General features: G+C 58.8%; 49 protein-coding genes, 1 tRNA gene and 2 rRNA genes (1 of these 52 running past the window's edge). 33 read left to right on the forward strand and 19 right to left on the reverse strand.

Annotated elements, in window-relative coordinates:
* Nucleotides 1–12 precede the first annotated feature (12 nt).
* From rrf (GWQ29_RS16595) to GWQ29_RS16635, 9 genes are all read left to right on the forward strand, one after another.
* Nucleotides 13–127, forward strand: a 5S ribosomal RNA gene (rrf, locus tag GWQ29_RS16595).
* A 106-nt stretch (nucleotides 128–233) separates the two neighbouring features.
* Nucleotides 234–309: transfer RNA gene (locus tag GWQ29_RS16600), tRNA-Thr, on the forward strand.
* 15 nt (nucleotides 310–324) lie between these two features.
* Nucleotides 325–439 (forward strand): 5S ribosomal RNA (gene rrf, locus GWQ29_RS16605).
* A 155-nt stretch (nucleotides 440–594) separates the two neighbouring features.
* The gene (ebgR, locus tag GWQ29_RS16610; RefSeq protein ID WP_275919878.1) at nucleotides 595–1,560 is read left to right on the forward strand and encodes a transcriptional regulator EbgR; all 966 of its coding nucleotides are present in this window, start codon (nucleotides 595–597) and stop codon (nucleotides 1,558–1,560) included.
* Nucleotides 1,561–1,880: 320 nt separating this feature from the next.
* Entirely contained in the window at nucleotides 1,881–4,955 is a 3,075-nt protein-coding gene (gene ebgA / locus GWQ29_RS16615; protein WP_275919879.1) for a beta-galactosidase subunit alpha, read from the forward strand.
* Complete coding sequence (locus GWQ29_RS16620) at nucleotides 4,952–5,407, forward strand: beta-galactosidase subunit beta (protein WP_275919880.1); 456 nt, start codon at nucleotides 4,952–4,954, stop codon at nucleotides 5,405–5,407. Before ebgA ends, GWQ29_RS16620 begins: the two co-directional genes overlap by 4 nt.
* Before the next feature lie 103 nt (nucleotides 5,408–5,510).
* A complete protein-coding gene (locus tag GWQ29_RS16625; RefSeq protein WP_275919881.1) occupies nucleotides 5,511–6,956 on the forward strand; it encodes an amino acid permease in 1,446 nt (481 codons plus the stop codon).
* Between the two features lie 113 nt (nucleotides 6,957–7,069).
* Entirely contained in the window at nucleotides 7,070–7,408 is a 339-nt protein-coding gene (locus tag GWQ29_RS16630; protein ID WP_101319590.1) for a tRNA-binding protein, read from the forward strand.
* Nucleotides 7,409–7,581: 173 nt separating this feature from the next.
* Complete coding sequence (locus GWQ29_RS16635; protein WP_275909698.1) at nucleotides 7,582–9,012, forward strand: amino acid permease; 1,431 nt, start codon at nucleotides 7,582–7,584, stop codon at nucleotides 9,010–9,012.
* Nucleotides 9,013–9,096: 84 nt separating this feature from the next.
* Here GWQ29_RS16635 and GWQ29_RS16640 read toward each other — a convergent pair whose 3' ends face one another.
* Nucleotides 9,097–9,783 (reverse strand): transporter substrate-binding domain-containing protein, encoded by a 687-nt coding sequence (locus GWQ29_RS16640; RefSeq protein WP_275919882.1) that lies wholly within the window; start codon nucleotides 9,781–9,783, stop codon nucleotides 9,097–9,099.
* Between the two features lie 414 nt (nucleotides 9,784–10,197).
* On the opposite strand from GWQ29_RS16640, the gene GWQ29_RS16645 reads away from it, so the two are divergent.
* Nucleotides 10,198–11,148 (forward strand): bile acid:sodium symporter family protein, encoded by a 951-nt coding sequence (locus tag GWQ29_RS16645; protein ID WP_005320049.1) that lies wholly within the window; start codon nucleotides 10,198–10,200, stop codon nucleotides 11,146–11,148.
* Between the two features lie 79 nt (nucleotides 11,149–11,227).
* On the opposite strand, the gene ovoA is transcribed toward GWQ29_RS16645, so the two are convergent.
* Complete coding sequence (ovoA, locus tag GWQ29_RS16650; protein WP_275919883.1) at nucleotides 11,228–13,378, reverse strand: 5-histidylcysteine sulfoxide synthase; 2,151 nt, start codon at nucleotides 13,376–13,378, stop codon at nucleotides 11,228–11,230.
* Between the two features lie 347 nt (nucleotides 13,379–13,725).
* On the opposite strand from ovoA, the gene GWQ29_RS16655 reads away from it, so the two are divergent.
* Nucleotides 13,726–14,448: a head GIN domain-containing protein gene (locus tag GWQ29_RS16655; RefSeq protein WP_265422376.1), complete on the forward strand. Its 723-nt coding sequence runs from the start codon at nucleotides 13,726–13,728 to the stop codon at nucleotides 14,446–14,448.
* Nucleotides 14,449–14,512: 64 nt separating this feature from the next.
* Here the strand turns inward: GWQ29_RS16655 and fghA are convergent, their stop codons facing one another.
* Together fghA and GWQ29_RS16665 are read right to left on the reverse strand one after the other, a co-directional pair.
* Complete coding sequence (gene fghA, locus GWQ29_RS16660) at nucleotides 14,513–15,349, reverse strand: S-formylglutathione hydrolase (protein ID WP_275919884.1); 837 nt, start codon at nucleotides 15,347–15,349, stop codon at nucleotides 14,513–14,515.
* Nucleotides 15,350–15,399: 50 nt separating this feature from the next.
* Complete coding sequence (locus GWQ29_RS16665) at nucleotides 15,400–16,527, reverse strand: S-(hydroxymethyl)glutathione dehydrogenase/class III alcohol dehydrogenase (RefSeq protein WP_275919885.1); 1,128 nt, start codon at nucleotides 16,525–16,527, stop codon at nucleotides 15,400–15,402.
* Between the two features lie 120 nt (nucleotides 16,528–16,647).
* Here GWQ29_RS16665 and GWQ29_RS16670 point away from each other — a divergent pair, with 120 nt between their 5' ends.
* Together GWQ29_RS16670 and GWQ29_RS16675 are read left to right on the forward strand one after the other, a co-directional pair.
* Complete coding sequence (locus GWQ29_RS16670) at nucleotides 16,648–17,553, forward strand: LysR substrate-binding domain-containing protein (RefSeq protein ID WP_059169152.1); 906 nt, start codon at nucleotides 16,648–16,650, stop codon at nucleotides 17,551–17,553.
* A 170-nt stretch (nucleotides 17,554–17,723) separates the two neighbouring features.
* On the forward strand, nucleotides 17,724–18,164 hold the full coding sequence (locus tag GWQ29_RS16675) for a TM2 domain-containing protein (RefSeq protein ID WP_021141250.1): 441 nt from the start codon (nucleotides 17,724–17,726) through the stop codon (nucleotides 18,162–18,164).
* A 164-nt stretch (nucleotides 18,165–18,328) separates the two neighbouring features.
* On the opposite strand, the gene GWQ29_RS16680 is transcribed toward GWQ29_RS16675, so the two are convergent.
* From GWQ29_RS16680 to GWQ29_RS16695, 4 genes are all read right to left on the reverse strand, one after another.
* Nucleotides 18,329–19,294 carry an ABC transporter permease gene (locus GWQ29_RS16680; protein WP_265422378.1) on the reverse strand — a complete coding sequence of 322 codons (966 nt, stop codon included), beginning with the start codon at nucleotides 19,292–19,294 and terminating at the stop codon, nucleotides 18,329–18,331.
* A 2-nt stretch (nucleotides 19,295–19,296) separates the two neighbouring features.
* The gene (locus tag GWQ29_RS16685; RefSeq protein ID WP_059113998.1) at nucleotides 19,297–20,415 is read right to left on the reverse strand and encodes an ABC transporter permease; all 1,119 of its coding nucleotides are present in this window, start codon (nucleotides 20,413–20,415) and stop codon (nucleotides 19,297–19,299) included.
* A 79-nt stretch (nucleotides 20,416–20,494) separates the two neighbouring features.
* Nucleotides 20,495–22,075 carry an ABC transporter ATP-binding protein gene (locus tag GWQ29_RS16690; RefSeq protein WP_275919886.1) on the reverse strand — a complete coding sequence of 527 codons (1,581 nt, stop codon included), beginning with the start codon at nucleotides 22,073–22,075 and terminating at the stop codon, nucleotides 20,495–20,497.
* An 83-nt stretch (nucleotides 22,076–22,158) separates the two neighbouring features.
* The gene (locus GWQ29_RS16695; protein ID WP_017412538.1) at nucleotides 22,159–23,157 is read right to left on the reverse strand and encodes a BMP family ABC transporter substrate-binding protein; all 999 of its coding nucleotides are present in this window, start codon (nucleotides 23,155–23,157) and stop codon (nucleotides 22,159–22,161) included.
* A 428-nt stretch (nucleotides 23,158–23,585) separates the two neighbouring features.
* Here GWQ29_RS16695 and uvrD point away from each other — a divergent pair, with 428 nt between their 5' ends.
* The 3 genes from uvrD (at nucleotide 23,586) to GWQ29_RS16710 (ending at nucleotide 27,803) form a co-directional block, all read left to right on the forward strand.
* The gene (uvrD, locus tag GWQ29_RS16700) at nucleotides 23,586–25,757 is read left to right on the forward strand and encodes a DNA helicase II (RefSeq protein WP_169047184.1); all 2,172 of its coding nucleotides are present in this window, start codon (nucleotides 23,586–23,588) and stop codon (nucleotides 25,755–25,757) included.
* Nucleotides 25,758–26,205: 448 nt separating this feature from the next.
* Nucleotides 26,206–26,817 (forward strand): hypothetical protein, encoded by a 612-nt coding sequence (locus GWQ29_RS16705; protein WP_169047185.1) that lies wholly within the window; start codon nucleotides 26,206–26,208, stop codon nucleotides 26,815–26,817.
* On the forward strand, nucleotides 26,817–27,803 hold the full coding sequence (locus GWQ29_RS16710) for a DUF262 domain-containing protein (protein ID WP_169047186.1): 987 nt from the start codon (nucleotides 26,817–26,819) through the stop codon (nucleotides 27,801–27,803). The genes GWQ29_RS16705 and GWQ29_RS16710 overlap by 1 nt, the downstream gene beginning before the upstream one ends.
* 78 nt (nucleotides 27,804–27,881) lie before the next feature.
* Here GWQ29_RS16710 and GWQ29_RS16715 read toward each other — a convergent pair whose 3' ends face one another.
* Nucleotides 27,882–28,319, reverse strand: a complete 438-nt coding sequence (locus tag GWQ29_RS16715; protein WP_169047187.1) for a DUF2846 domain-containing protein — start codon at nucleotides 28,317–28,319, stop codon at nucleotides 27,882–27,884.
* A 196-nt stretch (nucleotides 28,320–28,515) separates the two neighbouring features.
* Between GWQ29_RS16715 and GWQ29_RS16720 the strand changes: the two genes are divergently transcribed.
* Nucleotides 28,516–28,857 (forward strand): ligand-binding protein SH3, encoded by a 342-nt coding sequence (locus GWQ29_RS16720; RefSeq protein ID WP_169047188.1) that lies wholly within the window; start codon nucleotides 28,516–28,518, stop codon nucleotides 28,855–28,857.
* Nucleotides 28,858–28,953: 96 nt separating this feature from the next.
* On the opposite strand, the gene GWQ29_RS16725 is transcribed toward GWQ29_RS16720, so the two are convergent.
* Both GWQ29_RS16725 and ydfZ read right to left on the reverse strand, forming a co-directional pair.
* Nucleotides 28,954–30,357, reverse strand: coding sequence for a hypothetical protein (locus GWQ29_RS16725; RefSeq protein ID WP_169047189.1), 1,404 nt, complete (start codon nucleotides 30,355–30,357; stop codon nucleotides 28,954–28,956).
* Between the two features lie 226 nt (nucleotides 30,358–30,583).
* On the reverse strand, nucleotides 30,584–30,781 hold the full coding sequence (gene ydfZ, locus GWQ29_RS16730) for a putative selenium delivery protein YdfZ (RefSeq protein WP_265431981.1): 198 nt from the start codon (nucleotides 30,779–30,781) through the stop codon (nucleotides 30,584–30,586).
* A 332-nt stretch (nucleotides 30,782–31,113) separates the two neighbouring features.
* On the opposite strand from ydfZ, the gene GWQ29_RS16735 reads away from it, so the two are divergent.
* On the forward strand, nucleotides 31,114–31,614 hold the full coding sequence (locus GWQ29_RS16735) for a DUF1993 domain-containing protein (RefSeq protein ID WP_111589570.1): 501 nt from the start codon (nucleotides 31,114–31,116) through the stop codon (nucleotides 31,612–31,614).
* 187 nt (nucleotides 31,615–31,801) lie between these two features.
* Complete coding sequence (locus GWQ29_RS16740) at nucleotides 31,802–32,467, forward strand: hypothetical protein (RefSeq protein WP_322740378.1); 666 nt, start codon at nucleotides 31,802–31,804, stop codon at nucleotides 32,465–32,467.
* Nucleotides 32,468–32,547: 80 nt separating this feature from the next.
* On the opposite strand, the gene GWQ29_RS16745 is transcribed toward GWQ29_RS16740, so the two are convergent.
* Nucleotides 32,548–32,997: an SRPBCC family protein gene (locus GWQ29_RS16745; protein WP_275919887.1), complete on the reverse strand. Its 450-nt coding sequence runs from the start codon at nucleotides 32,995–32,997 to the stop codon at nucleotides 32,548–32,550.
* Between the two features lie 769 nt (nucleotides 32,998–33,766).
* Between GWQ29_RS16745 and GWQ29_RS16750 the strand changes: the two genes are divergently transcribed.
* The 5 genes from GWQ29_RS16750 to GWQ29_RS16770 all read left to right on the forward strand — a co-directional run bounded on the left by GWQ29_RS16750 (nucleotide 33,767) and on the right by GWQ29_RS16770 (nucleotide 37,686).
* Nucleotides 33,767–33,919, forward strand: a complete 153-nt coding sequence (locus tag GWQ29_RS16750; protein ID WP_196764779.1) for a DUF3309 family protein — start codon at nucleotides 33,767–33,769, stop codon at nucleotides 33,917–33,919.
* A gap of 27 nt (nucleotides 33,920–33,946) precedes the next feature.
* Nucleotides 33,947–34,366, forward strand: a complete 420-nt coding sequence (locus GWQ29_RS16755; protein WP_275919888.1) for a BON domain-containing protein — start codon at nucleotides 33,947–33,949, stop codon at nucleotides 34,364–34,366.
* A gap of 33 nt (nucleotides 34,367–34,399) precedes the next feature.
* Nucleotides 34,400–34,687 carry a hypothetical protein gene (locus GWQ29_RS16760; RefSeq protein ID WP_275919889.1) on the forward strand — a complete coding sequence of 96 codons (288 nt, stop codon included), beginning with the start codon at nucleotides 34,400–34,402 and terminating at the stop codon, nucleotides 34,685–34,687.
* Nucleotides 34,688–35,651: 964 nt separating this feature from the next.
* Nucleotides 35,652–36,335 carry a chromophore lyase CpcT/CpeT gene (locus tag GWQ29_RS16765; RefSeq protein WP_275919919.1) on the forward strand — a complete coding sequence of 228 codons (684 nt, stop codon included), beginning with the start codon at nucleotides 35,652–35,654 and terminating at the stop codon, nucleotides 36,333–36,335.
* A gap of 145 nt (nucleotides 36,336–36,480) precedes the next feature.
* A complete protein-coding gene (locus GWQ29_RS16770; RefSeq protein WP_345893363.1) occupies nucleotides 36,481–37,686 on the forward strand; it encodes a DUF2920 family protein in 1,206 nt (401 codons plus the stop codon).
* Between the two features lie 82 nt (nucleotides 37,687–37,768).
* Here GWQ29_RS16770 and GWQ29_RS16775 read toward each other — a convergent pair whose 3' ends face one another.
* On the reverse strand, nucleotides 37,769–38,878 hold the full coding sequence (locus GWQ29_RS16775; RefSeq protein ID WP_275919891.1) for a YeeE/YedE thiosulfate transporter family protein: 1,110 nt from the start codon (nucleotides 38,876–38,878) through the stop codon (nucleotides 37,769–37,771).
* A 1,246-nt stretch (nucleotides 38,879–40,124) separates the two neighbouring features.
* Here GWQ29_RS16775 and mgtA point away from each other — a divergent pair.
* Nucleotides 40,125–42,887: a magnesium-translocating P-type ATPase gene (gene mgtA, locus GWQ29_RS16780; protein ID WP_275919892.1), complete on the forward strand. Its 2,763-nt coding sequence runs from the start codon at nucleotides 40,125–40,127 to the stop codon at nucleotides 42,885–42,887.
* Between the two features lie 135 nt (nucleotides 42,888–43,022).
* Here mgtA and GWQ29_RS16785 read toward each other — a convergent pair whose 3' ends face one another.
* The 3 genes from GWQ29_RS16785 to rarD all read right to left on the reverse strand — a co-directional run bounded on the left by GWQ29_RS16785 (nucleotide 43,023) and on the right by rarD (nucleotide 45,576).
* Entirely contained in the window at nucleotides 43,023–43,670 is a 648-nt protein-coding gene (locus tag GWQ29_RS16785; protein ID WP_005319980.1) for a LysE family transporter, read from the reverse strand.
* Nucleotides 43,671–43,786: 116 nt separating this feature from the next.
* Nucleotides 43,787–44,605, reverse strand: coding sequence for an AraC family transcriptional regulator (locus tag GWQ29_RS16790; protein ID WP_058395615.1), 819 nt, complete (start codon nucleotides 44,603–44,605; stop codon nucleotides 43,787–43,789).
* 68 nt (nucleotides 44,606–44,673) lie between these two features.
* A complete protein-coding gene (gene rarD, locus GWQ29_RS16795) occupies nucleotides 44,674–45,576 on the reverse strand; it encodes an EamA family transporter RarD (RefSeq protein ID WP_275919893.1) in 903 nt (300 codons plus the stop codon).
* 209 nt (nucleotides 45,577–45,785) lie between these two features.
* Between rarD and GWQ29_RS16800 the strand changes: the two genes are divergently transcribed.
* Both GWQ29_RS16800 and GWQ29_RS16805 read left to right on the forward strand, forming a co-directional pair.
* Nucleotides 45,786–47,138 (forward strand): HipA domain-containing protein, encoded by a 1,353-nt coding sequence (locus GWQ29_RS16800; RefSeq protein WP_021138673.1) that lies wholly within the window; start codon nucleotides 45,786–45,788, stop codon nucleotides 47,136–47,138.
* 2 nt (nucleotides 47,139–47,140) lie between these two features.
* Entirely contained in the window at nucleotides 47,141–47,461 is a 321-nt protein-coding gene (locus GWQ29_RS16805; protein WP_034523574.1) for a helix-turn-helix transcriptional regulator, read from the forward strand.
* Here GWQ29_RS16805 and GWQ29_RS16810 read toward each other — a convergent pair whose 3' ends face one another.
* The 3 genes from GWQ29_RS16810 to GWQ29_RS16820 form a co-directional block, all read right to left on the reverse strand.
* Nucleotides 47,462–47,629: a hypothetical protein gene (locus GWQ29_RS16810; protein WP_265461551.1), complete on the reverse strand. Its 168-nt coding sequence runs from the start codon at nucleotides 47,627–47,629 to the stop codon at nucleotides 47,462–47,464. It lies immediately after the preceding gene.
* 125 nt (nucleotides 47,630–47,754) lie between these two features.
* The gene (locus GWQ29_RS16815) at nucleotides 47,755–49,251 is read right to left on the reverse strand and encodes an aldehyde dehydrogenase (RefSeq protein WP_275919894.1); all 1,497 of its coding nucleotides are present in this window, start codon (nucleotides 49,249–49,251) and stop codon (nucleotides 47,755–47,757) included.
* Between the two features lie 410 nt (nucleotides 49,252–49,661).
* Complete coding sequence (locus GWQ29_RS16820; RefSeq protein ID WP_275919895.1) at nucleotides 49,662–50,204, reverse strand: cupin domain-containing protein; 543 nt, start codon at nucleotides 50,202–50,204, stop codon at nucleotides 49,662–49,664.
* Between the two features lie 173 nt (nucleotides 50,205–50,377).
* Here GWQ29_RS16820 and GWQ29_RS16825 point away from each other — a divergent pair, with 173 nt between their 5' ends.
* The 6 genes from GWQ29_RS16825 to GWQ29_RS16850 all read left to right on the forward strand — a co-directional run.
* The gene (locus GWQ29_RS16825; protein WP_275919896.1) at nucleotides 50,378–51,709 is read left to right on the forward strand and encodes an aspartate aminotransferase family protein; all 1,332 of its coding nucleotides are present in this window, start codon (nucleotides 50,378–50,380) and stop codon (nucleotides 51,707–51,709) included.
* Between the two features lie 106 nt (nucleotides 51,710–51,815).
* Complete coding sequence (locus GWQ29_RS16830) at nucleotides 51,816–53,312, forward strand: CoA-acylating methylmalonate-semialdehyde dehydrogenase (protein ID WP_275919897.1); 1,497 nt, start codon at nucleotides 51,816–51,818, stop codon at nucleotides 53,310–53,312.
* Between the two features lie 87 nt (nucleotides 53,313–53,399).
* Nucleotides 53,400–54,155 carry a glutamine amidotransferase gene (locus tag GWQ29_RS16835; RefSeq protein WP_265461556.1) on the forward strand — a complete coding sequence of 252 codons (756 nt, stop codon included), beginning with the start codon at nucleotides 53,400–53,402 and terminating at the stop codon, nucleotides 54,153–54,155.
* The gene (gene ald, locus GWQ29_RS16840; protein WP_058395608.1) at nucleotides 54,152–55,267 is read left to right on the forward strand and encodes an alanine dehydrogenase; all 1,116 of its coding nucleotides are present in this window, start codon (nucleotides 54,152–54,154) and stop codon (nucleotides 55,265–55,267) included. The genes GWQ29_RS16835 and ald overlap by 4 nt, the downstream gene beginning before the upstream one ends.
* A 119-nt stretch (nucleotides 55,268–55,386) precedes the next feature.
* Nucleotides 55,387–56,226 carry a PfkB family carbohydrate kinase gene (locus GWQ29_RS16845; RefSeq protein WP_275907580.1) on the forward strand — a complete coding sequence of 280 codons (840 nt, stop codon included), beginning with the start codon at nucleotides 55,387–55,389 and terminating at the stop codon, nucleotides 56,224–56,226.
* A 298-nt stretch (nucleotides 56,227–56,524) separates the two neighbouring features.
* Nucleotides 56,525–56,687, forward strand: the beginning of a protein-coding gene (locus GWQ29_RS16850) for an Rrf2 family transcriptional regulator (protein WP_005319948.1). Its footprint extends 290 nt past the window's final position; only the first 163 of its 453 coding nucleotides appear in the window; it begins with the start codon at nucleotides 56,525–56,527; its stop codon lies beyond the right edge, outside the window.

Here is a 56,687-nt window from a genome sequence, read left to right on the forward strand (position 1 = left end):
TGAAGTAATTTGCCTGGCGGCCATAGCGCCGTGGAACCACCTGATCCCATGCCGAACTCAGAAGTGAAACGCGGTAGCGCCGATGGTAGTGTGGCATTCGCCATGCGAGAGTAGGACACTGCCAGGCTTCAATTAAGCAACTACAGAGATGTGGTTGGTCGCGATACAACGTCAGGTTGTGTTGGACAGAAGATTTAGATAACGCACGCAGTGCGGTCTTTACCGGTTAGTGTGCTGATATGGCTCAGTTGGTAGAGCGCATCCTTGGTAAGGATGAGGTCCCCAGTTCGACTCTGGGTATCAGCACCAGTTTTAAAGCTTTTGCCTGACGGCAATAGCGCTGTGGAACCACCTGATCCCATGCCGAACTCAGAAGTGAAACGCAGTAGCGCCGATGGTAGTGTGGCATTCGCCATGCGAGAGTAGGACACTGTCAGGCACCTATTTAGAAAAGGCCTCCCATTCGGGAGGCCTTTTTGCTTTGGAATTTTTCCTCCCACCCTGGGTTTCTTTTAGTAAAAATGCTGGGATGTCAGCACGTTGCCCGTTACTCTTGGTCTGGTATTGTCGGGAGTCATCGCCAGAGGAGTATGCATGGCCACGTTGAAGGAAATTGCGCAGGAGGCGGGGGTTTCCCAAGCGACTGTGTCACGGGTGCTCAATGAAGACCCGACGCTGAGCGTCAAGGAAGAGACCCGGCAGAAGATCTTCGAGATCGCCGAGCGGCTGGAGTACAAGACCAGCACTGCTCGTAAAGGGGTGCACAAGAGCAAGCTGCACTTCCTTGCTGTCTATGCCTACCCGCAGAGCACCGAGGTCAACGACCCCTACTATCTCGCCATTCGCTATGGCATCGAGACCCAGTGTGCCCGCCTCAATATCGAGCTTACCCATTTCTACAACGGTGCCGAGGGGCGTGAGCTCTCCGCCGTCGACGGTATTCTGGTTATCGGCCATCTGCCACCTGAGCGGCTTGCCGCACTCTATTCCCTCTTTGCCCAGCTGGTGTTCGTGGACTGTCCCTCCCAGGGGGAGTTCGACTCGGTCGACGTGGATCTCGCCCTGATCAGCCAGCAAGTGGTTGATTACTTTATTGCTCAGGGGCACCAGCGTATCGGCTATATCGGCGGACAGGAAGAGAATCCGGACCTGCGTGAGCTGGCTTTCCGGGATTATGGCCAGCGACTGGGCGTGGTGCAGGAGAACGATATCTATCGCGGCGACTTCTCCAGTGCATCCGGCTATCGGTTGGCAAAAGAGATGCTGGCAGGGGATTGGCCCAAGGCGCTGTTTATCGCATCCGACTCCATTGCCATCGGGGTGCTGCGTGCCATCCACGAGAAGGGATTGGCGATTCCCCAGCAGATTGAGCTGATCAGCGTCAACGATATCCCGACCGCCAAGTTCACCTTCCCGCCGCTCTCCACAGTGCGGATCCACTCCGAGTTGATGGGCTCCCAAGGAGTCAATCTGCTGGTCGAACGGCTGCGTGACGAGCGTGAGATTTCCCTTCGGGTACTGGTGCCGAGCCGCTTGACGCTGCGTGGTACCACTCGCTGATTTTAGTAAAATAAAGCCTATTTTAGTCACGCCATCTCACGGTGGCGCGACTCCTTCCCTTCATCATCTTCTCCAATACATCTCCTGATAAATTCATAATGCATTGTTTTACTGTTGCTTTAGCCAATCTCTGCCTGTGTTTATCAACATTCATGCCATCACTACCTGCTTTACACCCTTTTATCTTCCGCTTCTGATCTCGCTCACAAAACCATCTGTTCATTGTGATCAGGTTAAAACTTTACCAATCCAAAGCTGATATTTAGTAAATATTTATCTAAAGTTTACCCAGTTAACGTTGCCTTGTTCCGGGAGGACATGTGAATAACTGGGAAAACGTCCAATTCGTTGGTGAAAACAGACTGGCTCCGCGTGCCTACTTCTTCTCTTATGCCGACCACGCGCTGGCGGCCACCATGCAGCGCGAGCTGAGCCGCCGTTTTCTGGACCTTAGCGGTCAGTGGCAGTTCCACTACTTCGACCACCCCCTGCTGGTGCCGGAGGCCTTCTATCACAGCACCATGAGCGAGTGGGGCCAGATCACCGTGCCCAACATGTGGCAGATGGAAGGGCATGGCAATCTGCAGTACACCGACGAAGGTTTTCCCTTCCCCATCGACGTGCCCTTTGTGCCGACCAACAACCCCACCGGCGCCTATCAGCGCAGCTTCATGCTGAGCCCTGCTTGGGACGGCGAGCAGGTGATCATCAAGTTTGACGGGGTGGAGACCTACTTCGAGGTCTATGTGAACGGCCACTACGTGGGCTTCAGCAAGGGCAGTCGCCTCACCGCCGAGTTCGATATCAGTGCCTACGCCAAGGTTGGCGAGAACCTGCTGTCGGTGCGGGTGATGCAGTGGGCTGACTCCACCTATATCGAAGATCAGGACATGTGGTGGATGGCGGGGATCTTCCGCGACGTCTATCTGGTGGGCAAACCGGCTGCCCATGTGCAGGACTTCTTCATCCGCACCGCGCTGGCCGAGGACAATCAAAACGCTACCCTGAGCTGCGATATCCAGCTGGAAAATCTGGGGGCAGCTGCCCGTGATCACCGTCTGGTCTGGTCGCTGCTGGATCAGGGCCGCGAGATCGCCAGCGGCTCGCTTGACCATCTCGCCATCGATGGCAAGTGTGATTGCCGCTTCACGCTGGATCTGGCCAACCCCCATCTCTGGAGCGCCGAAGACCCTTACCTCTATCAGCTGCAACTCTCCCTCTACAACGGTCAGGGGGATCTGCTGGAAGTGATCCCGCAGCGGGTCGGGGTGCGCGAAATCAAGGTCAAAGATGGCCTCTTCTACGTCAACGGCCACTACCTCAAGCTGCACGGGGTGAACCGGCACGACAACGACCACCTCAAGAGCCGCGCGGTCGGCATGGACCGTGTTGAACGCGATATCGTGCTGATGAAGCAGCACAATCTCAACTCGGTGCGCACTGCCCACTACCCGAATGATCCGCGTTTCTACGAGCTGTGTGACCAGTACGGGCTGTTCGTGATGGCGGAGACCGACGTGGAGACCCACGGTTTTGCCAACGTCGGCGATCTCAGCCGCATTACTGACGATCCCTTCTGGGAGCCGGTGTTTGTGGATCGCATCGAGCGCCATGTTCACGCCCAGAAGAACCACCCCTCCATCATTATCTGGTCGCTCGGCAACGAGTCCGGCTACGGCTGCAACATCAGAGCCATGTACCAGCGCTGCAAGGCGATCGACCCGACCCGGCTGGTGCACTACGAAGAGGATCGCGATGCCGAAGTGGTGGACGTGGTGAGCACCATGTATTCGCGCGTCTCCCAGATGAACTGCTTCGGCGAGTTCCCGATGGCGAAGCCGCGCATCCTTTGCGAATACGCCCATGCCATGGGCAACGGCCCGGGTGGCCTCAGCGAATACCAGCAGGTGTTCGACCGCCATCCCCACATTCAGGGTCACTACATCTGGGAGTGGTGCGATCACGGCATTCTGGATCAGGACGAGCAGGGCCGCCCGGTCTACAAGTACGGCGGCGACTACGGCGACTACCCCAACAACTACAACTTCTGCATGGATGGCCTCATCTACCCGGATCAGACCCCGGGGCCTGGCCTGCGCGAATACAAGCAGGTGATCTGCCCGGTCAAGGTGCGCGCTCTGGATCTGGCGAGCGGCAAGCTGGCGGTGGAAAACCGCTACTGGTTCTCCAATCTTGACGACATCCGTCTGCTGGTTGAAGTGAAGGCCGAGGGCGAACTGCTGGCCAGCCAGCAAATCCGGCTGGAAGGGGTGGCTCCCGGTGCTATTACCGAGCTGCAACTCGAGCTGCCCTCTCTAGATGGGCGGGAAACCTTCGTCCAGCTGCGGGTCATCAAGGCCACCGCCACCCGTTACAGCGCGGCGGAGCACGAGCTGGGCCAGTACCAGTTCCAGCTGAAAGAGTCGACTCGCCAGCTGCAGCCCTTTGCCAATCCCAACGCCACCCCGTTGCAGATTGCCGACGAACGGCTTGACCTGAGCTTGAGCGGCAGCGGCTTCGCCCTGCGTTTCTCGCGCCTCGATGGCAAGCTGGTGAGCTGGCAGCAGGATGGTGTCGAGCTGATTGAGCGGGCGCCGCGCCTCACCTTCTTCAAGCCGATGATCGACAACCACAAGCAGGAGTACGAGAGCCTGTGGCACCCGAACCACCTGCAGATCATGCAGGAGCACTTCCGTAGCTTAAGCTGGCGTCAGCTGGGCGAGGCGGTCGAGGTGACGGTCGAGAGCCGGATTGCGCCGCCGGTGTTCGACTTCGGCATGCGTTGCCGCTACGTCTACACCCTGAGCCCGAATGGCCAGCTGCATGTGGCACTGTCCGGCGAGCCCTACGGCGGTTATGACGACATCATCCCCAAGATCGGCTTCGAGCTGGGCATTCGTCAGGATCTCGACCGGGTGCACTACTACGGCATGGGGCCGGGCGAAAACTATCAGGACAGCCGCCAGAGCAACTGGATCGACAGCTTTCATAGCACAGTCAGCGAGATGTGGGAGCACTACCCCTTCCCGCAGGACAACGGCAACCGTCAGCAGGTACGCTGGGCGACCCTGACCAACCGTCACGGCGCCGGTCTCTACGTGCGGCCAGATGCCCCCATCAACCTGAGCGTCTGGCCCTACAGCTGGGAGCATATCCACGCGGCGCAGCACATCAACGAGCTGGAGCCCTGCGGTTATCTCACCCTCAATCTGGATCACAAGGTACTGGGGCTCGGCTCCAACTCCTGGGGCTCCGAGGTGCTGGACTCCTGGCGGGTGCGCTTCGAGCCGTTCAGCTTCGGCCTGACCCTGCTGCCCATCGCTCGTGGCAACCTCAATCCGGCTGCGCTGGCCGGGCTCGATCTCACCATCAACGGCGGGAGGAACCTCGCATGATCACCCTGGACAACCTGACCCTGTTCAAAAACATCTACCGGGAGGGCAAGAAGTGGGGCCGCTGCGTGGAGGCCATCAACAACCTGCCAAACCTCAAGCCCGGCATCTGCCACTCCATCGGTGACTCCCTCACCTACCGCTTGAAGGAGGGGGCCAGCCCGGCCACCTCGTTGTTCGAGGGGCAGCGCCGCTACTTCGACGTCCACTACTACCTGGAAGGGGCAGAGACGGTGGAGTGGGCTGCCAAGAGCGAGCTGGCGGTCGAGCAGGCCTATGACGACACCACCGACCGCGAGTGGCTGGCAGGCGAGGTGCGTGAGCGCCAGCAGGTCGGCAATGGGCAGGTGGTGATCTTCGAGAACGACGAGGCCTACCGATTCGTCGGCGACAGCCCGGTGCGCAAGGTGATCATCAAGGTCACCGTCGAAGGCGGCTACTTCAAAAACAAATAACAAGCCGCCGGTTCTGCACTGATAAAAGCCGGAAGGGCGGGGCTCACCCTACAAATCATGCCCCGCCCTTTCGCTGAGATAACTACAGGTCTGGAGATGCACCATGTCTGATTCCAAACGCAATACGATAGGCAAGTTTGGTCTGCTGTCGCTCACCTTCGCGGCGGTATTCAGCTTCAACAACGTCATCAACAACAACATCGAGATCGGTCTGGCCTCGGCCCCGATGTTCTTTCTGGCCACCATTTTCTACTTCATTCCGTTTTGCCTGATCATTGCGGAGTTCGTGTCACTGAACAAAAACTCCGAAGCGGGCGTTTATGCCTGGGTGAAGAGTTCCCTCGGCGGGCGCTGGGCCTTTATCTCCGCCTACACCTACTGGTTCGTGAACCTCTTCTTCTTTACCTCCTTGCTGCCGCGGGTCATCGCCTACGCCTCCTATGCCTTCCTCGGCTACGAGTACATTCTCACTCCGGTGGCGACCACGGCATTGAGCATGGTGCTGTTTGCCTTTGCCACCTACGTCTCCACCAACGGCGCCAAGATGCTGGGCCCCATCACCTCGGTGACTTCGTCCCTGATGCTGCTGCTGACCCTCTCCTACATCCTGCTGGCGGGTGCGGCACTGGTGGGCGGCGTGCAGCCAGCCGATCCCATCACGGTAGAGGCCATGATCCCCGACTTCAGCTGGGCGTTTCTGGGCATTACCACATGGATCTTTATGGCGGCCGGTGGCGCCGAGTCGGTGGCGGTCTACGTCAATGACGTGAAAGGCGGCTCCAAGTCTTTCGTAAAGGTGATCATCATCGCCGGGATCTTTATCGGGGTGCTCTACTCCATCGCATCGCTGTTGATCAACGTATTCGTCCACAGCGACACCCTGAAATATACCGGCGGCTCGGTGCAGGTGTTTGAAGGGCTGGCGGCCTACTTCGGTTTGCCGGAGATCCTGATGAATCGCTTCGTCGGGCTGGTCTCCTTCACCGCCATGTTCGGCTCCCTGCTGATGTGGACGGCCACCCCGGTGAAGATCTTCTTCTCCGAAATTCCGGCCGGCATCTTCGGCAAGAAGACCGTCGAGCTGAACGAGAACGGCGTGCCCGCCCGCGCAGCCTGGATCCAGTACCTCATCGTGCTGCCGCTGATGGTGATCCCGACCCTGGGCTCCAACACCGCGCAGGATCTGATGAACACCGTCATCAACATGACCGCTGCCGCCTCCATGCTGCCGCCGCTGTTCATCATGCTGGCCTACCTCAATCTGCGCCTGAAGCTCGACCACCTGCCACGGGATTTCAAGATGGGCTCGCGCACCACCGGCATCGCCGTGGTCTCGGTGCTGATCGCCATCTTCTCGGTGGGCTTCCTCGCCTCCACCTTCCCGACTGGCGCCGACATCATGACCATCATCTTCTACAACGTTGGCGGGATCGTGATCTTCCTCGGCTTCGCCTGGTGGAAGTACAACCGCTACGAAGCCTCCCTGAGTGCTGACGCGCGAGTGAAAGAGGCCCAGCCGACCAGCCAGATTTCCGTCCGGGCATCCTGACGATAACCCTGACCAGACCGGCCCCCGTGGCCAGGAGAGATCAACCGGGTGGCTGCGGCCACCCGTTACCCGTTGCACCATTGAGCACAAGAACCGAACACAAGGAGAAAGGAATGAGCGAGACGATCGAGTTTGCCGAATTCAAACGGGTCGAGATGAAGGTGGGTAAGGTGCTGGAGGTGGTACGCCACCCCGGGGCCGACAAACTCTACATCGTCCAGATCGACGTGGGCGGTGAGCGGCCACTGCAGACCGTCACCAGTCTGGTGCCCTACTACAGCGAAGCGGAGCTGATGGGCAGCGAGGTGGTGGTACTGACCAACCTCAAGCCGACCAAGATGCGCGGCGAGCGATCCGAGTGCATGTTGCTCTGCGCCGAGACCCCGGACGAGAGCCAGAGCGTGCTGCTGCAGCCGCGGGTGCCGATGGCGCCGGGTACTCCGATCGTCTGAATCACGGATTGAACGCCGGGGCAGCAGGGCTGCGCCGGTGTGTGAAGGGGCGCCATGAGCTGCCCCTCTGACCATAACAAGAGAGTAAACGGCGCGGCCAGCTGGCAGGCGCCGAACACATTCAGAGTCATAGCGCTCCCGTGCGAAGGGGCGTGAATCCACCGGAGGACACCATGTCTGAATCCGTACGCGGCACCATAGGCAAGTTTGCCCTGTTGTCGATGACCTTTGCCGCCGTGTTCAACGTGCGTAACATCGTCAACAACAACATCGAGCTGGGGCTTAGCTCCGCCCCCATCTTCCTGCTGGCGACCATCGTCTACTTCATCCCGTTCGTCTTCATCATCGCCGAGTTCGTCTCGGCCAACAAAAACTCCGAGTCGGGGATGTACGACTGGCTGAAAAAACCGCTCGGCACCCGGATGGCCTATCTGGGCTCGTTTCTCTACTGGTTCGTGAACCTGTTCTGGTTCGTCTCCCTGCTGCCCAACGTCATCGCCTACGCCTCCTACGCCATGCTGGGCTATGAGTACAGCTTCTCGCCCATGGTCACCTCGATCATCTCCATCGTGCTGTTTGCGGCGGCGACCCACATCTCCACCAAGGGGGCGAGCTGGCTCGGCAAGATTGCCGAGATCGTGGCCTACGGGGTGTTTGCCCTGTTCGCCATCTATGTGCTGGGCGCCCTGATGGCCCTGAGTGGCGATCATGTGCCGGCCCAGCCCATCACGCTGGAGGCGATGACTCCCACCGTCAACTGGGCGACGCTCGGCATCATGTGCTGGATCTTCCAGGCGGCGGGCGGTGCCGAGACGGCAGCGGCCTATCTCAACGACGTGAAGGGCGGTCAGAAGTCCTTCATCAGGGTGATCATCACGGCCGGTATCGTCATCGGTGCCATGTATGCGCTGGGTTCCCTGCTGGTGAACGTGTTCGTGCCGCGCGAGAGCCTCACCTATGCCGGCGGCATGGTGGAGATCTTCACCGGTATGGCCCAGTACTTCCAGCTGTCGGAAGCGCTGGTGGGCCGCTTCGTCGGCGTGGTGCTGTTCATCGCCATGTTCGGCTCCATGATGATGTGGACCTCGGCGCCGGTGAAGATCCACTTCTCCGAGATCCCGCAGGGGGTTTACGGCGAGAAGACCACCCAGCTCAACGAGCACGGGGTGCCGGTGCGCGCCGCCTGGTGGCAGTTTGTCTTCGTGTTCGCGATGCTGGTGGTCAACGGTTTTGGCTCCGAGTCGGTGCAGCAGATGATGAACACCGCCATCAACCTCACCGCCGGTACCGCCATGCTGCCGCCGATCTTCATCATGGTGGCCTACTTTGTGTTCCGCTGGAAACATGACGACACCCCCCGCGAGTTCCGCATGGGGTCGCGCACCTTCGGCATGGCTGTGGTCTCCGTGCTGATCGCCATCTTCGTGGTGAGCATGAGCGCCTCCGCCTTCCCGGCCGGGGTGGATCTGGTGCGCGCCTTCTTCATCAACGTCTTTATGACGGCGCTCTTCTCGGCGCTGGCTTACTGGTGGATCTCCCGCTTCGAGAAGCGTCAGGCCCGCAAGCAGGCTGTTGGCACAGCAAGCGCCATGCTGGTGGAGTAGAGTTGACGGCTGAAGCCGCATGCATGACGGGTAGCCAGGGCCACCCGTCTTTACGATGTTTCCACTCTGGGGGGAAGGGACATTTTAGTGCTCCGACTCACGACAGGCTGGCGTTAAAACACCTTTGCTTAATTCATCAATCAAGAAACGCCCTCTGGCGTTATTGGTGGTGATGACACGTAGCATGTTGTTAGAAAAAGCCTTTTCGTGAAGGGCTATTCGCGAGACTTCTTCTGTGGGCATGGTTTTAAGCATGCTTGTCAGTATCGAAAAATTGATCGGGAAAGCATCGATTCTTTTTGAAAACAACAGCCCAAAGAGCTGACTCTCCTTTTTGACCAGTTGAATGGGGATCTTGTTTTTCAGCAGTAGCTCCGTATGGCTGTATCCGATCAAGGCTCCAATACTGTACTTTTTCAAATCATTAGCTGTATTCCATTTGAAGTCGTTTCCTTTTAGGTAAACAAAAACCTCTTTGGCCTCAAACAGAGGTTCACTGAACAGAACCTCTTTGACCCTGTCTCCGGTCATGTTCCAAGGGTAACTGATATCAACCAGGCCATTCTTTATCATTGAATATATTCGTGGCCATGGATAACTCTTGTATACCAGCCGATGACCCCGGACCGTCAGCGCACATTGGACAATGGTGTCTGCAACACCTGTATGGTCTTTCTGAACGTAGGGAGGCCAAGCTTCAACGGCTACCGTTATTTCATCTGCCTGTGTGAGGAAGGGAAAAAGGAGAAAAATAATTCTGAGCGATTTCATTTCTGGTCCCTCGAGTATGGTCATATACCATCGGTAGACTCTCGCCTGGCTCTGGGCTCTCCCGGCCCGTCGTTCAGTACTGGGGTTGAGATATTAGATACGACGCCTTGGTAACGTCAGCGCAACAGGCATGAAAACCTACTCTATACCGTGATGTAACCCTGTTTCCAACTGTAGTCTGTATCACTATGGCGGCATGTCGATAATATCTTGATGCGATCTTTTCCGTTCGGTCCGCGCTCAATGTGAGCAGCGCAACAGGCATGGTCTTCTGGCTGCTCCAACTTTATGCCTGTTGGTTATCGGGATAAGCTGTTGGGCGTTGCAACGGGGGCCTGCCCTAGTATTGCATTTCTTGTTGTCCCCGGTCCCTAGTCTCTTGAGAGGGGGATGCGCTTCTGATGGAGATTCCTTATGCGTCTGGATCCCTTTACTTCTGTGTTGATTGCTGTGGTGGCCCTGGCTTCCTTCTTCCCCTGCGAGGGGCAGGTGGCCGTCTGGTTCGGTCTGCTGACCAAGCTGGCGGTGGCACTGCTGTTCTTCATGCACGGTGCCAAGCTGTCGCGCCAGAACCTGCTGGCGGGCCTCGGCCACTGGCGACTGCATCTGGTGGTGATGGCCAGCACTTTCGTGCTGTTCCCGCTGCTGGGACTGCTGCTCACTCCGCTGGTGCCGCTCTGGCTGAGCCCGGCCATCTACCTCGGCTTCCTCTATCTGTGCGCTCTGCCCGCGACTGTACAGTCGGCCATCGCTTTTACCTCCATGGCGGGGGGCAATGTGTCGGCGGCGGTGTGCAGTGCCTCGGCCTCCAGTATCCTCGGCATCTTTCTCTCCCCCGTACTGGTGGGATTGATGATCAATGTGCAGGGAGAGGGAATCGATACCTGGCACTCCATCCAGGCCATCATGGTGCAGCTGATGCTGCCGTTCGTGGTGGGCCACCTTTCCCGGCCACTCATCGGCCGCTGGGTCGACAGCCATCGCCCGCTCATCGGCAAGCTGGATCAGAGCTCCATTCTTCTGGTGGTCTATGTGGCTTTCAGTGAGGCCGTAGTGCAGGGGATATGGCATCAAGTAGGCTGGTACGATCTGGCCAGTATAGTGCTGTTGAGTTGCGTACTGCTGGCGCTGGTGCTGGGTTGGAACGTCTGGATCAGCCGCCGCCTCGGTTTCGACAAGGCGGACGAGATCACCATCGTCTTCTGCGGCTCCAAGAAGAGCCTGGCCAACGGGGTGCCCATGGCCAACGTCATGTTCCCGGCCGCCAGCGTCGGGGTCATGGTGCTGCCGCTGATGATCTTCCACCAAATCCAGCTGATGGTCTGCGCCGTACTGGCGCGCCGCTACCACGAGCAGGGACATTGATACTCGCGTTGTTTTTGCTGCCATAACAAGAGGGAGGCCCGTTGGCCTCCCTCTTCTCATCTGCATGCCGATCGGCGTGCTAGCGCTTACGCCAGACGGTCAGTTGCGCCACAGTATGTTGATACTTGCGGGCGGTCTCGCGGATGACGAAGGGGACATCTCGCGGTGGGCAGTGTTCCTCGAACTCCTCCGCCAGCAGACGTTGCAACGCCTGATAGGTGCTGAGGGCTTCGCCATTTTCACGGATGCCACCGAGCCAGTTGGCCTTTGGTGTGTACTCCGTCAGCCAGGTGTAAGGACTGGTGAGCACCAGCAGGCCGCCGCTGCGCAGACGAGGGGCAATGTCCCGCAGGAAGCGGGCCGGTTCACGCAGTCGGTCGATCAGGTTGGCGGCGAGCACCAGATCGTAGTGGTCGTACTTGGGCTTGAGGTTGCAGGCATCCCCCTGACTGAAGTGGATGCGCTCGGCCTGCTCGGTGCCAAGCTGATGGCTCGACAGACGCGCCTCGCAATACTCCACCAGATCTCCCTCCAGCGGTACGGCATAGCGGAAGCTGTCCTGACTGGCGAGGGAGAGTGCCACGTCGATGAAGCGGGCCGAGTAGTCCACCCCGTCCACATGCTGAAAGTGGCGAGCCAGTTCAAAGCTGGCACGACCGGTGGCGCAGCCGATATCCAGCGCCCGTTGGTGATTGCTGCACAGCTCGCTGGCAAGGTCTGCCAGGGTCTTGGCGTAGTTGGCGACACCAAAGTGGGTCGGGCCGTACTGGAAGTCGAGGTATTGGGCGACCAGGGTATCGGTTTCGTAAGGATTCACTATGACGGGTTCCTGATAACGTGAGACCAGATAGCGGAAGCCCGCATGCTGGAAGAAGTGGCGACGAAAGGCGTAACGGGACGACTTGAGCGCCTCGTTGCCTGTGCTTATCCAGCTGCCGCCCTTGATGAGGGTGTGCTTGCCATCAAAAGTGGGTGTAGAGAAGTCATCGTAGAGCGGGTGAACCCGAAAGCCGTTGAAGCCATCGATGGCGGTGCTGGTCCACTGCCAGACGTTGCCCACCAGATCGAAGAAGCTGCTCTGGGGGCTGGCATCCACCGGGCAGGAGGAGGCGAAGCGGGCCAGGTTGATGTTGCCGGGCGCATCGATCCAGTCCGGTTGATCCCCTGCCAGCTGTTCACGCAGCAGCATCCATTCCCCTTCGCTCGGCAGCTGGATGGGTAGTCCGGTCTGGGCCGCCTTCCAGCGACAGAAGGCGGCAGCTTCCAGCTGGTTCACCTCGGCGGGCCAATCCCAGGGCATGCTTACCCGCTCCGTCATCAACCTCAGCTGCAACTGCTCAGGCTCTGCTGGGTCGCCGACCCAGAAGGTGGGCATGCGCACCTTGGCATACTGGCACCAACCCCAGCCCTCGTGATCCCACCACTCTTGCTGTTGATAGCCGCCGGCCTGAACGAAGTCGAGGTATTCGGCATTGCTCACCAGCATGCGGCTGGCCTGGAAGGGGGGGATCTCGATGTGGCGCTCGCCATATTCGTTGTCCCAGCCATAAGTAGCGTCCCGTTTGCCGAGGCGCACCTGACCACCGGCCACTGGCAGCAGGCTGTTGGCGGGCACCTCGTCAATCCGGTGGCGAGCTTCTGTGCAGGCGGGCCAATAAGGCTGTGGTTGCACCCAGGCCAGGGGCAGCTGTCGGATCAATACGCTGGAGGTCTCGAGGTGGATGCGCTCGTGCTCTATCCCCATCAATATGACCCAGGCCGGGCTCTGCCAGTCGATGGGCAGGGTCAGCGGCATGTGGCGGATGAAGTCAATCACGCGGGTGCGTACCTTGGCGCGGTAGCTGCGCAGCTCGGCCACTCTGGGCCAGTCGTAGTGGGTTTCATCCAGATCGTCCCAGCTCATCTCATCCACCCCGATGGCGACCATGGCCTCGATGCGGGCGTCGATGCGGCTATCGATGAGCCGGGCTGCCAGCAGCTTGTTGATGAAGAAGGCCGCTGTGTGGCCGTAGTAGAAAATGAGTGGATGGCGTAGCGGGATCGCCTTGTTGAACCAGGCGTGCTCATCGGCCAGGCAATCGAACAGACTCTCGTAGAGATCGAAAGTCTGGCAGAAGTAGCCGAGCAGTTCGCGGCGCTTCTGCTCGGGATCGCTGCCGGTCAGCAGCGGGGTACGGGTCGGCGCGGGCAGGCCGATGGCGGTGGAAAACTGGGTGCTGACTTGGGTCACACTCTGACTCCTTGTAGGCAGTAGTAAATGGATTACCGCAATGGAGAGCTTTATACGCACAAGGTATCACTATTGGCTCAACAGACAGGTGCGACAACCAAAAACTTCCCTGGCCCGTCAGCTGGGTAGCCCGGCGGGCGGTTACAAGCTGACCGGGACTTGCCCCCATTCGGGCATGGTCAGTTTTACCAACTTATGGTCTGAATGGCTCTCTACATTTTGATGACGATGCCATGAATAATAGGTATATCCATAAAAATCATATAGTTGTTTATATGGCACGATGTTTGCCCTCTTTGAGACCGAATGGGTCCGGACACGGCCAGAACACAACGAGGATAGTGACGATGAAACTGATAATGGGAATGATGCTGGCCATGGGGCTCAGTGGCTGCAGCTGGCTGGATGAGACACGGGTGACCGGTGCGGGGGCTGTCATCGAGCAGCATCAACCCATGGGCAAACAGGTGACCCGGGTGTTGGCCGGTGTGCCCGCCAACATTCATCTGGTGGCGGGTGAGGCGAGCAGCATTCATATCAAGGGACAGGAGAACCTCTTGCCCTATCTGGAGTTGACCGAGAGTGGCAGCAAGCTGGAGATAGAGGTGAAGGATGGCTACCGGCTCGACCCCACAGAGCCGCTGGAGCTGACCATCACTCTGCCCGAGCTCCATGAACTGGCGCTGGCGGGCACGGGCCGTGGTGATCTGCATGGCTTCAAGGGGGACAGGCTGGTGCTGTCTGTGGCCGGAACGGGTGACATAGTCGCCAGCAAGCTGGATTTGAACCGTCTGGAGGGCAACATAGCCGGCTCGGGCAGCCTGGATCTGGGTGAAGGCTCGGCCAAAGCCATGGCGCTGAACATCGCCGGTTCCGGTGATGTGCTGGGGGCCGGGCTCGCCAGCGAAGATGTCGAGGTCAACATAGCAGGCAGCGGGGATGTGGAGGTACGGGCGCAGGCGCGGCTCAAGGTCGGCATCGCCGGATCCGGCTCGGTCAGTTACTGGGGAGATCCCAAGCTGCAGAGCGAGATCGCAGGTTCGGGGGACGTGACCCGCCAGGGCAGCTGAAGCCTGACCGCAAGCAGATGATCGAAAGTAGCAAATAAACAGGCCCTTCATGGGCCTGTTTTGATCAGAGATGGCGGGCGTGGAAGCGCAGGTGGGCCTCGATAAAGCTCGCCACAAAGTAGTAGCTGTGGTCATAGCCGGGGTGGCGATTGAGCTCCAGCGGCCAGGCCTTGCTGGCGGCAATATCCGCCAGGGCATCGATGTGCAGCTGCTCGGCGAGGAAGGGATCGTCCAGCCCCACATCCACCAGGGTCGGCAGCGGTGTTACCGGGTGGTGGCGCAGCAGCTGGCAGGCATCCCACTCCTGCCACAGCAGGGGATTGTTGCCGAGATAGGCGCCGAACGCCTTCTGCCCCCAGGGGCAGCGGCTCGGGTGACTGATGGGGCTGAAGGCCGACACGGATCGGTAGCGACCGGGCTCGCGCAGGGCGGCGATCAGGGCGCCGTGACCCCCCATGGAGTGGCCGCTGATGGCGCGGCGGGTCGATACCGGGAAGTGGGTCTCTATCAGGTCAGGCAGCTCGCGGGTGACGTAATCATACATCTGGTAGTGATCACGCCAGGGGCTCTGGCTGGCGTTGACGTAAAAGCCTGCCCCCATGCCGAGATCGTAAGCGGGATCGTCCGCCACTCCTTCGCCGCGGGGGCTGGTGTCCGGTGCCACCAGGGCGATGCCGAGCTCGGCGGCGATGCGGTGCGCCCCCGCCTTCTGCATGAAGTTTTCATCGGTGCAGGTGAGGCCGGAGAGCCAGTAGAGCACAGGCACCTTCTGGCCGGTGAGGACCTGGGGCGGCAGATAGATGGCGAAGCGCATCTCGCAGCCGAGCACGCTGGAGCTGTGGCTGTAGCGCTTGTGCCAGCCATCGAAGCTCTTGTTGCTGCTGATAATGTCCAGATTCATCGAGGAACTCCTGCACCCCGCCCGTCGAGGGACGGGCGGGGTGATCATGCTCAGTAGTGAATGACGGTGCGGATGCTCTTGCCTTCGTGCATCAGCTCGAACGCCTCGTTGATTTGCTCAAGCCCCATGGTATGGGTGATGAAGTCGTCCAGACGGAACTCCCCCTGCATGTAGCGCTGCACATATCTCGGCAGCTCGCTGCGACCGCGTACGCCACCGAAGGCACTGCCGCGCCAGACCCGGCCGGTGACCAGCTGGAACGGACGTGTGCTGATCTCCTGGCCCGCTCCTGCGACGCCGATAATGACCGACTCGCCCCAGCCCTTGTGACAGCACTCCAGCGCTGCACGCATGACCTTGACGTTGCCGATGCACTCGAACGAGAAGTCGACGCCGCCGTCGGTCATCTCGACGATGACCTCCTGGATGGGCTTGTCGTAATCGTTCGGGTTGATGCAGTCGGTAGCACCCAGCTTGCGGGCCAGTTCGAACTTGCTCTCGTTGATGTCGATGGCGATGATGCGACCGGCCTTGGCGAGGCGGGCACCGATCACGGCGGAGAGGCCAATGCCACCCAGCCCGAAGATGGCGACGCTCTCACCTTCCTTCACCTTGGCGGTGTTCATCACGGCGCCTATGCCGGTAGTGACGCCGCAACCGAGCAGGCAGACCTCTTCCAGCGGAGCAGCCGGGTCCACCTTGGCGATGGAGATCTCGGGCAGGACTGTGTACTCACTGAAGGTGGAGGTGCCCATGTAGTGATAGATGGGCTGACCATCCTTGGAGAAGCGGGTGGTGCCGTCCGGCATCAGTCCCTTGCCCTGGGTGGTGCGGATCTTCTGGCACAGGTTGGTCTTGCCGGATCTGCAGAATTTGCACTCGCCGCACTCCGGGGTGTAGAGCGGGATCACGTGATCCCCCACCTTGACGCTGGTGACGCCTTCCCCGATGGACTCGACGATGCCGCCGCCTTCATGGCCCAGGATGCAGGGGAAGACCCCTTCCGGATCTTCGCCGGACAGCGTGAAGGCATCTGTGTGGCAGACGCCGGTGGCGACGATCCGCAACCGCACTTCACCGGCCTGGGGTGGCATGACCTCCACCTCTTCGATGGAGAGGGGTTGGCCCGGTCCCCAGGCGATGGCGGCTTTACACTTGATGCTTTGAACCTGTGCCATGAATGACATCCTTCTTGTTGCGGTAGGTGAACAGAGATGAACTCAGGTATGCAGTGTAGTTTCCCTTCGATTTGGTGATAATAAGGCTAAATATCAAATCACTTTTACACACAGGTAATAATGCTCGGCTGGGAAGGGATCTGTGAATTTGTCAGTGTGGCGGAGCAGGGGGGCTTTACCCCGGCAGCGCGCAAGCTGGGGGTGTCGGTGGCGCAAGTCAGCCGGCAGGTGGCACAACTGGAAGACAGGTTGCAGGCCAAGCTGTTGCTGCGCACCACCCGTCAGGTGCGGCTTACCGAGCTAGGCGAGATCTACTATCGCCACTGCCGCCAGCTGCTGGACAACCTCTACGAGGCAGAGCTGGCGGTGGGACGCCATCAGGCGGTGCCGCAGGGTTCTCTGCGCATCACGGCACCCGTCTCTTACGGTGAGAGCCGCATCGCCCCGCTGGTAAACGACTTCATGGTGCGTTTCCCCCAGCTGGAGGTCACTCTCAACCTCACCAACCAGCTGCTGGATCTGGTGCACGAAGGTTACGATCTGGCGATCCGGCTTGGCCACCTCAAGGATTCGAGTCTGGTGGCGCGCAAGCTGGCGCAACGGGTGCCCTATGTGTGCGCCTCGCCAGCCTACACAGCCCGCCACGGCATGCCCAACAGCCTCTCCGAGCTGACCCGCCATACCTGTCTGGTGGGCAATGGCGACGAGTGGTACTTCACCCTGGATGGCCGCCCTCACAGCGTCCGGGTGCACGGTCTGTTGCAGTGCAACAGCGGCCACGCCCTGCTGGATGCGGCGCTCAAGGGGATCGGCATCATCCAGCTGCCGGACTACTACGTGAGTGACCACCTGGCCCGGGGGGAGCTTATCGAGCTGCTGCCCGAGCTGCGGGCACCGGAGGAGGGGATCTGGGCACTTTATCCCCACAACCGTCATCTCTCCCCCAAGGTACGGCTGCTGGTGGATTACCTGGCCGAGCGGCTGAGCGATCCTCACCAACCCGCCCTGGTTCGCCCGGTTGGCTGATAGGGGTCGCTGTATGTATAAAAGAGAGGGACCACAGGGGGTGGGCAGAATACCAATGTATCCAGATGGATTTTTGTTTCATATGAGCCTTTCTTGATGTAGCCTGTCAGCCGAATTAGACCTGCTCATACTTGGTCTTTTTTCCTCTTCTTGCTAAAGGACAGATAATAATGAAAGGCACGGTTATTGATTTTAATGAAACAGCTCGTACCGGTTTGATTTCTGGGGATGATAGTAATAGATATCAGTTTGATATTACTGAGTGGAAAGGGAGCCAACTGCCTAAGAATGGCTTGAAAGTTGATTTCTCTATTGAAGGCGAGCACGCAAAAGCCATTTACGCCATCGCCTCTAATGTTGGGGCATCCAAGAAGGTGGCCGCTGCATTGTTTGCATTTTTCCTGGGTGCCTTCGGTGCGCATAAGTTTTATCTTGGCTACACCAAGCAAGGTGTGATCATGCTGCTGATTTTCTTGTTTGGTTTTATTCTGTTAGGTTTGCCATCGGTCATTATCGGGCTTATTGCCTTCATCGAATTTGTTATTTATATATCTAAATCAGATGAAGAATTTGAGCAGACCTATATCATCAATAAAAAGGTATGGTTCTAGCAGATAGCTTATTCTGGTAATTAGCAATCCTCTAATAAACATATCGGATTGCGGAAGAACCCACTCTTTGAAAAAGAGTGGGTTCTTTTCATTGCTCAAGTCAGCGTATCCAGGGCATCAGGTTGAGGCCCACTTCCGTGGGCCTCTTGTTGAGAGCAGCAGGGTTACTCCCGCTCCTTGACGTAGGGGGTGCCGAGCGCCTTGGGGGCCACCGCCTTGCCGATGAAGCCGGCCAGCAGGAACACGGTCAGGATGTAGGGCAGCGCCTCGATGGCCTGCACCGGGATCGGGAAACCGCCGATGCTGACCCCTTGCAGCCGGATGGCGACCGCATCGAGGAAGCCGAACAGCAGGCAGGCCGCCATGGCACTCCAGGGTTTCCACTTGCCGAACACCAGTGCCGCCAGTGCCATAAAGCCCTTGCCCGCGCTCATGTTGGGGATGAACTGGGCCGTCTGGGCTACCGCCAGATAGGTGCCGCCGATACCGGCCAGCAGGCCGCCGATAATGAGCGCCGTGTAGCGCATCCGCACCACAGAGATACCTGCGGTGTCGACCGCAGCCGGGGCCTCGCCCACCGCCCGCAGGCGCAGACCGAAGCGGGTACGAAACAGCACCCACCAGGCCAGCGGCACGCAGGCAAATGCCACGTATTCCAGCAGGGAGTGACCGCTCAGCAGCTCGCTGTAGAGCTGGCCTATCACGGGCACGTCATACAGCTCCCTGGCATAGGGCAGTTCGATGGGGGCAAAGCGGGCTGCACCGGACAGCGCCGGAGTCTGGCCACCCTGATCGAACCAGTAACGGCCCAGGGTCACGGTCAGACCGGCCGCCAGTATATTGATGGCCATGCCGCTCACCACCTGATCGCCTCTGTGGGTGATGGTGGCAAAACCGTGCATCAGGGCGAACAGGATGGAGACACCCACGCCGGCGCCCAGACCTACCCAGGCAGAGCCGGAAACAGCCGCGGCCGCTCCCCCAGCGAAGGCGGAGGCCAGCAACTTGCCCTCCAGCGCTATGTTGACCACACCGGAGCGCTCGCAAAACATGCCAGCCATCGCAGCCAGGATCAGCGGCGGTGCGGTACGAATGGTCGCATCCAGCATCAGGATCAGCAGTTCAAACATGATCACACTCCCTTGGCTTGCGCGGTTGAGCGATTGGCAAACGCCAGATAGAGCTGCTCGATGCGCGGACGCATCATGTGCTCAAGGGCGCCACAGAACAGGATCACCAGGCCTTGCAGCACCACCACTATGTTGCGGTCGACCCCGAACTCGAAGCTGAGCTCGGCGCCCCCCTGATAGAGGAAGCCAAACAGCAGGCTGGCGATGATGACGCCGACCGGATGGTTGCGACCCATCAGCGCTACCGCGATACCGGTGAAGCCGAACCCTTCCACGAAGTTGAGCTTGATCTGGTGCAGTTCCCCCTGCAGCACGTTGAGGGCGAAGAAGCCCGACAGCATGCCGGAGATCACCATGGCCAGGATCACCACCTTGGGATAGGAGATGCCCGCGTAGGCGGAGGCGCTCTGGCTCGCGCCGACTGCCCGGATCTCGTACCCCCAGCGGGTATGCCAGATGAAGACCCACACCAGGGCCGCACAGATCAGCGCCCAGAAAAAGCTGATGTTGAGCGGGCTGTTCGGCATCTCCATGCCAACACCGCTCGCCAGCTCGCTCATCTTGGGCAGCCAGCTCGTGACGGCAAACACCTTGCTCTCGGTGGCCATGGAGCCGGGCGGCTTGAACACCTCGACCAGCAGATAGGCCATCAGGGAGGCGGCGATGAAGTTGAACATGATGGTGGTGATGACGATGTGGCTGCCACGCTTGGCTTGCAGCCAGGCCGGGATAAAAGCCCAGGCCGCACCGAACAGACCACCGGCTATGATGGAGAGCGGCAGCAGCAGCGCAAACGGCAAGGTGTCGCCGAGCAGCAGACAGACCATGCCAACCCCGAGGCCGCCGATATAGGCCTGACCTTCACCGCCTATGTTGAACAGACCAGCGTGAAAGGCCACTGCCACCGACAGGCCGGTGAAGATGAAACCGGTCGCGTAGTAGAGGGTGAAACCGACCCCTTCACCGGTACCGAAGGCGCCGTACCACATGATCTGGGCGGCATCGACCGGATTGATGTCGAGGTAGTAGAACAGGATGGCCGACACCAGGAAGGCCAGCAGTATATTGACCGCGGGCAGCACGCCCACGGAGATCCAGGCAGGAATACGTGCTTGGCTCATCAGTGGGCCTCCTTGGCAATCTCGTCAGGCACCCGCTGTGCCATCATCCAACCAGATCCGATGCAGCTAGAGAGAACATTCATGTTGTGGCTCCTTGGGGCTGGCTTGCCGCCACCTCATCGGGAACTATGTTCGCCATCATCAAGCCGATTGTGCGCTCATCTGCCTTGGCGGCATCCAGCTCGCCGACGATGCGACCGTCGGCGATGACCAGGATCCGGTCAGACAGGCTCATGATCTCGTCCAGCTCCACCGACACCAGCAACACGGCCTTGCCCTTGTCGCGCATGGCGATGATCTGCTGGTGGATATACTCGATGGCGCCTATGTCGACCCCGCGGGTCGGCTGGCCGATCAACAGCACATCTGGGTCCTGCTCCACCTCCCGGGCGATCACCAGCTTCTGCTGGTTGCCACCTGAGAAGTTGGCCGTCTTGTGATCGGGGTGGGGCGGACGCACATCCCACTTCTCCATCTTGGCCTGACAATCCTGCTGGATCGCCTCCTTGTTCTGCAGCCAGCCCTTGTTGTACTGGGGGCGACGGTGATAGCCGAGGATAAAGGCCTCTTTCGCCTCGAAGCGGTTGATGAGTCCCATCTTGTGCCTGTCTTCCGGCACATGGCCGAGGCCATAGTTGCGCACCCGCTCCGGGTCGGCTGGATGAGTCAGGCTCACCTCGTGGGTCTTGCCGTCGTTGGTGATGGTGAAACTGCCCTTGCTGGGCTTGAGGATGCCGCCGAGCAGACTGAGCAGCTCGGACTGGCCGTTGCCGGATACGCCGGCGATGCCGACCACTTCACCGGCTCGCACCTCGAAGCTGACGGATTTGACCCGCTCCACCCTGGCGTCATCGATATAACTGAGGCCGTTGACATTGAGCTTGGCTGCCCCCGGCAGATTCGGGTCCTTGTCGACCTTGAGACGTACCTTGCGGCCCACCATCAGCTCGGCCAGCTGCTCCTTGTCGGTATCCTTGGTCGCCACGTGGGCCACCATCTCGCCCCGGCGCATGATGGAAACCTGATCCGTGATGGCCAGGATCTCCCGCAACTTGTGGGTGATGAGGATGATGGTCGCGCCCTGATCCCGCAGCTTTTTCAGCACCTCGAACAGGTGATCCGCCTCTTGAGGGGTCAGTACCCCGGTCGGCTCGTCGAGGATCAGGATGCGGGCGCCGCGATAGAGCGCCTTGAGGATCTCGACCCGCTGTTGCAGGCCCACCGGCAGATCTTCGATCTTCTCGTGCAGCGGTACGTCGAGACCATAGTCTCGCGCCAGCTCGCCGAGCAGCTTCTCGGCCGCCGCCAGACTCTGGCCCAGGTGCCAGCCGTTCTCCGCGCCCAGAATGACGTTCTCCAGCACGGAAAAATTGTTCACCAGCATAAAGTGCTGGTGCACCATGCCCACGCCTGCGGTGATCGCATCTTGTGAGCCATGGGGGTTGAAGGGGTTGCCGTCGATGAACATCTCGCCTCTGTCGGCGTGGTAGAAACCGTAGATGATGCTCATCAGGGTCGACTTGCCGGCGCCATTTTCGCCGACGATGCCGTGAATACTGCCTTTTTGAACCTTGAGGTCGATCTGCTTGTTGGCGTAAACGTCGCCGAACCGCTTATCGATACCCCTTAATTCGATGGCATAGCGATCTGTCTGGTCCATGATGCAGTCCTTGCGAGTCATGAAAAGAGACTAAAAACCGGCCCGTGCGGGCCGGTCATCGGGTTGAGAGTCGTAGCGGTAACTCAGTATTTGCAGGTGCTGTCACTCATGTAGTCATGCACCTTGACCTTGCCGGCAATGATGTCGGCCTTGATGGCTTCCACCTTGGCTTTCATCTCGGGGGTGATCAGCTTCTCGTTGTCCTTGTCGAGTGCCCAATCCACACCGCCCTCGGCCAGGCCCAGGTTCTTGATACCCGGTTTCCAGGTGCCTTTGGCGGCATCATCCCAGGTTTGGTAGGCGGCCAGACCGACCGACTTGACCATGGAGGTCAGCATGGTGCCCGGTTGCAGGTGGTTCTGGTTGGAGTCAACGCCGATGGCGAACTTGCCTTCGTCCTTGGCGGCCTGATAAACACCGATGCCGGTACCGCCAGCGGCGGCATAGACCACATCAGCACCCTTGGCGAACTGGGATTTGGCCAGCTCGGCACCCTTGGCCGGGTCAGCAAACGCCGCCGGTGTGGAGCCTGTCATGTTCTGGAACACTTCGATCTTCGGATTGACGTACTTGGCACCCTGCTCATAGCCGCACTGGAACTTGCGGATCAGCGGTATGTCCATGCCGCCCACGAAGCCGACCTTGCCGCTCTTGGAGGCGATGGCAGCCAGTGCACCCACCAGGAAGGAGCCTTCATGCTCCTTGAAGATGATGGACTGCACGTTCGGCTTGTCGACCACCATGTCGATGATGGTGAACTGGGTTTTCGGGAATTCGGTCGCCACTTTCTCGACGGCCGAGCCCATGTTGAAGCCGACGGCGACGATGGGGCCGTTGCCACGGCTGGCCAGACGACGCAGACCCTGCTCACGCTGGGCTTCGTTCTGGGGTTCGAACTCCTTGACCTTGACCCCTTTGTCCTTGTTGTAGACTTCGACGCCGTTGCGGAACACGGCTTCGTTGAACGACTTGTCGAATTTGCCGGCGGTGTCATAGATGACGGCGGGTTGGGTGGCTGCCTGGGCAGAGAGGGCAGCGAGAGTGAGGGCGGCCACGGTGGCCAGCTTGAGCACTTTAGTCACGATCGTATCCTTGATTGTTATGTGAGGGTCCACAGCCTGCCGGAGCAGGCATAAAGCACGCTGGCTAACTGTAAGTGAGCCATGGAGCGGGTCAAGCAGATCATAAAGGAAAAACGTTTGCGGTAACGGTTTGAAATATAAGCAGATCAATTTATAAGTGTTTGTTTTAATGTCTTTTTTTAGATTTAAATTCTGTGAAATACAGGCTTCAAACGACATTTGTGTTTACATTCATATGGTTATAAGCAAGCGTTTTCTTCTGGACGGAGGAGAAGCGGTTTCTATTGGTGCCGGTTCATGATTTCCCCGGTCCCGGCCCGCCACCAAGCCGCCCCTGTACAAGCGCAGCGGTTCGTCATTCACTCGGATTTGGTCTGTGGCGCCACAGGTCGTATAATCCCCGCCTGTATAAATAAACAGGAGTGGTGATGGACGTTTCAACCCTGCTCGACGGGCTCAACGACAAGCAAAGAGATGCGGTGGCGGCCCCTCGCAGCAATCTGCTGGTGCTGGCGGGCGCCGGCTCGGGCAAGACCCGGGTGCTGGTGCACCGTATTGCCTGGCTGATGCAGGTGGAGCGTTGCTCACCCTTCTCCATCATAGCCGTGACCTTTACCAACAAGGCCGCCGCCGAGATGCGTGGCCGGGTCGAGAAGGTGTTGGGCAGCATGCAGCGCGGCATGTGGATCGGCACCTTCCACGGTATCGCCCACCGCTTGCTGCGGGCTCACCATCTGGACGCGGGTCTGCCGCAGGATTTCCAGATCCTCGATTCCGACGACCAGTACCGCCTCATCCGCCGCGTCATCAAGGCGCTCAACCTGGACGAGAAGCACTGGGCCCCGCGCGCCGTGATGAGCTATATCAACGGCAAGAAGGACGAGGGCTTGCGCCCCGGCGACATCGACCTCTACGGCGACCCCGTCACCCGCACCTATCAGCAGATCTACAAGACCTATCAGGAGACCTGCGATCGCTCCGGGCTGGTGGATTTTGCAGAACTCTTGCTGCGCGCCCACGAGCTGTGGCTGGGCAAGCCCCACATCCTCGAGCACTACCGGGATCGCTTCCAGAACATACTGGTGGACGAGTTTCAGGATACCAACGGCATCCAGTACGCCTGGCTGCGGATGTTGGCAGGTGACAGCGGCAAGGTGATGATCGTCGGCGACGATGACCAGTCCATCTACGGCTGGCGCGGCGCCAAGATAGAGAACATCCAGCGCTTCCTGACCGACTATGAGGGGGCGCAGACCATTCGCCTGGAGCAGAACTACCGCTCCACCGCCAATATCCTCAAGGCCGCCAACTGCGTCATTGCCAACAACTCTGAGCGCCTCGGCAAGGAGCTGTGGACAGAGGGGGCCGAGGGCGACCCTATTTCCCTCTACGCCGCCTTCAACGAGGTGGACGAAGCCCGCTTCGTGGTCGGCCGCCTCAAGGATTGGAAAGAGAAGGGCGGCCTCTTGGCCGACTGCGCCATTCTGTATCGCTCCAACGCCCAGTCGCGGGTGCTGGAAGAGGCGCTGATGCAAGACGCCATGCCCTACCGCATCTACGGCGGCCTGCGCTTCTTCGAACGGCAAGAGATCAAGGACGCCATGGCCTACCTGCGGCTGATCAACAACCGTGGCGACGACGCCAGCTTCGAGCGGGTGGTCAACACCCCGACCCGCGGCATCGGTGATCGCACCCTCGAGATACTGCGCACCAACGCCCGGGATCAGGGACAGAACCTCTGGCAATCGGCCAAGGGGCTGCTCAATGACAAGGTGCTGACCGGTCGCGCCGGTAACGCTGTGCGCGGCTTTGTCGATCTGATCGACGCGCTGGAAGAACAGGTCGGCATGCTGCCGCTGCACCAGCAGGCGGATATCGCCATCCAGAATTCCGGCCTCAAGGCCATGTATCTGGCGGAAAAAGGCGAGAAGTCCCAGGCACGGGTAGAGAACCTGGAGGAACTGGTCACTGCCTGCCGTCAATACAACCGCCCGGATGAGCTGGAAGAGATGAGCGATCTGTCGGCCTTCCTCGCCCACGCGGCGCTGGAATCCGGCGAGAATCAGGCGGACGAATATGCCGACGCTGTGCAGCTGATGACACTGCACAGCGCCAAGGGGCTGGAGTTCCCGCTGGTGCTGCTGGTGGGCGTGGAAGAGGGCATGTTCCCCAGCCAGCAATCGACCGAGGAGTCGGGCCGCCTGGAAGAGGAGCGCCGCCTTTGCTACGTCGGCATGACCCGCGCCATGGAGAAGCTCTACATCTGTTATGCCGAGAGCCGCCGCATCTATGGCCGCGAGATGTTCCACAAACCGAGCCGCTTTATCCGCGAGATGCCCGCCGAGTGTCTGGAAGAGATCCGGCTGCGCACCCAGGTGAGCAGACCCACCCAGTACGGCCGCTTCAGCCAGAACGAGGTGCAGCAGAGCTTCGACGCCAGCGGCATCACGCTCGGCCAGCGGGTGCTCCATCCAAAATTCGGGGAAGGGATAGTGCTCAACTTTGAAGGGGTCGGCCAGCAGAGCCGGGTACAGATCCAGTTCGATGACGTAGGCGCCAAGTGGCTGGTGACGGCCTACGCCAGATTAGAGGCGCTCTGATTTCTTCCGCCTTTTGATGTAATCAACCCGGCTTATGCCGGGTTGATTTTTATATCTGTGATCGCGATAACTTTAAATTCGCGATCGTCCGAATACCCTTACGATATTCTAACCTACGAGCTGGATGAAAAATTTCTTGCTCCATCTCAAATTTCTCATGATTCACCCTTCCTTTGTTCTATCGATCCTTTACCATATCCAATAGAATCCAATTGTTGCGCGAAGTTTTCTAGGTGTAATCATTATTTTCACCTCTATCGCTTAACAGTTGAGGGCTCTAGCTCAAGGTCGGTAGTCAATTTAATTGTTCGGTAGACTGCACTATCAACTCAACAGGATGTGAAGAGGATACGTAGGTCTTGGCTCAATAAGGCTATGTTTGTGCACAGTAAATGTACTAGTTCAGTGTTTAAGCAGCAGCACGACTAGGATAGGTGAGATTACCAAAATGAACCTAGATGATTTTAATCGTGAACTCGGAAGTAAAACTGAAGAAGATGCTATGCTGGATTTTTGTCGAAAGCATGTTCTGCATGGTACACCATATGTATTTAACATGAGGGATGAGGACTTCTATGAATTTAGGAAAAAAATCGCAAACAAATTCAACATTCCATTTCATGAAGTATATATAACCGGCTCAGCTAAATTAGGTTTTAGTCCCTTCAAGAATAAAATTTTTGACTATGATTCTGATATCGATGTAGCTCTGGTATCTCCAACTCTATTTGATACACTGATGAAAGATATAGCCAAGTATCAAATGATGATAAGACAGAACAGAAGAGTAGTTCAAGAAAAGGAATTGGATACATATCATTCTTTTTTAGAGTATGTTGCTCTCGGTTGGATTAGGCCGGATAAATTACCAATCTCATTCCAAATGAGAGCGATTAAAGATGATTGGTTTGATTTTTTTAGAAGCATATCGAATGGCAAGTCAGAGGTTGGTAACTATCCTGTAAATGCCGGTGTTTTTAAAAGCCATCAACACTTGGAAGATTACATGCTCTCTGGTCTGAACAATTTAAAAAAGCAAAGAACACAAGGATATAAATAATGGCAGCTCAAATTAAACCGTCAGTTACAAATCCTACCATTGCTGATATATATGAAAAAATAGATACTCACAGGTTAGAGCTTGCGCCTAATTTTCAAAGAAAGTTTGTTTGGACACACGAGCACCAAGAGGCTTTCTTGGATACCATACTGAATGGGTTCCCCTTCCCTGAAATATATGTTTGTCAAGGCTCGACAGACACGAAAAAATTACGAACAACCCAAAAGGTAATTGATGGACAACAGCGACTAACCACTATAAAAAACTACATAGAAAATGAGTTTAAAAAGAGTTTAAAAAGCATCCCAAGCTTTGATGAATTGAGCGAGGAAGCTCGAGAAAACTTTCTTTCTTATCAGGTCGTTGTACGAGACATTGGCAAGGTTGAAGATGATTTAGTCAGAGAAATATTCCGCCGAATAAACCTGACCAAATTCAAACTGGATAACATTGAAATTCACAATGCCATTTACGATGGTAAGTTTATTCAAATTGCTAAAGAACTTGCAAATGAAGTTGCGCTTGAGGAATTTGGCGTATTTCATGAATCAGAATTTACACGTATGGCAGATGTTCACTTCTTCTTACAGGTCATGTCCACTCTTGTGAGAGGCGGATACTATCCCAGAGATAATGAAGTTGAGAAGTGTGTAGCAGAATTCAACGAAGCATTCCCTGATTCACATAAGATAAAATCACAAATACTCAAATCAGTAGCAATAATCCAAGGGTTAGGTTTGGAAGCAGATTCGATTTGGTTTAGAAAATCATGTTTCTTCACTCTCGTAGTGGAACTCTGCACAACCGATACCCTTCCTAGTGATATATTAAACAGGCTAAATGCTTTTGATAATGCAGTTCTCGCAAGTAAAAATGCGAAAGACACTGATCACGGAGCTTTTTATCACTCAATGTATTCTGGTACGAATGATAGAAAGGCTAGGGTTATTCGATCAGAGGCTTTTAGGAAATATATCCTAGGGTAGAAAAATTTGTCCCCAAACCTTTTTGACAACGGCGTAGCTGGTAAGGCTACGCCGTGTTTGTTAGGTGAAGGTATCTGATCACTTGACTAGTTTGCTCTCCATCACCCCTTGCTTGCCTTCCTCTTCACTGACCTGACTCAGCTTGGAGCGGGCCATCAGCAGGCCCATTTTGACCTCCTGCCAGACGTAGTAGTTTTTACCCGCCTCGGTGCTGAGAGTCAGGGTGGCATCGTTCTCCGACTTGGAGGTGATGGTGTGGCTGCCCGGCGTCACCTGCTTGAGGATATAGGTGTGGGCAACTGTGTCGCCGACCGCCATACCATCCACCAGCACCGGCATTTTAACGGCCGCCCCGAAGGTCTCGTTGCGATAGATATAGAGGTTGGCCGCATCCTTGGGCGCCACAAACTGCTTGGCCTGCACGTCTGCGGTGGCATCAGCCATGGGTACGGAAGCACAACCGGAAAGCAGCGCCGCCGACAGCAGGGCGGCACCCATCATTATTTGCCTGAACATAGTTTTTGTTTTTAGTGGGTTAATGGGGTTTAAAGGTTCGCATGGGGCTTGGTTGGCTGGCAATTGCCCATTGCCGTTCAAGCCGTGACCCGCTTCTCTTTTCCGGGAATTAATCGAGGCCGATATGCAACGTCTCTCCTCGGGCTGGCCAGTTGCTGCGATAGTGGCGAGAGGATGACTTTTCTGGAGAGAGACAATGCAGGCATTGATCACCACGGCTCACCACACCGATTATCCCAATCCCATCGCCTTTCGAGCCGGGGAACGGGTGCGCATCGGTCACGAGGATGACGAATTTCCGGGCTGGGTGCGCACCTTGACCACAGACGGCAACGAGGGATGGGCGCCCCTGTCACTGCTGACCCTTGCCGCAGAAGGGGAGGCGCTGGCACAGCAGGATTACACCGCCCGCGAGCTGGATGTGGTGGTGGGGGAACGGGTACGGGTGGAGCGCGAGCTGGCAGGCTGGCTTTGGGTACATAACGAAGCAGGGCAATCAGGCTGGATACCGGCAAGCGCCATCGCGCCAGTCTCTTGAGGTCGTTGATGGTGGCGGGTGAGGTGTTGTGATCACCCGCCGGAACGATATGGCACAGCAGACAGACGGATGCAGTGTGAATGCTGCGCTGCTCTCTCAATCAAGAGGAGGAGTTTTTCCCTGTCGCATCAGCTGATAAATCAGACGGCCATGTTCTTTGCGATAGATGTCACTGTGCGCGCCACCACCACTTAGATAGGCGTTCTCACTGATGAGACTGCTCGCATCGATATAGGTGATGTTGCTGCGGGCTGAGCCGCTGACACCGAACAGGTTACCGTGATGATCGGCGAAGGCGCAGCGAATAAGGGTGTTGGTATTGGAGCAAATATCTGCATAGCTCCTGGCATCGCCGGCATAGCCTCCCCCGGGCGCCTTGCTCATGGCTTGGTCATTGATCGATGCCGTCAGCGCTACCTGCTTGACCAGAGGGCAAAATACCGTCGCTGAGGTCGATGTGGCGTTATCGGTCAGCTGGGTCAGTTTAAAGGCTCCTTGCAGGTTGATCAGGTTATCAATGCCCGCAGTGGGGGGCTGGTAGTGATCCTGATAAATGGCCGGACCAAAGCAGGCAGCCACATTGGAAGCGCGGCTGCCAAAGCTATGGCCAATCAGCGAGGTCGTGAGTTGCGCTTGCTGGGCTTGAGGCAATGCGGCTTTTACTTCCGGCAGTGTCTGCTGTATCAGCACTCCCAGCCAGCTCAGGCCGAGTTCGTCGGCGTCGCCGGCCTTGGTGGGGAAGCTGGTGAGTCGATAAATCGGTTCAATCCAACTGCTGCTCCATTGGCTAGGCCAGGTGACACCGATAACCAGGGGATTGAAATCGGCAGGGGCACTGCGTTTCACATTGAGCATGATGGAGTTGAAGTTGCGAATGGCCTCTTCTTGCACCGTATTCCAGCCCATGACAATGACCACAATGTCGCTGTAAGGCTTGCCTGTGTTGGCCTGCGTCATCAGGCGCTGAATCATGCTCTGTTTTAACAGCTTCAGGGCATCCCAACTGTCGTCATAACCACAGACCTCTTTATCCTGGCAACGCCGATGCGTGGTGGCCATCGGTAGCATATTCTGCTCGGCGCAGGGTTCAACCAGCTGGGATTGTGCGGGCTCCAGTCGTTGATAAAGGTTATACAAGGCACAGGTATGGTTTTCGGCGGATTGGGGCTGGGCCTGCTCTCGCAGAATATGCGAGATATACAACAACTTGGGCTGGTTTAATAATGCGTCTGTTGATGTCTTTAAGGTCTTCTCTGAGGGGGTACTGACCTTCACGCTTTGCGGTGTAGAGACCAGATCTCGCGGGCTTTTTTCCACGCCAATCAGATAACCATCAAAACGCAAACTCAGTTCATCCGGATAATAAAGAACAGAGTGATACAGCATTGTGGTTTCACCATCCGTACTCAATTGCTTTTCTGCCGAGGCAAGCCGGCGTTGAGGGGTATTGGTACAACCCTGTAATAACAGACAGACGATCAGAAGGATTTTCCCGTACATGATTCACTCTCCTTGTTATATGGCACCCCGATGAGGGTAGTCCGTACAGGTGAGTAGATGTAGTGGAAGGGGTTGAGCCACCCCCTATTCATGGCGATCCCCGTGCCGATAGCGTGCATGCTCCCATGACGCGGCGTGGGGACGGAGGTAGAGCGTAGAAACCCGGCCGCCAGACGGGGCGCAGTGGCCGGGTGAATTGTAAAGAGTAGGGTGACAGGGAAAGGGATCAGCCTAGTCTAATCAACTCGATGGGCGCGTAGCGCTCTTGAGTGTTTGCCAGCAGTACACATTTCTCATGCTCCGCCTGATAGGGGGTCATGTTGTCGGTGTGGGCCTCTTTCAGAATGTCGACGGCGCCGGTGGCGGCAATCATCACACGCTGACCCAGCTTCAGCGCATTGCGGTTTCGGTCATAGATTTTCATGGCACTCTCCTTTTCTGGTGTTGTACCCAGTTGGATGCCCGGGCTGCGGGATCAGCCTACGCCCCTGAAAAAGCGTGATGCATGTTACAGATCAAAAAAGAGCCAAAGAAGGACTCAGGGTGCCGGCAGCCTCGAGTAAATCTGGGACATCCATCTTTCTGAGTAAGCCGTAGCCAGGTTGGTGATAGGTAAAAGATGGGTGTCCCAATATGCAGCTTCCTGTCTATGGGCATACCTTGTCGCGGCGGTTGTGGGGTGGGGGTGATACTGCAGGGGGATGCGCTATAGTGGTGCCGCTCGTTTAACTGCCTTCAACCAACCGAGAACGCACCATGAACCGTGATATTGCTGCCCAGTTTATCAAGATGTTGACCAACCTCGACCTGTGCCTGGCCAAGGCCGCCGCCCATGCCGAGGCGAAGCAGTTCAATGTGGAGAATTTCTTCGGCGATCGGCTGATCGTCGACATGCTGCCACTCAGCAAGCAGGTGCTGATCTGCTGCGATTCGGCTCGGGCCTGTGTCGCCACCGCCAGTCACGGCGAGCAGCCCGTGATGGGGGATGAGCCCAGGACAATGGCGGATCTGCGCGCCCATATCGGCAAGACCATCGCCTTTTTGCAGAGCAAGCTGGATGCCGATTTCAGCCAGTTCGAGAGCGGTCGCTACGTCCCCCACTGGGCGGGCGGCAAGGGGATGGACGGTCATACCTGCGTCCACGAGTACGCCATCCCCAACTTCTATTTCCACCTCACCATGACCTATGCCCTGCTGCGCCGGGCCGGGGTCGATCTCGGCAAGCGGGATTATCTGGGCGCCATCAAGCTGCAATAAGCCGCACTCAGGTACGAAACAGTCTGCCTGCTGGCAGACTTTTTTTATCCGCAAACGGGGGGAAGACAGATCTGTCGGCATGGCCGCTGGCGACGGCTCTGGGCATAAAGGCGTGGTCTTCGACTCTCGCGCGGTTACAATCCAGCGTCAAAGTAGAAAGGGTAATAAAAACATGAAGATTCGAGTAATTATGTTGGCGGCCTTGCTGTGCCATGGCGCCGTGCAGGCGCAGGAAAGCGTTGCTGCCAGCTGGCCCGACACCCCCGTCACCCGTCTCAAGGCGCAGGCGCTGCTGCAGACCCTCAATGCCACCCTGCTCAGCAACCCGAGCGCCACCGTCACCCTGCAAAACTGGTGCGCCGACCACCGGATGGCCGGTGAGCCGCGTATCCGCGCCCTGCGTGATCAGCGTACCCGCAAACCGGCCGACGCTGCCGTCCGCGAGCAGCTCAAGATCGCCGCCGATGAGCCCGTCGGCTATCGCCGGGTACAGCTCGCCTGCGGCGATCATGTCTTCTCCGAAGCGGACAACTGGTACGTGCAAAGCCGCCTCACACCGGAGATGAACCGGCTCCTCGACACCAGCGATACCCCGTTTGGCCTGGCCGTCAAGGCGCTGAACTTCAGCCGCCGTACCCTCTCTTCCACCCTGCTGTGGGCGCCCCTGCCGGCCGGTTGGGAGATGCAGATGCCCACCCTCACCAGCAGTGACCAGCCGCTGGCGATCCCCGAGCGGGTGCTGCAGCATAGCGCCATCCTCTCACGGGGTGATGGCGTACCGTTCAGCCTGGTGGTCGAGACCTATCGCCGCGATCTCTTCGCCTTCCCGCTGGACAACGCTCTCGGCCGCTGAGCCCGGATGGCGGCCGGGCGCACCTAGGCCGCTAGCAATAAAAAAGCCTGCCAGCTGGCAGGCTCTTGCGTGGGCACCACTCAGCCCGGCGGGATCTCGGGTTCGACCAGGGCAGCCAGCTGGGTCAGGGATTCCTGCCAGCTGAGATAGCACATCTCCACCGGTATGACCTCGGGGATCCCGGCCTGCTCGATGGCAAGCTCGGTGCCGCAAAGCACCCCGGTCAGGCTGATGGTCACCTGCATCATCCCTGGCAGGTTGGGGTCGTCGAAGCTGTCGGTGTAGTGGATGCGCTTGCCCGGCTCCAGTTCGAGGTACTCGCCGCCAAAGGCGTGGGCATGCCCGCTGGCAAAATTGCAGAATGACATCCGAAACGAGCCGCCAACCCGAGCCTCCAGATGCGCCACCTGGCAGGTAAAGCCGTGGGGCGGCAGCCACTTGGCCAGCGCATCCGCTTCGATAAAGGCCCGATAGACCCGCATCGGCGGCGCCTTGAGCACCCTGTGCAGTCGTACTGTTCCCGTCGTCATGATCAACGCCTCCTGATTGAGATCCGCATCAAGGATAGCCGCCAGTGCTGGGTCATTCCGGTATGACAAATCTGGCAATTCTGGGACACCCACCTTTCTGGACAGGTCATAGACAAGCGAGCTGTTGATAACTGGGTTGGTGATGGGCGAGAGGGTAACCGAGCCTGTCACCGCAATCTGATCGCTCTTGCAGGACAAGCGCCTTGTGCAAGAGAAATAGAACAAACAAAAAGGTGGGTGTCCCCAAACGCCTGCCAAAACGCCTCGCTCCTCCAACATGCCTCAAAAAGCCTCCCTTCCATCACCCAGCCCGGATCCCCTTGTCCGGTGCAGTGTCATGGTTTGACGCCGTGAGTGTGGGCGGATGCAGAAGATGTTGTGGGTGACAGAAGCGGGATGGCCCATCAAGGGAATGCGTTTGCAGACCCCTTGCAGAATGAGCCCGTCGCCTCCGGCTGCTTGGTGTTGCACCGGGTCAATAACCTTGCTGATACAGCCGCGACGCGGGCTGCAGGGGTGCCAATGCACTGACCAAGAAGACGGATTGTCAGCTGAGCCAGCAGGATCATGGTCGACGAACGCCAGATGTCGGGCTGGCTTTGCAGCATCCAGGCGGCCGATTTCATCAGCGAGCCACGCTCGCTCTGCCATATCGAAGGGGTTGTCTGTGCGTTGGAGAACAGACCAGACCCCGGATCCGGAGCACCATCACCACGGCATGGGTCGTTTATGTCATCCAATATGCAACATTTAGGAGAAAGAAATGACCATGGGAACCATTCTGCTGATCGTTCTTGTCTTGTTGTTGATCGGCGTCATTCCAAGCTGGCCGCACAGCCGAGGCTGGGGTTACGGCCCAAGCGGCGCCATTGGACTGGTGCTGACCATACTGCTCATCCTGGTCTTGCTCGGCAAGATCTAGGCAACCCAGCACCGGAGAAACCACCACATGATACAAAGCAAAGCTATCCTCATCGCCATCTCGCTGCTCCTCACACTCGGGGTGAGCGGATGCGACCAGCCAGGGTCGGCCGAACAGGCCGGCAAGAAAATTGATGACGCTGCCAGCGAGACTGGCGAGAAAGTCGATGCAACCGTCGACAAGTATGAAAACAAGATGACTGAGCAAACTGCCAAAAGTGCCCAGTCCTGGAATGACACCGAAGTGACGGCCAAGGTCAAAGCCGAGTTCCTCAGCGAGCCTGGTTTGAAGTCAATGGACATCAGTGTCAACACTGTCCAGGGTATGGTCACTCTGACCGGTACTGTCGATTCGCGAATCAACAGCGACAAGGCCAGTGCCCGTGCGATGGCCATCAGCGGCGTCAAGGGTGTCGTTAACCAGCTCGTTGTCACGGCTGTCCAATAACGCCATCGCTCATCAGCACCCAAGGAGAACACCATGGAAGTGCAAAAGGCATACAAGGAAAAGTTGAATGCTCAGCTCAATGAGTGGAGCAGTCAGATCAATCTGCTGGAAGCCAAAATGGAAAACATCTCGGCCGACCTGAAAGTCAAACGGGCGAAAGAGATCCAGGCTTTGCGTGTCAAACAGCACGCTGCCTCCGACAAGATGGATGAGCTCGGCAAGGCAAGCGGTGAATCCTGGGAGAAGGTCAAGTTGACCGCTGACAAGATGTGGAGCGACCTGAAGACTGGTCTGGCCGAAGCCCAGTTGAAATTCAAGTAAGCACTGCGTTTTAGGTCTTTGGGCCAATCTGGTCCAGCTGTGAAAATCAGGCATAAAATCATCATTCCCGCGAAAGCTGGGATGATGATTCTCTCATCTGGCCGCACACCCCGGTGACTGCGCGCTTCATTGACATATCCCATCAAGGCCGGCGCGGTTCAGCGACAGGCCGAATCGATACACACCACAGCACTACATCAGTCCGGGTCTGTGGAAAAGAACTCCCACTTGTTTGGCCCGCGATCCAGTACGCCTTTCCTGCTTCCATCACCGACGTCAGGCCGTAGGGGAGTGGCAAGATACTTCCTGAGCGTAGCGTTTGTTTTTCTTGGATAAACCAAATGAGTGGCCTCGTATAAAGCATTTTGCTGGAAATCGTTCAAATCAGGTGGGGCCTAAGGGCTTCAAAGTGGCCACTCTCTTCGCATGCTGCTCCATCACTTGAGGGGGAGTAACTGATGTCGTGATGGACGTTCATACTGCGATAGCTGTGGCTGCTGATATTACTGGCGTTGCTTAGCGGCCTGTTGTTTACGATCTCTTTTCCCCTGTTCCCGTACGTCTCCTGGTGGTCAATGCTCAGAGAGAATGAGCTCCTGGTCTGGGTTCAGGGGCACGCCTTTGCCTAGCTGGCCCTGCCCATGCCGGGGGGTATCTGACTTGTTTGCGTCCTCTGGTCACTGTTTCTGCTGACGCCGTCGCGCTTTGCTGCGCTCTGGTTATGGCAAACCTGTGACTCTGCTTTTCTGACGGCGACTACCTCGACCCGGCAGATGTAGGAGATCGTCTATTCCTCGATCCGGTTCACTGGTTGCGGCTCTCATCCTTGTTGCGTATCCGCCGTCAGCTTCTTTCGCTAACACTGTGATTTTTCAGTGGATTGGTAAGGATTTGATCAAGGTTGAGGTTATTGCGGCCATTCGCTCATATAATCGCCGCCATGAAAATGATTCGGATGGATTCGATGGTCACGCTGATGGCGGCCCTGTGCGGGCTGCTCTGCACCAGTCTGGTATGGGCGGCACCTACACCTTTTGTCGCCATTCCGACCGGTCCGTCAGCGGCCAGTGCAACAACGGCCCGGGTCGGCATGGAGCCGCTGCTCTCCTGGTTTACCGGCGAGTTTTCCAGTCGCGAGCAGGCCAGCTATGACACTCGTTTCACCAGCGCCGAGCTGCGGCTGGTGGAGATTTGGCCCGGTTATCAAGGCTTTCGCTGGGTCTATGCCGAGCAGTTCCTGACCGAGCGCTCGGTGCGCCCGTTCCGTCAGCGTATCTACCGTTTTTCTCCAGTGCCCGACGGCCGCATCCTGATGGCCGAACTGACCATGCCCAGAGCCGTCGACTTTGCCGGTGCCTGGCGCGACCCCGGACTGCTTGACTCCCTTACCCCGCAACAGCTCTCCCTGCGCCAGGGCTGCGAGGTCTGGCTGAGTCGTCAACCCTCGGGCGAGTATGCAGGCCACAGCAAGGTCGGCAGCTGCGCCACCAACTTCGGCGGTGCCAGCACACTGGTGCAATATCTCTGGGTCGGTCCCGACAGCGTCAGATTGCTGGATCGCGCCTACGACAACGAGGCCCATCAGCGATGGGGTAGCCCGGGGGAGGGTTATGTCTATCTGCGCAAGGTGAAGCAGCGCGGGGAGTAGCCGGCCTGGTCTCCCTCTTGAGCGGGCCTGTTTTGCTCACCCTGAATGGAGGGGGCAGGTAAAATAAGATTCAATTAAAGCTCGTTATGCCGCATGCTCCGTTTCTGCAGGGGGTGGGGCTGCGATCACCGTGCTCCCAACTGGCATGGTCGAGGCGATGCGCATGGCATTGCCTTTTTGCAAGGTTGACAAGATGTCCTATTACGAACACAGCGTGGCTGGTCACCCCGATGCCGAGCTGGGGCTCTGCGGCGAGCGCAAGGTGCGCTACCGGATCCATGGCTCCGAGATGGCCAGCGCGGGGATTGTGGTCTATATACCGGGATTTGGCGGTGATTTGGGTGCTTATAGCGAGGTATTTTGCGAGAAGGTGGCCGGACATCACGGCATGGCTGCCCTCTGCGTCGACTATTTTTGCATGCGGTCGCGACCGTCAGTAGGAGCAAGTATCTCGTTGCTGCCGGACGAGCGGGCACGAGCCCTCACCTTGCTGGGATTGTCACCAGAGACGGTAGACAGTGACCTGCTGCGGGCGCTGGACTGTTTCCGGCCGCGCGAGCCGCTGCGTTTTCATGGTTTGCTCACGCCCCCCGACGGCGCCTACCAGAACTTCGGTGTGATGGCGGCGCTCGATATCCTCAACGCCATTGAAGATGCCATGTGCCGTTACAATGGCAATCGCGACAACCTGATATTGGTGGGATCCTCCTATGGCGGCTATCTGGCGCAAATGGTCAACAAGTTTCGCCCCGGCTATGCCTGTGCCCTGTTCGACAACTCCTCCTGGGCCGAGCCCAATCTTGCGTATGTGGTAGGGCGGGATATAGGGGCGGTGGAGTACCAGTGTACTTTGCAAGGAGGTGTGGAGCTGGCGTTGTGCGTGTGTTCTCCCTGGCGGATGGTGGCCGGGCACCCTCATGAGTTTGACGTGGATGCCTTCATCATCCGCTCCTTCAGCGCCTCCCAGCTCGATCAGATGGCAGTGCAAGGAGGGACGGCCACCTTCTGTCTTATGGTGCATGCCATCCATGATCCCATCGCCCCCACCGAGGCCAAACTGGCCATGGCGCGAGCCATGCTGGCGCGGGGCTTCAACGCCGAGTTGGTCCTGTTCGATGAGTTCAGCATTGATGGCAACTTCATTCGCAACATGGATCACGGCATGGGGCTCTCCATGCTGCAATTTTTCGAGCAGGGGCTGGCCCTGCTCGCTGAACGCTCGCCGTACTTTCACGCCACCCGGGCAACCGAGGTAACCCTGCACGCTGGTCACTCTGTCTATCACCTGGACTTTGGTGATCCCTCGGTGCGATTGCATCGCCATCGTATCGAGAGCATGGCGCCGGCCTGACGCACTATGCCGAGGTGGGGCGTTTGCCAAAACAACAACGGGGGCTTGGCCCCCGTTGTTGTTGATATGGATGGAAAGTAGATCAGAGTTTGAACAGCGGCCGCAGGCGAATGCCGATCAGGCTGCCGGCCAGGGCCATCAGCATCCACACCCAGCCGTGCAGGCTGCCCGACGCCGTACCGTCGAAGAAGCCGCCGAGGTTGCAGGCGCTGTACATGGCGCCCATCCCCATCAGCAGGCCGCCCAGGATGGATGCCAGGCTGTTGCCGAGCCGCATCGGGGCGAAGTTGCCGCCACCGCTGATGCAGCGCGCCAGCATGGCCCCCAGGATCCCCAGCCAGAACATGCCGACCATGGGGTTGATAAAGAGCGGCTGGGCCAGTTTCGGGTTCCCCTCGAACAGGCCGAACAGGGAGGCGCCGCGCAGCGCCATGTCATAGACGGCGCCCGTGATGGTCCAGGCCGAGCCGTGCAGGGCGACCACGGAGGAGTTGAGCAGGGCGATGAGGATGCCGCCGGTCAGCACGGTGAAGCGGCCGTCGCGCCAGAACAGGTTGCCACCGCTGAAGAGGGGCTTGAGCTCGCCAGTGCGTTTGAGTTCGCTGTTGCGAAACAGCAGGAAGAGCGCGGCGACCAGCGCCAGGTTGAGCAGCATGCCGCTCCAGAGATTGCCGGTCAGATCCTTGGCCAGTACTACTTGGCTGGAGAAGGTCGCCTCCAGCTCGGGGCGGAACTGGTTGCTGATCAGGGTGCCGATACCGTAGCAAATCAGCACCAGCCAGAAGCGGGGTTGCCCCTCGCCGCAGCAGTAGAGGGTGCCGGTGGCGCAGACGCCTGCCAGCTGCATGCCGATGCCGAACAGGAAGGCACCGACGATGAAAGGAATGCCGATGGCCATCACGTTGCCCACCATGGCGTCGCCAAAGAGGGCGTGGCTAAAGGAGAGGAAGCAGGTGAACAGCAGAATTTCGATGGCGATGGTGAGCAGGTGAACCCGCACATAGTAGCTGTTGCGCTTGGTCAGCATTTCGCGCCAACCGAAGACGATGCCGAAGCGGCTGAAGGAGAGGGTGAAGCCGAAGCCGAATCCTAACAGGGCCATCAGGGCCCATTTCATACCAAAGGTGTTGCCGAGCCAGAGTAACGCTCCCCCCGCGAGTACCACGATGGGGAGCGACCATTTTCGATTCATCTTGTTGTTTCCTGTGCGTCATGTGTGAGTGGAAGCCGTGCATCCTATTCCCACATTGAGTCCGATTCCAGCGTGGATCCGCGTCTGTGGCGGAAAATGAAAGCAAAACCCCATCCTGATCAATTCCTGGAAAGGGCCCATGGCGAAATGAGTATGAATCTATTTCAGGGGCGGGAAATAATGGTGTGACGAGTGTGAAACTAATTAAATGGAAAAAGATGAATTTAAATTTTGCGCCCTTGAATGCTTTTGGGTAGAATCTCGGCGTGTTATCAACAGGTGGAAGGATATTATGGAAAGCGACAGTTGTAGCCGATTGCAAATCGCGATGTGGGCTTGCCAGAGCTGAGGTTGATATCCTTTCTTCCCCCTCACTCTGATTGCTCAGAGTGCAGCATCTATATGAGTCACCTTCGACTCTCACAACCGCTTAATCCCGGCCTTCATCAGGGATTGTCGTTGTAAATCTGGATTGTTCCGCTCACCTGCGAGCCATGCCGCCTCGCGACCCTGCAATTGAACGCTTCATCATGCGCCCCGGGTGCTGCCCGTCAGGGCTGCCACAGCGTCGGAACCGTGCATCCGTGCCGTGGCCGGGAAGTGATCGAGCGTGAAATAACAAGATGGACAATACCACATTGAAAACAGATTCGTTTTCGATAGGACAGGTTGCGAAATAAAATAATTGACGTGATTGCTTAATATATTCCGGTCGTGGCAAAGGTTGCGCCGTAATATTTCCATGGGGCGCGGTTTTCTCCGTTATCTTCACCCTCCCGGCATCGCTGACATTATTCCCTGCCCGGCATCCAGTTATTTCAAGCTGTCGTTATCCTTATTTCCTTTATGGGTGTATGCCGCTCTGGTGGCGGGATCACCGGACTCGTCCGCCGATAATACAGACCCGCGGGTCATGCTCGCCAACGACAGTGTATCTGGCTGTCAGTGGCCGCACCCGGCCCTCTCTCCACCCCACTCGGAGGATATCGTATGACCGAAGAGCCCAAGCCTCGACCCTCGGGGTCCACGCCTCCCCACGCCTGATCCCCTGCGGGTAACAGGATGCGGAGTCCTGATCCCTGATAGCCCCTACCTGCTGGCAAGCTTGCCCGACAGACATGCCGTCTGGCGGCGCCATGCCGCGCCTGCGCCAACCCGGGGCCCATTGCCTGTCTCACATTAGAACTGACGCCTGGCCTGGCCCGCGACAGGGCCTTGCTGCAAGCGAAAATCAGGATAAAGAGTTATGAAGCAACAACATACCGCCAGCCGGCACAAGCAAAAGGGATTCGTCTCCCCGGGCCGTGCCAATGAGAAGCTCTCCTCTCGGGTGCTCGATGAGGCCGACAAGTCTCTCGAGTACACCCTCACCGCCGTGCGCGGTAATATCGACGGCCTGACCTCGACCGAGGCGGCCAACCGTCTGGTCCAGTTCGGCCCCAACGAGGTGACCCACGACAAGCCGCCCCATCCGCTGATCCAGCTGATGCAGGCGTTCAAGAACCCCTTCGTGATGGTGCTGATCGTGCTCGGGCTGGTCAGTTACGTGATGGACGTGCTGATGGCCGAGCCGGGTGACGAGGATTGGGTCAAGGTGATCATCCTCGGCGTCATGGTCAGCCTGAGCGGCCTGCTCCGCTTCTGGCAGGAGTACCGCTCGGCCAAGGCGGCCGAAACCCTCAAGTCGCTGGTGCGCAACACCGCCACCGTGCTGCGCCGCCCTTCGCCGGGGGCCCCCTCCCTGCGCAAGGAGGTGGCGATGGTCGAGCTGGTGGCCGGTGACATAGTGCACCTGCAGGCGGGGGACATGATCCCTGCCGACATCAAGCTGATCGAATCCCGCGATCTCTTCATCAGTCAGGCGGTGTTGACCGGTGAAGCGCTGCCGGTGGAGAAGTACGACACCCTGGGGGCCGTGGCCGAGAAGTCGGCGGACGGCAGCAGCACGGGAGAGGTGGGCCTGCTCGACTTGCCCAACATCTGCTTCATGGGCACCAACGTGGTGAGCGGCACCGCCAAGGCGGTGGTGGTGGCGACCGGCAGCGACACCTACTTCGGTTCGCTGGCCCGCAACGTGGTGAGCCACAAGCGCATCGAAACCAGCTTCGATCGGGGCGTGAACAGCGTCACCCGGCTGCTGATCCGCTTCATGCTGGTGATGGTGCCCGTGGTCTTCATGCTGAGCGGCGTCAGCAGTGGTGACTGGATGTCGGCGCTGACCTTCGCGCTGGCGGTGGCGGTGGGGCTGACCCCGGAGATGCTGCCGATGATCGTCTCCGCCAACCTGGCGCGGGGCGCCGTGGCCATGGCCAAACGCAAGGTGGTGGTCAAGCGGCTCAACTCGGTGCAGAACTTTGGTGCCATGGACGTGCTCTGCACCGACAAGACGGGCACCCTGACCCAGGACAAGATCATCCTGGAGCACCACTACGACGTGCGTGGCAGCCGGGACGACAGGATCCTGCAGCTGGCCTGGCTCAACAGTTATCATCAGAGCGGCATGAAGAACCTGATGGACATCGCGGTGATCGAGCACGCCGATGTGCTGGGTGACAGCTGCAAGCCGGGCAACTACAGCAAGGTGGATGAGCTGCCGTTCGACTTCGTGCGTCGTCGCCTGTCGGTAATAGTGCAGGATGATCTGGGCCAGCAGCTGATGGTCTCCAAGGGGGCGGTCGAGGAGATGCTCTCCGTCTCCAGCCACATCGACGACGGCAAGCAGATCCGCGAGCTGGATGAGATTGAGCGCCGTGCCCTGCTGCGCCGCAGCGAGGAGTACAACGCCGACGGTTATCGGGTGTTGATAGTGGCGACCCGGGATATCCCGGCTGCCGAGTGCAAGCAGAGCTATCAGACCCGTGACGAGGCCGGACTGGTGGTGCGCGGCTTCCTCACTTTCTTCGATCCACCCAAGGATTCAGCCGCCCCGGCCATCCGTGCGCTGAATGACTACGGCGTGGCGGTCAAGGTGCTGACCGGCGACAATCCCATCATCACCAGCAAGGTGTGTCGCGATGTGGGGCTGAACCCGGGGGTGCCGTTGCTCGGCAAGGACATAGAGGTGATGGACGACGTGGCGCTGTGCGAGGCGGTCAAGCAGACCACCATCTTCGCCAAGCTCACCCCGCTGCAGAAGTCGCGGGTGGTGAAGGCGCTGCAGGCCAACGGCAATACCGTCGGTTTCCTCGGTGACGGCATCAACGATGCGCCGGCGCTGCGGGATGCGGACGTGGGGATCTCGGTGGACAGCGGTGCCGATATCGCCAAGGAGACCGCCGACATCATCCTGCTGGAGAAGAGCCTGATGGTGCTGGAGGAGGGGGTGATCAAGGGGCGCGAGACCTTTGGCAATATCCTGAAGTACCTCAACATGACCGCCAGCTCCAACTTCGGCAACGTCTTCTCGGTGCTGGTCGCCTCCGCCTGGCTGCCCTGGGCGCCTATGCTGGCGATGCAGATGCTGATCCAGAACCTGGTGTATGACGTCTCCCAGATGCTGCTGCCCTGGGACAAGATGGATCCCGAGTTCCTCAAGCGCCCGCGCAAGTGGGAAGCCAGCAACATCAAGCGCTTCATGCTCTGGCTCGGCCCGACCTCCTCGGTGTTCGACATCAGCACCTTCTGCCTGATGTGGTTCGTGTTCGGAGCTGGCGCCCTGTATGCCACCGCCAACGGCAGCATGGATCCCCTGGTCAACGGTCAGGCCATCATGAACTCCGGCTGGTTCATCGAGGGGCTGGTCTCCCAGACGCTGGTGGTGCACATGCTGCGGACCCGCAAGATCCCCTTCCTGCAGAGCACGGCCACTTTGCCGGTGCTGTTGTCGACCTCCATCGCCATCGCCATCGGCTGCTACCTGCCGTTCTCGCCGCTGGCGGAGCACTTCGGCTTCATCACCCTGGAAGCGCCCAGGTACTTCATGTGGCTGGTGATCACCATGCTGGCCTACATGGGGCTGACCCAGGCGATCAAGACGATCTACATCAAGCGCCACGGTCAGTGGTTCTGACGGGATAAGCCTGGTCATCAAGCACCACAGTCAGTGGTGCCTGGTGTGAACAAGATTGCCATGCGGGGCCGGCCCGTGTGAACGCAAAGAGGGATGGCTCAGGCCATCCCTCTTTTTCATGGGGGCGGGAGGAGGTCAGTGCGGGACCAGGGCATAGGCTTCGCCGGCCATACCGGTCAGGATGGAGAGGCTGACGGCGCCGAACAGCAGGCCCGTGACCAGATTGAGTGGGCGCTGGATCCGGCCAAGCAGGCGCTGGGCCCGCGGGGTGGAGAGGCTCCAGGCCAGCACGCCGAACCAGACCAGAGAGAGCAGGAACAGCTCCAGCACCAGCAGGCCGCGCGTCAGCCCATCCACCTGCGGCGTCACCATGGCCGCCAGCAGTCCCATGAAGAACAGCAGCGCCTTGGGATTGAGCAGATTGGTGGCAAGCCCGCTCCCTATCCCCTTGCGCCAGCCTTGCTGCTCACCGCCAGCCTTGAGGGCCAGAGTTGCCGAGCTGTGCCAGGCGGCCTTGAGCGCCCCCCAGCCGAGCCAACCTAGATAGAGGGCGCCGACCACCTTCACCGCCATGAAGAGCCAGGGATGTTCGGCGATCAGCAGGCTGATGCCGGTCAGGCTGAGGGTGGCGTGCAGCAAGATGGCGAGTGCTATGCCGAGCGCCGCCCCCAGTGCCGTTGGCCTGTGCAGGCTGGTACGCAAGATCAGCGCGAAGTCCGGCCCAGGGCTCGCCAGGGCGATCAGGTGGATGAGACCTATGGTCAGAAACAGGCTGGTGAACATGGTAAAACCTCGATGACGGTATGAGGTGACAGCATGGGGGATCAGGGCGGGGAGGCGATTGTAAATGATTGCATCTGTTGATGGTTATCGGCCGCGCTGGGCTGTCATGGCCCTGGCTAGCCGGGCTGGCCCGTAAAAGACTGCATCTGTTGGCGGTAATCGGCGGGGGTCAGCCCGAATGCCTGCCGGAAACCGTGGTGGAAGTGGCTCTGATCGAAGAAGCCGACCGCCAGCGCCACCTCGCTCACCGGCAGGCCGCTGCCGAGCAGGCGCTTGCCCTGCTCCAGTCTCAGTCGCTTGAGCCAGGCATAGGGGGTCATGCCGGTCTTTTTCTTGAACTGACGCAGGAAGGCGAAGCGATCCAGCCCGAACAGGGCGGCCAGATCCTCCAGGCTGTGGCGCTCATCCAGTCGGGCCAGCAGATAGTCGCGCAGGTATCTGAGCTGGGGATCCGCCAGGGCGTGGCGCTCCGGCGCTATGTGCAGCAGCTCGCCGAGCAGGGCCAGCAGCTGACTCTCCGCCAGCAGGCCGTCTGGCTCGGGACCGTCCAGATACATGTGCAGCCGGGCGAAGCCCTGATAGAGGTCGGGACGGCTCTGCAAGCCCTTGTCGAAGAAGGGCTCAGGACTGTCCGGCAGCCAGCGCGCCAGCTGTTCGGGTGCGATGGCAAATACCCGTACCTCGTACCCTTCCGGCAGCAGGCTGAGGCCGTCGTGCATCTCGTCCGGGTTGACGGTGGAGAGCTCGCCGCGCACCAGATTGTGGCTGCTGCCCTTGTGGATGAATTTCTGGCCGCCCTGCTGCACCAGACCTATGTGATAGTCCAGGTGAACGTGGCGGCCATAGCTGAACTCCCTGTGGTGGGAGTGGGAGAGTTCAACCCCCGGCAGCAGCCGGGATTGCCAGTAGTGGATGCGGGATTGGGGAGCGCTCATCGGCTATTGATAACCTGAAACCTGAATATTGGCTTGTAGATTATTGCAGTGTCGACGCAGCCATGCCGTCAACCCTGACTGGCAGCCCGGCGCCGCTTGCCGCTGCGCAGTCCGTCCAGGCTGAACAGCACAAGCGCACTCCAGATGCAGCCGAAGGTGATCAGCTTGTCCGGTGTCAGCGCTTCCCCGTACAAAGTCACCGCCAGTATGAACATCAGGCTGGGGCCTATGTACTGGAAGAAACCTAGGGTGGAGAGTTTGAGACGGGTGGCGGCAGCGGTGAAGCAGAGCAGGGGGGCCGTGGTGACCGCACCGGCGGCGATCAGCAGCAGGTTGAGGTGCCAGTCGTTCTCTGTCATATGGCTGGTGGGGCTGTCGGCAAATCCCCACAGATAGATGGCGGCCGGCGGCAGCATGATCATGGTTTCGATCAGCAGGCCGGTGAGGGCATCAAGGGCCAGCTTCTTGCGAATGAGGCCGTAGATGGCAAAGCTCGAGGCCAGTACCAGGGCTATCCAGGGCAGGGAGCCGAAGGCGATGAGCTGGACGGCGACACCGATCACCGCCAGTCCCACGGCCCACCACTGCAGGCGACGCAGCTGTTCACTCAAGAACAGCATGCCGAGCAGCACGTTGAACAGCGGATTGATGTAGTAGCCGAGGCTCGCATCCAGCATGTGGCCGTTGTTGATGGCCCAGATAAAGAGCAGCCAGTTGCCGCCGACGGTGACCGAAGTGAAGGCCAGGGTCAGCAGCACTTTTGGCTGGCGCAGCACGGCCTGCACCTTGTGCCACTGGCGCCCAAGCAGGGTCAGCACTATCAGCAGAACGCAGGACCAAATCATGCGGTGGGTCAGGATTTCGGCGGCCGGTACGGCGGAAAGGGTTTTGAAATAGATGGGGGCGAGACCCCAAAGGGTATAGGCGCACAAGGCATAGATGATGCCTTGACGCTGAGCTTGTTGCTGCATGCGTGAATGTTGCCTTATGGCTTGTTGGGGGGTGATGGAGATCACAGGGCAATGAGTGTAACGAGTACCGTAGCGGGATCAAAGAACCATGTTTTTATGTGAATTATTTTGCTCAAAAAAACTGAAGGATCTATGTTTTGAGTAATATAATTCTCATAATATAAAAGGCGTCATAATTTTGAGCAAAATAATTCACATGGCGAGGTGTGATGGAACTGACTATCCAGATTTATGGTGAAAAGGGGTGGTGCGATGCAGCCCGTTTGCGGCTGAATGAGGGAGGGAAGCGCTCGGCCCGGCTCGCCTATGAGTTTGATTATGCCCTTGAATATCTGCATCAGACACAGGGATGGCACGCCTGTGCCTTGAGGTACCCCATTGAGCTGATGATCCCTCATGATGGTGGCTGGTTTCGTTTTCTCGATGACATTATGCCAGCGGGTAGTGCGCGCCGTTACTGGGTCAGGCAGCTCGACATCGGACATTTGGGTGAAGAGGGACAAGACCGTACCCTTCTGGCTCTCGGTACTATTGCTCCGATCGGAAACTTGCGCATCAAGGAGGCTGTAGAGAGAGTCGCGGCTCAGATACCCGAGCAGAGCCAGGTCACGCAACTGCGCTTCCCTGTGGCGATGGTATTGGAACGTGATACCGACTTTCTGGAATATGCCCAGCAGATGGGGGCCGCCAGCGGTGGTGCGACTGGGGCCGGTGGAGAGGCTCCCAAGCTGTTGTTGCGGCAAAATCGCAATCAGGAGGTGTGGATAGACACTTTTCAGGATGATCCCTACTGCCTGGATGATTTCTATCTGGTCAAGTTCCCGCGTAACAATCGCAGCGCCATTGACCAGGATATCCTCAGAGCTGAGTATCACTATTATCAAGAACTTAATGCCTTGGGGATCGATACGATTCCGATTCATGGCATGCGTCTTGACGAAGGGAGCAAATACCCTTCGTTGTGGCTTCCCCGCTTTGATGTAGCGGTGCAGGAGCAAAAATTGGTTCGCTTCGGAGTGGAATCTGTCTACAGCGTGATGGACGCAGCTCCAGGCTCGGACCTTAACCATCTGGATATTCTCGATACCTTGCTGCCCATGCTGGAGGGTGAGGCCCGACAGCGTAACACTCGTTTTAACGGCTCTGCATTTGTGATCGAGTGGGTCAGACGTGACTTACTCAACGTGGTCTTTGGAAATTCGGACAACCATGGCCGCAATACGGCATTGCTCAAGAGCGACGAGGGGATCTGGCTCGCGCCAGTCTACGACTTTGCCCCCATGAAAGCCGATCCAGAGGGGATCCGTCGCACGACACAGTGGGGGTTGGGGCTCGAAGAGGGAGGGCAGTTTGATTGGGTAGCCATTGCGCAACGTCTGTCACACCGGGTTGAGCCTGACGTCTTGTTGGCATCGTTGACCGAGCTGGCACTAAGGCTCAAGGGGTTACCGGAACGCTTAGCTCGACGTGGAGTACCCGTTTCCATCCTGACTATGCCGACATTCAATTTCAATACGCTCGATGAAAGGCTGACAGTCTGGATTGAGCAGTGGGGGGCATGAGGATGAAAAAACTATCTATAGAGGAGCGTGAGGAGCTGCTGCGTGAACTGTTGGTCAAGTTGCATCGTGGCGTCATCCACGAAGGCGACCTGCTACGCAAGTTGCGCAAAGAGATGCTAGGGATGGATCAGGAGGGCTATGCCAGTCTAATTGGCATCAGTCGACGCACCTTGTCAGCAATCGAACGCAATACTGCCACTCCTTCAATGAAGACGGTCGATCAGGTATTCCGGCCATTTGGATTGAAGATGAGGCTGACACCATTGAACTTGGGTTTGCAAAAACAGGTTGCCGATCAACTGGTTGATAATGAGTGGGAGTGATCAACGCCCACGACGAATCTTCTCGACGTCCATCAGCAACCACAGCATGAGTGCGATGGCGGAGATCCACGGACCCCAGGTCACATAGGCCTCACCCTGCCCCAAGAGGTAGAACAGCAGGGGCAGTCCTATCACCAGAAACAGTACACTTCCCAGAAAAAATAGCATTTTTATCTTTATATTTAAGGGCTTGTCTATTTGACGATTATATCGATTGAGGCGTGCGATGAAAGGGCAAAAATGAAAAAGGAGGATTTCTCCCCCTATTTCACGAATGAGCGTCATTTCTGATGCTATTCGAGCTGGATCCAGGTGCTTTTCAGCTCGGTGTACTTCTCCAGGGCGTGCAGTGACTTGTCGCGGCCGTTGCCGGATTGCTTGAAGCCGCCGAACGGCATCGTCATGTCGCCGCCATCCCAGTTGTTGACGAAGACGGTGCCGGCACGCAGGGCGCGGGAGCCCTTGATCGCCTTGTTGAGGTCAGCGGTCCAGATAGCCGCAGCCAGGCCGTAGTCGGTGTCGTTGCCGAGCGCAATGGCCTCCTCCAGCGTATCGAAGCCGGTCACCGCCAGCACAGGGCCGAAGATCTCCTCGCGGAAGATACGCATCTCGGGCGTCACCTCGTCGAAGATGGTGGGTTCGATGTAGAAGCCACCGCTCTCCATATTGGTGCGCTTGCCCCCCAGCAGCAGCTTGGCTCCTTCTTGCTGGCCGATATCGATGTAGCGCAGCACCTGCTCCATCTGGATGTTATCCACCATGGCGCCGATGCGGGTGGCGGGATCGATAGGGTTGGCCGCAATCCACTCGCGGGCATGGGCCAGCAACCGTTCCATAAATTGCGGCTTTATGCTGTTTTGCACCAGCAGGCGAGAGGCAGCGGTGCACACCTCACCCTGGTTGTAGAAGATGGCGCCGGCGGCACTCTTGGCCGCGGCGTCCAGGTCCGGCGCATCCGCCAGTATGATGTTGGGGCTCTTGCCACCGCACTCCATAAAGGCGCGCTTGAGGTTGGATTTGCCGGAGCACTCCACCAGATGTTTGCCGATCTTGGTGGAGCCGGTGAAGGTGATGCAATCCACGTCCATGTGCATGGCCAGCGCCTCACCCACCGTATGACCAAAGCCCGGCAACACGTTGAAGACCCCATCCGGAATGCCCGCCTCTTTCGCGATACCTGCGATGCGCAGGGCGGTGAGGGGGGATTTCTCGGAGGGCTTGAGGATGACTGAGTTACCGGTCGCCAGCGCCGGGCCCAGCTTCCAGCAGGCCATCACCAGCGGGAAGTTCCAGGGCACAATGGCGGCGACCACGCCGAGGGCCTCGCGGGTTACCAGCGCCAGGGCGGACTCTTCCACCGGTGCGACCTGATCGTAGATCTTGTCGATGGCTTCGGCGTTCCAGGCGATGCAGTTGGCGGCGGCGGGAGCGTCATACCCCATGGCATCGCTGATGGGCTTGCCCATGTCCAGCGACTCCAGCAGTGCCAGCTCCACCTTGTTCAGACGCATCAGGTCGGCGAAGCGCTGCATGATCAGCTTGCGCTGTTTCGGGGCCAGCCCGCTCCAGCGTTTGTCATTGAAGGCGGCACGGGCGGCCTGCACCGCCAGCTCGGCATCGGCGGCATCGCAGGCAGTGACCTTGGTCAGTAGCTGGCCATTGGCAGGGTTGATGCAGTCGAAGGTGGCGCCATTGATGGCATCACGGTAGCTGCCGTCGATGAAGGCTTGTGAGGGCAGGGTCAGATGGGCGGCCTTGTGTTGCCACTGGGCCAGAGTCAGGTCACTCATGTTCACTCCTTGAACCGGCAAAGAATTGGTATCCGCGTATCAATATGCTAAACATACCGCCGCTTGTAAATCCACTATGTAACATTTTATTAAACAGTTGAGGCTGTTCCCGTCAGGAACTGGCCGGGATGCTTTGCCTGAGAGCAGCTCGAACACGGTTCAATGATGCTGCCTTGCGACTCTGTGTGGCTGATGTGATCTGTTCGAGAGCAGCCCGAATTCTGTCAAATGGCGGCTTGAAAACTGGCCGGCGTGACTTGCCCGAGATCAGTCCGAACTCTGTCAAATGGGGGCTTGGAAACTGGCCGGCTTGATTTGCCCGAGATCAGCCCGAACCCTGTCAAATGGCGGCTTGGAAACTGGCCGGCGTGACTTGGCCGAGATCAGCCCGGACTTTGCCAAATGGCGACTTAGAAACTGGCCGGCGTGTTGGCCGAGATCAGCACGCACTCCTGCTCGCCCACGTTGCGAAAACGGTGCGGCGTGCGGCTGTCGAAGTAGTAGCCATCACCCGGTGCCAGCTGGTGGATCTGCTCGCCAATGGTCACCTCGATCGTCCCCTGAATGACGATGCCGCACTCTTCCCCTTCGTGGCTCAGCATGTCGTCCCCCGTGTCTGCGCCTGGCGGCAGTATCTCCTGCATCATGCCGATGGCACGGTTGGCGCGGCTGTGGCCCACCAGTCGGTAGCTGATGGGATGGGTGCCAAGATCCGGCATGTCGCTGGCGCGGAAGATTACCTCTGTCCCCATCTCTGTCTCTTCGGTGAAGAAGCTGGCCAGGGACATGGGAATGCCTTCGAGTACCTTGCGCAGTGAGGACACTGAGGGGCTCACCTGATTTTTCTCGATCTGGGAGATAAAACCGTTGGTCACACCGGAGCGTTTGGCCAGCTCGCGCTGGGAGAGGGCCGCCTTGGTGCGAACCGCCTTGAGGCGGTGACCGATATCCATCAATAGACACTCCTTGACTGTTTACTATTATTAAAATTGTGTTAAATATCTTATACCACTCCGGTCGGGGTGACACCAAGCAGGGCAACATTGAGCCCTTTTTTATGGATTCAGGTGTTTAATTTAATAGGCATAAGCCGATAGTTACTAAACACCTTAAGGATGAGGTGACCATGAAACCGATCAGCGACATCAATACGCCCTCCGACATGTCCGCCTTCTGGATGCCGTTCACCGCCAACCAGCAATTCAAGGCGGCGCCGCGCATCCTGAAGTCGGCAGAGGGGATGTATTATCACTCAGAGGATGGCCGCAAGATACTGGATGGCACTGCCGGGCTCTGGTGTTGCAACGCGGGCCATGGTCGCCGCGAGATCGCCGAGGCGGTTTCCCAGCAGATTTCCCACCTCGATTTTGCTCCTACGTTCCAGATGGGGCACCCCTTGCCGTTCGAGCTGGCCAACCAGCTGGTGGAGATAGCCCCCAAAGGGTTCGGTCACGTCTTCTATACCAACTCGGGTTCTGAATCTGTGGATACGGCGCTGAAAATCGCGCTGGCCTGGCAGCGGGCGCAGGGGCAGGGCACCCGCACCCGGTTGATTGGTCGTGAACGGGGTTACCATGGAGTGGGCTTTGGCGGCATCTCTGTGGGGGGGATCCCCGGCAACCGCAAGTGGTTCGGCTCCCTGCTGACCGGAGTGGATCATCTGCCCCACACCCTCAATATTGCCAAGCATGCCTTCACCAGGGGATTGCCCGACGAAGACGTGACCCTGGCCGACGAGCTGGAGAAGATCGTCTTCCTGCACGATGCCAGCAACATAGCGGCTGTCATCGTCGAACCCATAGCCGGCAGTACCGGTGTCATCATGCCACCCAAGGGGTACCTCAAGCGGCTGCGGGAGATCTGCACCAAACACGGCATTCTGCTGATCTTCGACGAGGTGATCACCGGCTTCGGTCGGCTCGGTTCCCCCTTCGCGGCACAGGAGTTCGATGTCATTCCCGACATGATCACCTGTGCCAAGGGGCTCACCAATGGCGCCATCCCCATGGGGGCCGTGCTGGTGCAAAACCACATCTATGACGACATGATGGCCGCCGGCAAGGGCGCCATCGAGCTGTTCCACGGCTACACCTACTCGGGTCACCCGGTGGCCGCCGCCGCCGCGCTGGCGACCCTCGACATCTACCGCAACGAAAACCTGCTCACCCGCGCCGCCGATCTGGCGGGCTACTGGGAGGAGGCGGCCCACTCCCTCAAGGGCTGCAAGCATGTGAAGGATGTGCGCAACTACGGGCTGGTGGCGGGTATCGAGCTCGAGTCCATGCCCGATGCCCCTGGCAAGCGTGCCTATGAGGTGTTCGTGCGCTGCTTCGAGAAGGGGGCCCTGGTTCGCGTGACAGGGGACATCATAGCCCTGTCGCCGCCGCTCATTATCGAGCGCAGCCAGATCGACGACCTCTTCACCCTGCTGCAGGATGTGTTGCAGACCCAGGACTGACCTTTTTCACCTTGTTTCATGGCGCCCGCGGCTTGTCGGGCGCCATCTCCCTGTGCCCGGCCCGTAGGCCCGCAGGGGAATGCGGATTACTCATCATGGAGGATATATGACATACAGGGTCAGCAACTTTATCGACGGCCAGCTGCAACAGAGTCACAGCGAGCGGTTTGGTGCCATCTTCAACCCGGCCACCGGCCAGCAGCAGGGGAGTGTGGCACTCGCCACCGCCGCCGAATGTGGCGAGGCCATCGCCGTGGCGGAGCGTGCTTTCACCGACTGGTCCCAGACACCGCCGCTGGTGCGTGCGCGAGTGCTGTTTCGCTTCAAAGAGCTGATGGAGCGGCACAGAGATGAGCTGGCGGAGCTCATCAGCCGCGAGCATGGCAAGGTCTTCTCCGATGCCCAGGGTGAGCTGACCCGGGGGCTGGAAGTGGTGGAGTTTGCCTGCGGCATTCCCCATCTGCTCAAGGGGGAGCACTCCCTCAATGTGGGCCGGGGGGTAGACAGCCATTCCATGATGCAGCCGGTGGGGGTGTGCGCCGGTATCACGCCGTTCAACTTTCCGGCCATGGTGCCGCTCTGGATGTTCCCGGTGGCCATTGCCTGCGGCAATACCTTTATTCTCAAGCCCTCCGAGAAGGATCCCTCCCTCTCCCTGCGCATGGCCGAGCTGCTCAAGCAGGCCGGTTTGCCAGATGGTGTGCTCAACGTGGTCAACGGCGACAAGGAGGTGGTGGATGTGCTGCTGACCGATCCGCGGGTCGGCGCCGTCTCTTTCGTGGGCTCCACGCCCATCGCCGAATATATCTATGCCACCGCCTCGGCCCACGGCAAGCGGGTGCAGGCGCTGGGCGGCGCCAAGAACCACATGCTGGTGATGCCGGATGCGGATCTCGATCAGGCGGTCTCCGCCCTGATGGGAGCGGCTTATGGGGCGGCGGGCGAGCGCTGTATGGCCATTTCGGTCGCTGTGGTGGTGGGGGATGAGACCGCCGATGCACTGGTTGCCAAGCTGGCGCCGCTGGTGGAAGCGCTACGGGTCGGGCCTGGCCTGGGTCAGGTATCGGAGAACGAGATGGGGCCTCTCATCAGCCGTGAGCATCTGGCCAAGGTGCGGAGTTATGTGGATCAGGGGGTGGCCGAGGGCGCCCTGCTGCGAGTGGATGGTCGCGGCGTGAGTCACGGGGAAGGCTACTTTATCGGTGGCAGCTTGTTTGACGAGGTAACCCCCGGGATGCGTATCTATCGGGAGGAGATTTTCGGCCCCGTGCTCGTCATAGTGCGGGCCCCGGATTACGAGACGGCGCTCGGGCTCATCAACCAGCACGAGTATGGCAATGGCACTGCCATCTTTACTTGCGACGGCGATACTGCGCGGGACTTCACTGCCAGGGTTCAGGTCGGTATGGTAGGGGTGAACGTCCCCATTCCCGTGCCCATGGCGTTTCACAGCTTTGGGGGTTGGAAACGGTCCATCTTCGGGCCGCTCAACATGCACGGGCCGGATGGGGTACGCTTCTATACCCGGATGAAGACGGTAACGGCGCGCTGGCCACAGAGCCTGCGGGCCGGTGCCGAGTTCTCCATGCCGACCATGAAGTAAGCAACCAAGCAGCAGCTAGTCCAGGCATGGCCCGGTGGCGACAAACGCTGCCGGAGTGCCCCGCTATCCCTGTTGAAGGAGTAACAGATGCGACTGGGAATTCTCGATTGTGACCGGCTGGATCCCGATTTGGCGGATCATTTTGGCCCCGTTTACTCCGAGATGTTTATCAAGGGCTTTCGGGCGTTGGCCCCCGAGCTGGAGTTCAGGATCTGGTCGGCGCTCGATGGCGAGCTGCCGGACGATCTGCAAGAGTGTGATGCTTGGCTCATCACGGGTTCGCGGCACGATGCCTACAGCGATCTGCCCTGGATCCAGGCACTGCGCGCCTGGATCCGGCTGGCCCACGATGCCGACGTCAAGCTGGCCGGGGTCTGCTTCGGCCATCAGGTGATTGCGCAGGCGTTGGGGGGCGAGGTGGTCAAATCCACCAAGGGGTGGGGGCTGGGGGTCTCGGTTCACCCCATGCTGGCGACCGGATCCTGGATGCAGCCCGTGCTGGATCAGATCCGGATCCTGGCCAGCCATCAGGATCAGGTAGCCCTGTTGCCACCCGGTGCAACACGGCTGGCGGGCAACGATTTTTGTCCCAACTTCATGTTCTTGCAGGGGGACCACATAGTCGCCATTCAGGGGCATCCGGAGTTTTCGGTGGAGTACAACCGGGCGCTGATCGAGCGGCGGCGGGACTTCTTGTCCGATGATCGTTATCAGAGCAGCCTCTCCTCACTGGAGGGGGAGGTGGATTCGGCCACCATGATGCAGTGGTTGTTACAATTTTTGGGCATCCTGCCCGGTAGCGAAAGGGCGACCGGCGGGATCACAGCAGGAGAGCGAGCATGATTATTGGCGTACCCAAGGAAATCAAAAACCATGAATACCGGGTCGGCATGACTCCCGCCGGAGTGCAGGAGCTGGCGGCCCGGGGACACAAGGTACTGGTGCAACAGCAGGGAGGCGAGGCGATCGGGCTGTCCGATGCCGAGTACCAGGCTGCCGGTGCTGAGCTGGTGGCGAGTGCGGCTGAGATATTCGCCCGGGCCGAGATGATAGTGAAGGTGAAGGAGCCCCAGCCGGAGGAGTGTGAACTGCTGCGCCCCGGTCAGCTGCTCTTTACCTATCTGCACCTGGCGCCGGATCCGGTGCAGACCCAGCTCCTGGTCCACTCGGGGGCGGTGGCCATCGCCTACGAGACGGTGACCGACGAGCGCGGCGGTCTGCCGCTGCTGGCGCCCATGTCTGAGGTGGCGGGGCGGATGGCGATCCAGGCCGGCGCCCACAGTCTGGAGAAGGCGCAGGGGGGCAATGGCACCCTGCTAGGTGGTGTGCCTGCGGTGGCCCCTGCCAAGGTAGTGGTGCTGGGGGGCGGCGTGGTGGGCGTCAACTCGGCGCGCATGGCGCTGGGACTGGGAGCTGATGTCACCATTCTGGATCGATCCCTGCCGCGCCTGCGGGAGCTGGACAGCCTCTATGGCCCGGCCCTCAAGACGCTTTACTCCACCCGCACCAATATCGAAGCCTGCATCGCCCAGGCGGATCTGGTGATCGGCGCCGTGCTGATCCCGGGAGCGGCGGCGCCCAGGCTGCTGACCCGCGACATGCTCAAGCTGATGCGCAAGGGCTCAGTGCTGGTGGACGTGGCCATTGATCAGGGCGGCTGCTTTGAAACCTCCCACCCCACTACCCATGAAGAGCCGACCTATGTGGTGGATGGCATCATTCACTACTGCGTGGCCAACATGCCGGGCGGTGTCGCACGCACCTCCACCTTCGCGCTGACTAATGCCACCTTGCCGTTCGTACTGGCGCTGGCAGACAAGGGTTACGCCCAGGCGCTCAAGGATGACAAACACCTGCGGGCCGGTCTGAACGTGTTCAAGGGCAAGGTCACCCAGGCGGCAGTGGCCCAGGCGCTTGGCTACGAGTACGTCAGCGCCGAATCCGTGCTGGCGTGACGCAGCCGGTGTGAACCCTGCCGGCAAACGTCGAGCTGGTTCACAAACCCCGTGATTTCAGGGAGGGCCGTCAGGGCCCTTTCTCATATACTGGGGTCCCTTGTCAGTGAGGCTTCTCCATGTCCCGCATTCTGCTGCTTGCCAATCTCAACTGTGATCATGTGCTCTCTCTCTCCGAACCCCTGATGGCCGGTGCCCGTCTGCAATACGTGGATCAGGGCCGCAGGCTGGGGGGCGGCGCCGCCAACACCGGCATAGGGCTGGTATGGGCGGGCCACGAGGTGACCATCGCCTCCCGCATCGGGCTGGATGAGGCCGGCGACTGGCTGCTGGAGCAGGCGGCGGGTTACGGGCTGGACTGCTCTCATGTGGAGCGCTTCGGGGGCGAAACAGGGGAACTGCTGATCCTGGTGGATTCCACCGGCGAGCGCACCATCCTCAGGCGGCCGCGTCGCCCCGACCTGCCTGGCGACTTGCCGGTGGAGGGGGTGGACTGTCTCTACGTGAACTATCCCGGCACCGCCATCACAGGCTATATGCGCCAGATGCTCGGCAAGAGTTTCGTGGTGGCACAGTATCCCAAGGGCGGGCAGGCTCGCCGTCCCTGTCACGTGCTGGTGGCCTCCCGCTCCGATCTCGGCGAGGTGAGCGACCCCTGGCTGCATGCTCGTCAACTGGCCGGGGAGCAGCTGGAGTGGCTGGTGCTGACCGAAGGCAAGGCGGGGGCCGTGGCCATCCATGGTGAGGAGCAGATCCGGGTCGCGGCGCGGCCCGTGTCAGTGGTGGATACCACGGGAGCGGGGGATGCGTTCGCCGGTGGCCTGATCCACGGACTGGCGCGAGGCATGGCGATCCAGGATGCCTTGCAGTGCGCTGTGGACTGGGGCGCCTTCGCGGTTGCCTCCGAGAGCTCAATTCCCTCCACAGCGCTGAAAAACTGGCTCAAGCAGCCCCATTGAATCCACACAGCAGGAGTCGTGTGGTGCACGCCTATCCGCGCCGGCCTTGGGGATGGCGCGGCGAAGTTAGCCGCCCAAAACCCCTCAAACCCGGGAGCCAGCCTGCAAGTTTGCGATCAATCAAAGAAAGTGTCGATTTATGTGCATCTTCATCGACACTCGCCTGAGCTGCTCTTAACCTTGTCATTCCACGACTCGGATTAAGATGCGGACTCTGCACGGGCGCAAGAGCTGTCCCGCCTCTTAGCTTTAGGTTGTCGTCCTGATTTCCAGCTTGTAGTAAGAGGCAAGTGCGACCATGCAACTGACACGATTTACCGACTATGCCCTGCGTACCCTGACTTTTTTGGCGGTTCAGCCGGGAGATCGCCTGTCGACCATCACTGAGGTGGCCGATACCTTTGCCATCTCCCGCAACCACGTGGTCAAGATAGTGCATCAGCTTGGCATCAAGGGGTACA

Source organism: Aeromonas sp. 2HA2 (assembly GCF_029237345.1).
Lineage (GTDB): Bacteria > Pseudomonadota > Gammaproteobacteria > Enterobacterales > Aeromonadaceae > Aeromonas > Aeromonas salmonicida.

What these genes read in the sequence shown, in the direction of transcription:
- ebgR (WP_275919878.1), top strand. Translation starts at nt 595, where the DNA reads ATGGCCACGTTGAAGGAAATTGCGCAGGAGGCGGGGGTTTCCCAAGCG.
- GWQ29_RS16620 (WP_275919880.1), top strand. Translation starts at nt 4,952, where the DNA reads ATGATCACCCTGGACAACCTGACCCTGTTCAAAAACATCTACCGGGAG.
- GWQ29_RS16625 (WP_275919881.1), top strand. Translation starts at nt 5,511, where the DNA reads ATGTCTGATTCCAAACGCAATACGATAGGCAAGTTTGGTCTGCTGTCG.
- GWQ29_RS16630 (WP_101319590.1), top strand. Translation starts at nt 7,070, where the DNA reads ATGAGCGAGACGATCGAGTTTGCCGAATTCAAACGGGTCGAGATGAAG.
- GWQ29_RS16635 (WP_275909698.1), top strand. Translation starts at nt 7,582, where the DNA reads ATGTCTGAATCCGTACGCGGCACCATAGGCAAGTTTGCCCTGTTGTCG.
- GWQ29_RS16640 (WP_275919882.1), bottom strand. Translation starts at nt 9,783, where the DNA reads ATGAAATCGCTCAGAATTATTTTTCTCCTTTTTCCCTTCCTCACACAG.
- GWQ29_RS16645 (WP_005320049.1), top strand. Translation starts at nt 10,198, where the DNA reads ATGCGTCTGGATCCCTTTACTTCTGTGTTGATTGCTGTGGTGGCCCTG.
- GWQ29_RS16655 (WP_265422376.1), top strand. Translation starts at nt 13,726, where the DNA reads ATGAAACTGATAATGGGAATGATGCTGGCCATGGGGCTCAGTGGCTGC.
- fghA (WP_275919884.1), bottom strand. Translation starts at nt 15,349, where the DNA reads ATGAATCTGGACATTATCAGCAGCAACAAGAGCTTCGATGGCTGGCAC.
- GWQ29_RS16665 (WP_275919885.1), bottom strand. Translation starts at nt 16,527, where the DNA reads ATGGCACAGGTTCAAAGCATCAAGTGTAAAGCCGCCATCGCCTGGGGA.
- GWQ29_RS16670 (WP_059169152.1), top strand. Translation starts at nt 16,648, where the DNA reads ATGCTCGGCTGGGAAGGGATCTGTGAATTTGTCAGTGTGGCGGAGCAG.
- GWQ29_RS16675 (WP_021141250.1), top strand. Translation starts at nt 17,724, where the DNA reads ATGAAAGGCACGGTTATTGATTTTAATGAAACAGCTCGTACCGGTTTG.
- GWQ29_RS16680 (WP_265422378.1), bottom strand. Translation starts at nt 19,294, where the DNA reads ATGTTTGAACTGCTGATCCTGATGCTGGATGCGACCATTCGTACCGCA.
- GWQ29_RS16685 (WP_059113998.1), bottom strand. Translation starts at nt 20,415, where the DNA reads ATGAGCCAAGCACGTATTCCTGCCTGGATCTCCGTGGGCGTGCTGCCC.
- GWQ29_RS16690 (WP_275919886.1), bottom strand. Translation starts at nt 22,075, where the DNA reads ATGGACCAGACAGATCGCTATGCCATCGAATTAAGGGGTATCGATAAG.
- uvrD (WP_169047184.1), top strand. Translation starts at nt 23,586, where the DNA reads ATGGACGTTTCAACCCTGCTCGACGGGCTCAACGACAAGCAAAGAGAT.
- GWQ29_RS16705 (WP_169047185.1), top strand. Translation starts at nt 26,206, where the DNA reads ATGAACCTAGATGATTTTAATCGTGAACTCGGAAGTAAAACTGAAGAA.
- GWQ29_RS16710 (WP_169047186.1), top strand. Translation starts at nt 26,817, where the DNA reads ATGGCAGCTCAAATTAAACCGTCAGTTACAAATCCTACCATTGCTGAT.
- GWQ29_RS16715 (WP_169047187.1), bottom strand. Translation starts at nt 28,319, where the DNA reads ATGTTCAGGCAAATAATGATGGGTGCCGCCCTGCTGTCGGCGGCGCTG.
- GWQ29_RS16720 (WP_169047188.1), top strand. Translation starts at nt 28,516, where the DNA reads ATGCAGGCATTGATCACCACGGCTCACCACACCGATTATCCCAATCCC.
- GWQ29_RS16725 (WP_169047189.1), bottom strand. Translation starts at nt 30,357, where the DNA reads ATGTACGGGAAAATCCTTCTGATCGTCTGTCTGTTATTACAGGGTTGT.
- ydfZ (WP_265431981.1), bottom strand. Translation starts at nt 30,781, where the DNA reads ATGAAAATCTATGACCGAAACCGCAATGCGCTGAAGCTGGGTCAGCGT.
- GWQ29_RS16735 (WP_111589570.1), top strand. Translation starts at nt 31,114, where the DNA reads ATGAACCGTGATATTGCTGCCCAGTTTATCAAGATGTTGACCAACCTC.
- GWQ29_RS16745 (WP_275919887.1), bottom strand. Translation starts at nt 32,997, where the DNA reads ATGACGACGGGAACAGTACGACTGCACAGGGTGCTCAAGGCGCCGCCG.
- GWQ29_RS16750 (WP_196764779.1), top strand. Translation starts at nt 33,767, where the DNA reads ATGGGAACCATTCTGCTGATCGTTCTTGTCTTGTTGTTGATCGGCGTC.
- GWQ29_RS16755 (WP_275919888.1), top strand. Translation starts at nt 33,947, where the DNA reads ATGATACAAAGCAAAGCTATCCTCATCGCCATCTCGCTGCTCCTCACA.
- GWQ29_RS16760 (WP_275919889.1), top strand. Translation starts at nt 34,400, where the DNA reads ATGGAAGTGCAAAAGGCATACAAGGAAAAGTTGAATGCTCAGCTCAAT.
- GWQ29_RS16765 (WP_275919919.1), top strand. Translation starts at nt 35,652, where the DNA reads ATGGTCACGCTGATGGCGGCCCTGTGCGGGCTGCTCTGCACCAGTCTG.
- GWQ29_RS16770 (WP_345893363.1), top strand. Translation starts at nt 36,481, where the DNA reads ATGGTCGAGGCGATGCGCATGGCATTGCCTTTTTGCAAGGTTGACAAG.
- GWQ29_RS16775 (WP_275919891.1), bottom strand. Translation starts at nt 38,878, where the DNA reads ATGAATCGAAAATGGTCGCTCCCCATCGTGGTACTCGCGGGGGGAGCG.
- mgtA (WP_275919892.1), top strand. Translation starts at nt 40,125, where the DNA reads ATGAAGCAACAACATACCGCCAGCCGGCACAAGCAAAAGGGATTCGTC.
- GWQ29_RS16785 (WP_005319980.1), bottom strand. Translation starts at nt 43,670, where the DNA reads ATGTTCACCAGCCTGTTTCTGACCATAGGTCTCATCCACCTGATCGCC.
- GWQ29_RS16790 (WP_058395615.1), bottom strand. Translation starts at nt 44,605, where the DNA reads ATGAGCGCTCCCCAATCCCGCATCCACTACTGGCAATCCCGGCTGCTG.
- rarD (WP_275919893.1), bottom strand. Translation starts at nt 45,576, where the DNA reads ATGCAGCAACAAGCTCAGCGTCAAGGCATCATCTATGCCTTGTGCGCC.
- GWQ29_RS16800 (WP_021138673.1), top strand. Translation starts at nt 45,786, where the DNA reads ATGGAACTGACTATCCAGATTTATGGTGAAAAGGGGTGGTGCGATGCA.
- GWQ29_RS16805 (WP_034523574.1), top strand. Translation starts at nt 47,141, where the DNA reads ATGAAAAAACTATCTATAGAGGAGCGTGAGGAGCTGCTGCGTGAACTG.
- GWQ29_RS16810 (WP_265461551.1), bottom strand. Translation starts at nt 47,629, where the DNA reads ATGCTATTTTTTCTGGGAAGTGTACTGTTTCTGGTGATAGGACTGCCC.
- GWQ29_RS16815 (WP_275919894.1), bottom strand. Translation starts at nt 49,251, where the DNA reads ATGAGTGACCTGACTCTGGCCCAGTGGCAACACAAGGCCGCCCATCTG.
- GWQ29_RS16820 (WP_275919895.1), bottom strand. Translation starts at nt 50,204, where the DNA reads ATGGATATCGGTCACCGCCTCAAGGCGGTTCGCACCAAGGCGGCCCTC.
- GWQ29_RS16825 (WP_275919896.1), top strand. Translation starts at nt 50,378, where the DNA reads ATGAAACCGATCAGCGACATCAATACGCCCTCCGACATGTCCGCCTTC.
- GWQ29_RS16830 (WP_275919897.1), top strand. Translation starts at nt 51,816, where the DNA reads ATGACATACAGGGTCAGCAACTTTATCGACGGCCAGCTGCAACAGAGT.
- GWQ29_RS16835 (WP_265461556.1), top strand. Translation starts at nt 53,400, where the DNA reads ATGCGACTGGGAATTCTCGATTGTGACCGGCTGGATCCCGATTTGGCG.
- ald (WP_058395608.1), top strand. Translation starts at nt 54,152, where the DNA reads ATGATTATTGGCGTACCCAAGGAAATCAAAAACCATGAATACCGGGTC.
- GWQ29_RS16845 (WP_275907580.1), top strand. Translation starts at nt 55,387, where the DNA reads ATGTCCCGCATTCTGCTGCTTGCCAATCTCAACTGTGATCATGTGCTC.